This window comes from Pseudomonas sp. TREG-RG-20F-10-E-6-01 (genome assembly GCF_022662455.1).
Classification (GTDB): domain Bacteria; phylum Pseudomonadota; class Gammaproteobacteria; order Pseudomonadales; family Pseudomonadaceae; genus Aquipseudomonas.
This window is the reverse complement of the sequence record NZ_JAKNQP010000015.1, coordinates 57,672-108,888: the sequence shown is the minus strand read 5'-3', so window position 1 is coordinate 108,888 and position 51,217 is coordinate 57,672. Positions and strand designations below refer to the sequence as shown.

Genomic DNA, 51,217 nt, shown 5'->3' with positions numbered 1-51,217 from the left:
GAGAGCCTTTCTTCAAGGCAATCTCTGGTTAATGTGTTGTCCCACTCTCGCAGCGTCTATTTCAGTTGTGTTAGGTCGCGGCGGTGCGATTCTGAAATCAGCTGTCACCGGTAGAGTTTGAAAAACGTTACGCAATGAGGTTGCAAGGTCGTAAGCGTCTGCGGATCACACCTTGCTTTTCGATTGCAGTTCAGGACGGATGGCTTACCGAAAACCTACGCGTAGCTATGAGAACGGGAAGAAGCTGCCTACCCATTTCCGACAGTTGATATTCAACCCTGCGAGGTAACTCACCGAAATCAACCCGCTCAATGAGACCATCATTAGCCAGCTGCCGCAGTTGCTCCGTCAGTACTTTTTGCGTGACGCCTGGCAAATCCCGCTTTAGCTGCAACGTGCGCATTGAGGGATCGGAGTAGAGCCTGAAAAGAATGGGTAATTTCCAGCGCCCCTGGATCATCCGGATCACACGAGCCACGTGCGCGACTGAACCCTCGGCCCCAAGACAGATTTCACGCTCCTCCTGAGGGATAGGCACATAAAGGTGCGTACTGGTTTTGTCCATCATCTAGCTCTACCTTACGAAGTTAACAGCATTGTAAAAGGGAACTGGCACGTGGACTTGAATTTGGACGGTAAGAAGGCGCTGATCACCGGCAGCAGCAGAGGGATTGGCGAAGCAATCGCCAGGAAACTCGCCCTTGAGAAAGCCGTTGTCATCGTCCATGGTCGCGACGAAGCGCAAGCAGAAAAAGTGGCCAATGAGATCATTACCTTGGGCGGATGTGCCCATGTTGTGGTGGGTGATCTTACACACGATGACGAGGTGCAGCAGTTGGTAGAGGCGGCGGAAAATCTCGCCGGATCGATAGACATATTGATCAATAACGCTGGCGGCTCGGGTGGCGTGAAAGAAAGCTGGCATAATACGCAGCCTGCCTCATGGGCGTCCGCCTATGATCGAAATGTTCTTGCTGCTCTAAGGGTCACGACGCGCTTATTACCCAAAATGCAGCAAGCGAAATGGGGGCGGGTGATCAATATTTCCAGCCTTGCTGCAACGATGCCGCCACCCACTGCGCCAGATTATTCGGCTTGCAAGGCCGCGATCAACGCAATGACTGCATCCATGGCCAAAGCAGTAGCGGCGGACGGGGTGACCGTCAATGCCATATCTCCTGGCACCATACACAGTTCGACCCTTGACGCACGTTTTCGCGAGGTGGCCGAGGAGCGAGGCCTGTGCAGCAAAGATGCGCCATGGGAAGAAATCGAACGCCTTGTTCTGCCATTGTTTGCTCAAGTTCCTGTAGGTCGAGTCGGCCAGCTGGATGAAATCGCAGCGGCCGTTGCATTCCTTGCCAGCCCAATCGCGGGGTACATTACGGGCATCAATTTAAGGGTCGATGGCGGTCTTTCTCCCGTTCTCTAGTATTCTTGCCAGGTGATGTTAAGCGGGCGCCCACTTATGCGGTAGCAAATGCGTAATCTCACCCTGCCCGCTGCGGCGGCCAGATCAACGATCGCAACCTTGTCATTGCTAGCGCCTGCGAAGAACAAGCGCATGTGGCTCGTGAAGTGGACAGAAACCTGGTCAACATTCAAGATTTGTCGGCACAGACTGCGTCCGGAGCTAACCAGACCGCAGCCTCAGCTCAAGAGCTTTCCCGATTGGCGGTGTTGTTCAATAAGTTGGTAAAACGCTTCAAATTGTAAATCGGGCACTGCCTATTTTTACCAGCAATAAAAGGCCGATGGTATGCTCAAAACTTGGTTGTCGATGACGTGGCCTCGATGGTAGCGGCGATGGGAATTGCCGGTTCATCACGCAGCATGTTGGCCTGGGAGACTGAGCTGATCTTCATCCCCCGGTAAGCGGGGCGTCGACGGCCGTCTACAACCGCTCATAGCGCACCAGCAGTGCAGCCAAAGTGGAATCAAATAGGATGTGAATGACAGGTTCCAAATCAACTCCACATGTTATCCTACCGTTTTCAGTGAGCAATACCCATGCCTATAAGCGATTAGGTGGTAATCAGGACTTTACCTGGTAATTTCCCCAATTCCCCTCCGGGTTTTGGCTTGCTCTTCTGCGGTGAGACTTGATCTTGAACAACCTCCCTCCCCAGCTGCTTCAGCTTGCTCTAGCGAGTGCAGATCTGGGCGTCTGGATGCTTGATCTGGTAGGTGACCAAGAGGTGCTTAGATCGCTTCGCCATGATCAGATTTTCGGATATAGCACTCTTCAACCTAGGTGGGGATTGGAAATTGCATTAGCGCATGTGCTCGAGGAGGATCGCCATATACTCATCGGTGCCTTCGAGCGAGCTCGATCTGCAGGGGAAATGAGCTGCGAGTTTCGCGTACGCTGGCCAGACGGATCTGTTCATTGGATTTCGCCATTTGGGCGCACCGAGTTTTCTGAGACTGGCATCCCTCTACGCGTTTGCGGCGTGGTCGCAGATATCACAGCCCGTAAATGCCTGGAAGCCGAGTCACTACAAAAAAACAAGATGGCAGCGATCGGCGAGCTTACCGCGGGTATTGCACATGACTTCAACAATATTCTTCAGGGTATCGGCGTTTCTCTCGAACTCATTTCAAATCTTGCTGAAACTGGACGCTGCTCAGCAGTACCTGCGCGAGCAAAACGCGCCAATGAGCTAGTCCAACGCGCGGCTAAGATTACTCACCGGTTGCTAGCATTTTCGCGGCGCTCCCCGCTTACTCCATGTGCAATTGACCTCGCAAGCCGCCTCCCTGATATTGTCGGCCTATTGCGTCCTACCGCCGATCATAATGTTAATGTAACGATGCAGGTGTGTCCCGACCTGCCAGCCATTCACGTGGATGATGCGCAATTCGAGGCCGCTCTTCTTAATTTGCTGGTCAACGCGCGAGATGCGAGCCCTCGAGGTGCCAACATTGAGTTGAGAGCGCAAAAAGCGCTGGAAGTACCTACCGATTTAGATGTTAGTCAATTACATCCTGGATTTGCACTTATTGAGGTTTTGGATCAAGGCAACGGTATTCCGCCAGAGCAGCTTGCTCAAGTTTTCGAACCCTTTTTCACCACTAAACCAGTTGGTGCAGGGACAGGACTTGGCTTGTCTCAGGTTCATGGCTTTGTACACCAATCAGGTGGCAGCATCGACTTGAGCAGCATGCCTGGAACTGGGACACAAGTCCGGTTGTGGTTACCCCTCGATCCCTCTCACTTAGCACCGGCCGCAATTTTTAAAATTCCGGCTTCTGGCTATGAGCCTTTGTCAGAATCCGACGATCCCAGAGGACGCATCTTACTGGTCGACGACGAGTTCGATGTGCGCGAAACGCTTGCTGCATGGCTAATGCAACTTGGGCATGAGGTCATCGCCGTCTGCGATGCCTCCGCCGCTCTAGAGGCGCTGAAGGACAATACAGCGCCCTTCACTTTGATGATCAGTGACGTTGGTTTGAGCGGCGACATAGACGGATGCGAACTGGCTCACAAGTGCCGAATGCTGTATCACGAACTACCAGTGTTGCTCATCACTGGATATGCCGGCCTTGAGCTAGAAGATCGGATACCCAGCCATACCGCGGTGCTGGTTAAGCCATTCGACATGTCCATCTTGGTAGCATCAATTTCCAATTGCCTGAACGGGAATCTGGACTTGCCCCTACCAAACCGGACACCTACTCCCCGTTAAATTGATGCTGTCACCGAGCGCCTGAACTCCCTCGGCGAGCGATATTTCAAAGCGCTATGCGGATGCTGCTCGTTGTAGTATTCGAAGGCAATCGCCAGGTTACGTAGCGCCGTTTCCCGATCCGGCTTGGGCAGGTGCGCCACATAATCACGCTTGATCGTCTTCACGAAACTCTCGGCCATGCCGTTGCTCTGCGGGCTACGCACAGGCGTGGTCAACGGCTGCAAACCGATCTGCCGAGCAAACAGGCGCGTCAGTTCGGCGGTGTAACCGTTTGCCTATCCCTTATCGTGAGGGGGAAACGGTGTCCTGTCTTTCATGGGGCTCGTTCACTGTCTCCAGTAGAGTATTAGAATCGCTTTTCCTGAGATTGGAGAGCGTCTAAGAAACTAAGAGCGATTCACCGGTGTCGAGAAGCGTGAAGACCATGAAAGTCGTGAAGTCATTTGGCAAAATGCGGCGCGGCGTAGTAAGCGTCCGCCCAACACACTTTGCGTGATTGCGCCTTGATACTAGGGTGCGAGAGTGAAACCTGTAGAGGGTAGAATGATGGCCCTTAATTCAAAGGACTGATTGCATGATCACCTGTCACGTCAAATACGTTATCGATCCTTACCAACTCGCTGCATTCGAAAGCTATTCGCGCCAGTGGATCGGTCTGGTGACCCGTCTGGGAGGCGAGCACCACGGCTACTTTCTGCCCGCTGAAGGTGCCAACAACATTGCCTATTGCTTGTTCAGTTTCGCTACCCTCGCGGATTACGAACGGTATCGCGATCAGGCTGCGCAGGATGAGGAGTGTGTGCGCCTGGTGGAAGAGGCGACGGCGTTGAAGTTGATCGTGAGCTACGAAAGAAGTTTTCTTCGTCCCATGCTTGAATGAGGAAGTGGCCCACCTCATCGGTCGCGGTAGGGATGGCAGTTACCCGCCCCCCCCCCCGCACAGATCCGTACGTGCGGAACTACCGCATACGGCTCCTGCCTCGGGTACGTGACGCGAAGCGATCCTCAGGGTATGGGTGTGCATTCTTTAGGCTGGGTATGTAGTGATTTGTGAGCAACCCGAAGCGAGACCATTGCAGCCTATTTCGCTGGCTACGTCGCATGAGCGCCTGGCGCCAGTATCGACAAACGGCTTTCCTGAAGCCACTCAGCCGCTTCAAGTTTCCCGGTACCGCGTGGTAATTAAAGTACCCACTCACTACTCGGGTAAGCCATTGCCCTTGAACCTGGATGGGTTCATGACGCCGGTATTTCAACTCACTCCGGATAGCCAGCAGCGTCGCACGCATACGCTTTTTGTCTAATCAGAGCATATAGTTCATTTCGGGCTAGCCAATCACCGCTGGGCATCAGCCTTCGCTTTCCTCGCTCGACAATGCCGGCCTCCCTTTCACGAGCCCGAATGCAGGTGGGTGAAAAATACACCGAAGTGCGTCGTGCTATGGCAGACATCTTCGAGTGCAATAATCGCTGCTATGGCTACCGACGTATGAGGGCTTTGCTGAGTGGGCGGGCGTGCGTTCGTCAGAGAAGGTGGTGGAGCGCTCGATTAAGCAGGAGCGCCTGGTGGTCTCCAAGCCCAAACGGCCTCGATACGGTTCTTACCTCGGAGAGGTCAGTCCCGCGCCGGAGAATCTCGTCAACCGGGACTTCAAAGCTGTTGCTCCGAATGAGAAATGGCTGACTGACATCTCGGAGTTCCAGATCCGGGCCGGCAAGGTGTACCTGTCTCCAATCATCGACTGCTTCGATGGGAAGGTTATCAGTTGGTCGATCGGCACCCATCCCGACGCCGGGCTCTTCAACACGATGCTGGATGCCGCCGTTAAAACGGTGGCCGGCAACGATAAACGGCCTGTGGTTCACACTACCGATGGCCCGGCTGGCTATCCCGCATCGCTGATGCGAAGCTGATTCGGTAGATGTCGCGCAAGGGGTGCTCACCTGATAACGCGGCTTGTGAAGGCTTCTTAGGCCGGCTAAAGACGGAGCTGTTCTTCTCACAACTGGCAGTCAACGAGCATTGAGCAGTTCATTCAAGGCATGGACTCATACATTCGCTGGTACGACGAGAAACGCATCAAGATTTTCCAACAATCCCTCAAGTCTTCCGGGATCCGGCCGATATAAAGCTCCGTTTCAAATTTCTATAAACCCCTAAGAGGACTTTATGTCTTTGTTGGTAAATGTCAAGTTGAAATCTAAACTGCTGCTTGCTTTTGGTTTGTGCTCCCTTATCACCATAGCTGTGGCAGCACTGGGCCAGTCCGGCATCAGCAAGATGTACGGTCAACTACAAGAGACCGTTAGCACCAATTTGGTCTCGATTCAGAAGACCGATACGCTCAAGGCAAATGTGATTGCCACTAACCGGGACTTTTTCAAAGCCATCGTATTGACCGCTGCGAACGCCAGCGCCGCCGACGTCAATGCCGTCATCCAGTCGTATCGTGATAACAGGTCCGATGCCGAGACTGCCTTCAGAATTTACCGTGAAACACCGCTACAAAATGACGAGCGAGTTGCTGTCGACAAATTCGAACGTGACTGGATGACCTACATTTCAGCCGTCGAGACCGGTTTTACTGCACTCACTCATGGTGACATTGACCAGGCTCGAAAAGTCGCCACAAGCAGCGTTGGACCTGCTTACCGTATCGCTGTGGATGAGATCAAGATCATGGTCGAATCAAATGCACGACAGGCTGCTGACGTAGTCACAACTGGCGATATCGCTAACAAACAGGTTACCTGGATACTTATCATAGGGTGCTTGGTCGCTGTAGTAGGTGCCGCAACACTCGGTATGGTTGTCACTAACATGATCATTCGTCCAATTCAGCGATCAGTTGAAGCTGCAGGGCGAGTTGCCAAAGGTGATTTGACACAGTCCATCGAAGTACGAGGTACCGACGAAACTGGACAGTTGCTACGGTCACTATCCCACATGCAGGACAATCTCAAAGACACAGTGCGGCAGATAGCAGATGCTTCGAATCAACTGGCGTCTGCAGCGGAAGAGCTCACGTCAGTGACTGAAGACAGTTCCCGTGATCTGGTGCGACAAAACGATGAAATTCAACAAGCTGCTACTGCAGTCAATGAAATGACTGCCGCAGTGGAAGAGGTGGCACGCAATGCAGTCAGCACTTCCCAGATTTCCACTCAGACGGCTGATAATGCGCTGAAAGGCCAGAAACAAGTGGCGCAGGCGGTGACGTCTATTAATACGGTGACAGTGGAAATTATCGATTCCACCCAGTCTGTCGAGGCATTGGCCGGACAGATTCACGGCATTACGAAGGCTCTGGACGTAATCCGTGGCATAGCTGAGCAGACCAATTTACTAGCTTTAAATGCTGCAATCGAAGCCGCACGGGCTGGTGAGCAGGGCCGTGGCTTTGCTGTCGTAGCCGACGAGGTACGCGCTTTGGCGCATCGTACACAGGTTTCGACAGGGGAGATCGAGATAATGATCAGTCAGGTGCGTAACAGCGCTGATGATGCGGTTCAGGCAATGGGAAAAAGCCGGAACCTTGTCAAAAGTACTCAAACACTCGCCGCTGAAGCTGGCCATGCCCTGGAGAGGATCAGTGAAGGCGTTGGTCAGATAAATGAGCGAAACTTGGTAATTGCAAGTGCGTCTGAAGAGCAGGCGCAAGTTGCCCGTGAGGTGGATAAAAACCTCGTCAACATTCATGATCTGTCGACGCAAACCGCATGTGGTGCAAATCAGACAAGCTCATCCAGTCATGAATTATCAAAATTAGCCATGTCGTTCAATACCTTAGTAGGGCATTTCAAGCTATAATCACCTTTCGCCCTGACCGTCATATCACTATGAAATACGGCGTGCCTAGGGACAGCTTAGAGGCTTGCAAATTCAGGGAGGCTACTGCCAGGACTTCCTCGGTTAGGTAAAGCGCCCAAGTACTTCACGTTCTTGGGCTTACCTAATTGTTAAGCGTCGCCCTGGTAGGACAATGCTCTCCGCTTGCTCTTTAAACAAATGTGATTAACCATTTTTATAAATATCCTGGCCTGCATTTCACATTTGCAATGTAACTCCTATTGTTGAGTTGATAATGGGAAGGGCCACCATTCCTTGCCACTATAAAATTAAAATATCTTACCGTTTTGCTTTATACAGATAACTAAAATGTCCTTCAAAACAAGTGGGTGCGCTCGATTAGAAATCTATATTGGGCGCCGTAGAACTAATTGCGGCCCACTATAAAAAATCTACAATTTTACAAGTGCTCATCCCGCACTTCGATCTAATGTATTTGGTCAGGCCTGACAGTGATCCAGTTTTTGTCGGCGGTCACCGCTATACCGTTTATAGCTTGGGCTTGGGCATTGTCCATTATTATCCGTCTATCTGAGTGCCGTACTCGGCGTTTCGGTCTATCCAAAGGCGTGCCCCCTTTTCGCGGAGCCCAGACTGGGCGATGGCATAAGGCCATCACGCTCCGAAGTATTCCGATTACCCAAATAGATTTCTTCCACTGGTTTATGTAGGTGGTATCTCCGCAGACTTGCCTGCGTACCAAGGCATAAATGCCCAAAGATACCTACTCTCGGCATTCCGTCCAACGCAACCAGGCAGCCGACGTTACTCACCTAAAGATGACGGCATTGATTTCTCACAGCCTGGACTAAATGGCCAGTTGTTTCTATTGGAAGTGGGTAGAACCGCGAAAGGCACCGTTTCATGGATAGGCGCGGAGTTCGATGAAGAGGCCTGATGTGTTGCCGTTTATGCAGACTTGACCCAGCTGCCGAGATTTCCCTGACCCAAGCTTCTACTTCGTAAAGCGGTAGCAGGTCTGACTTTGGGTTAACTCCTTATGGGGCAACGCCAGGTCGGCAGATGGGTCAATTCTGCATCAGCGATAACACCATATCTCTCTTTAGCTTGGCAATATGATCGTAGCAATCTTCAATAACTTGAGCAAAGCTACTTTCGACATCCTTACAATGCTCATTGTAAATCTTCACCAAAACTGAAAAGTACGCCTGGGCAATATAAGAAAAGATAATTATACAATCTTTAGTTCTTTTTCCGGATCTCGTTACGACATAAGTCTTGTGCTCCTCGCCATCGGCTGACGACTCACTTTCGACATACACACCCCAAATGATTTTATTGTTATGAATGTAATCACTCAGATTGCCATAGAGCTTACCTGCCTCCGGAATAATTTCCTTCAGCGGGGTTATGGACTTAGTGGAAACAAAGCCCTCAATCTCCGCACGGTCTTTCGCATTACGGATCTGGTAAGCATGCCCAATTTGCTCCATAGTTGACCGAAGTAAACAATTGACATCGAAATACATGCTATTTTTAATTAAAATCGCAATAGACTGAAAGCTACCTAAAACTCGCTGAAGGATCAGAAGCGAAGTGCGGAGCCCCAGATTCAGATCTGAGAGCGTTCCAAGGCTTTTGTCAATGGACTTGTGCGCTTTAAAAGCGCTATAGACTATAAAATCTGCGGTGAGAAACTCATTCTTGATGAGCGACTTCATTGTCAGCCCATCAGGATCCTTTAGCTTTTGAAGCAGCGCCTGAAAATTATCGTTGTCGAATTCATCATTCTCATCAAGCGACGAGAAGAGAAAATGTATTAAACGGAGCGCAGTATCTGAACTGTCAGTTGGCAACGCATAGTCGAATGTACCCGTACCTATAGGGAACAGAAGATGGATAGTATCAATGGCATGCTCACCCTCTCGAAAATAACGAATATCGCGAAGGGAAAACCAAGGCTCACGCTTGTCATTCATAGCTTACAAACTCCATGTATTCAATCACATTACTTCGAGCTCTGTTACTGGGAACCACATGTCTGAAATTGCAACACAAACCTAGCCAGTAAAGGCATAACGCCATCTTAGGCGAACATCCACACCATTGTCCTGCATAGCCCGTGGTGACTTGCCGGACGCTCTATGAAGGCTGGCGCATTCTCGCCCGCAGCGAGCTCTGCCTAGCTAACTTAATGCGAGCGATCTTCGCAAAGAGGTGGAGATCATTAATTTGACCTTTTCCGTGGGTAGTGACTGACCGATTGGGTCTAGGCTGTTTGAAAACTCGTGCGATTGTCTAACGTTCGGATCAAGTGGGATCGACGCCGACTAAAATCTGGTATGCCACTTTGGGTGCGACTGTTGTGAACCAAGCCCCGAACAGAAGCACGCGTGAATCAGCGCTCGGTTAGAGGCCACCATAACTACGCGCAAAGACACATCGTTGCTGGCGGCGACAGTTTTAATTCTCTAGCGCGTTCCCCCTGAAGTAGCATTTCAGCACTTTGCGACAGTTTTGCATTTTCTCCGTAGGTGCGTGCAGGCCCCATGAAACGGGTACTCTCCGCGACAGTTTTAATTCACTAAATCCATCACTTAAAAAACCCTCGGCAATCGAGGGTTTTTTATGGGCGAAGAACGTGTAGAAAACCGCCGAAGCAACCGGTCATCGGCGTTTATCGTTTTTGTGCGCCAATACCGCATACGCCTGTCAGGTTCCCCCTAGAATGCCTCCCTGTGGATAACTCAGCCAGGGATGCCTTCCATGAACATAGAACTGCTAATCGCCGGCATCGTCGTGCTGATCATTGTCGTGGGCGTGATCGGCTGGATGGTCGGGGTCTACAACGGTCTGGTCATGCGGCGTAACGATGTGGATAAGGCGTTCGCCAACATTGACGTGCTGCTCAAGCAACGGGCCGACCAGATCCCCGACCTGATGCGCGTGGTGCAGACCGCCATGAACCACGAGAACGCGCTGTTTACGCGGCTGAGCGATGCGCGTAACCAATACTTGAATGCCAGCAGCCTCAACGACAAGGTCGATGCGTCCAACCAGCTCAATGCCGCGCTCAAGTCGGTGATTGCGGTGGCAGAGAGTTATCCGGCGTTGATCTCCGGGCCGAACATGGTCGAATTGCAGCAGGCCATTTCGGCCGTGGAAGAGCGCATTGCCGACCGGCGTGAGTTCTTCAACGAGTCGGTCAACCTCTACAACATCGCCATCGCGGTGTTCCCCGACCTGTTCTTTGCGCGAATGCTCAGCTATCAGCGTATTCCGTTGCTGGCGATCAGCGCCGAAGAAACCCGCTACGAAGGCGTGAAGCTTGAGGTGCCGGGGGCATGAAAACCACCCAGGCAGGCGTCGTCGCGAAGAAACCCAAGTGGAAAACCGCGTTGGCGCTGGTATTGCTCGCAGGCTTCATCAGCTTGATTGCTTATGCACCGCACATTTTTATCGCGCTGTTTTTCCCTGTGGGCATTCTGGTCGGCCTGCTGCTCAGCTTCGGGCCCAGTTTCTATAAAACCGAACAGCGGCTGGCCACCGGCCAGATTCGTTCGCTGGCGATGGGCCTGGTGGAAGTGCGCGGCAAAGTGATTGCCGACAAAACCCAGCTGTCGCCGGTGAATGGCAAGCCGTGCGTGGGCTATGTGTGGGTTGTCGAGGACGGCAAGAAAGACGACGACGGGCGCTGGAGCTGGAGCCGAGTATCCGGCGAGGCGCGCTGCAATGACTTCCGCCTGCAGGATGCAACGGGTGAGATCCGCGTGATCGCCGAAGGCATTGATCTGTTCGGCAACAAGGCCCCCGACGACTACGAACTCGTCGGCAGTTCCCGACGCCAAGGCGAGATCCTGCTGGTCCAGGACCTGGACGTGATGCTGATTGGCGATGCCTGTGAGCGCGACGGCAAACCTGCGATTGCCCAAGGCAAACAGCGCAACGCGGTGTTCGGCCTGGCGCTGACCCAGGATGTAGAAAACACTCGCGTGCTGGCGCCGCTGTGGCGTGCCGGTGGTTTCTATGCGGCCGTGGTCGGGATGGTCGGCGTGGGCATCATGGCCATGACGCCCGCGCATTTCGCCCAACTGCATTTACCGGGTCCCGACACGTATCAGCAAATGGAGCCATTGGGCCCCGTGTATCGGCTGCTGGCCTGGCTGTACCGCGAGGGCGGTTTCCCGATTCCGTTCATGGCGGCGTTTGGTTTTTTCCTGACGATCATCGTGGTGATGATGGCGACCCGGCTGGTCCTGCCCAAAGGCATGCGCCTGGCGGTGGGTCGGGTACTGGGTGCGTGGATGGGATTGGGCATGGTCATCGGCGGCGTGGTCACGCTGCTGCTGTTCGTGGCTCAGGTGGATACCTTGAAGCTGTTTCTGGTGTGGATGCTGATCCTGCTCGGCACGTTGGTGTTTTCGATCTTCGAGCAACGCAAGCTGGGTGCGGCGTTCAAGCATTTTTCCAAGGATGCCGGCAAAGCCAGTTTCGGCGATGAAGACGCCTGATCAGGGCGTCGCGCAGGAGATCAACTGTGGGAGCGGGCTTGCCCGCGAAAGCGGTGGGTCAGTCAACATCACTGTTTGCTGGGCCACCGTCTTCGCGGGCAAGCCCGCTCCCACAGGGGGGATCTGCGCTTATCCAGCCAAGTACCTTGTGATCACGGCACAAACTCCACCTTCAACCCGCGGCTCGCACTGCGGCCCTGATCGTCACTCACGCGCAACCGGTATTCGCCCGACTTGCCCGGCCGCCAGTTCAACGTGGTTTGCGGCGGGCCTTGGCCGATCAAGGTTTGGTCGGCAAACCAGTACAGCGTGGTTGCGTCGCTGGCCGCGTTGGCATTGAGCGGGATACTTTCCTGCGGCTGGGACAGTCGCAACTGGTAGCTCACCTGGGTCAGCGGCGAGCGAATCTGCGGCGCTTCGCTCTGATCGCTGATGCGGTTGGGCTGGCAGTTTTTCATCACGCTGGGCGGCGTGCGCCGAGGCAAGCCGGCGGCGCGATACAGGCGTTGCACGTCACTGGGCCAGAACTCGAAGACTTCTTCACGGGTGTATTGCGCATCGAATGGCGGGCACGCGGCCTTGCCAGTGCGGGTGTCGATCAACACCGGGCGGTGCAGGTTCGACACACGAATCGGCGACACACCGGGGATGTACCAGGTCTTGCGGGTTTGCGGGCACCAGCGGTTGGGCAACTCACCGGAAGCGGCGCAGACCTCAATGCGCACCAGCCCGGCGGGTGGCTTGTCGGGCTTGATCACCACATTGGGCAGCGCCAGGGGCAGGGCGTCAGCGATGCGAAAGAACAACGGTGCAGCGGTCTTGGCGCCGATAAACGCAGGGTTCGGTCGACCATCGAAGTTACCCACCCACACCACCAGCACGTACGGCCCGACCAGACCTGCGCTCCAGGCATCGTGAAAACCCCACGAGGTACCGGTTTTCCACGCGGTGCGCCAATGGCGGCCCGGCAAGCCATCCGGCCGTGGGTTGCGGCGCAACATATCGCGCACCATAAACGCGGCCTGCGGCGTGAGCAGTTGCGGTCCAGTGGATGGCGGCTGTTCCTGCAAATACCGTAACGGCCGCAGATGCCCGTCACCGGCCAGCATCACATACAGCCGCGCCAGCTCCTCGGGCGTCATCTCACCACCGCCCAGCGCCAGGGCCAAGCCGTAATGGCTTTCGCCGCGCAGGCCCTGGATGCCGGCGCGTTGTAGCAAACCATACAGCGAGGGTGATTTGACTTGGCTGGCCAGCCACACCGCCGGGATATTGCGACTACGGATCAAAGCATCCCGCGCTGTCAGCGGCCCGATAAAACTGCCGTCGAAATTTTCCGGCTGGAAGTAGCCAAAGTTGCTCGGCAAATCCTTGAGGATGCTCATGGGGTGGATCACACCCTGATCCAGCGCCAGCCCATACAGAAACGGCTTGAGGGTCGACCCCGGCGAGCGCCGCGCCAACACGCCGTTGACCTGCCCGTGAATGCTTGTGGATAAGTAATCCGCCGAGCCCACCAGCGCTTTTACGCTCTGGTCGCGGCTGTCGATCAGGATCGCTGTGGCGTTCTCCACGCCTGTGCTGCGCCGCTCGGCGATAAAGCCGGTAATCAGGCGCTCAAGCAGTTGCTGAAGCGGCAGGTTGAGCGTGGTGTTCAACTCGTTGCCAGCCTGTGAAGCCAGTAACTGTTCGCTCAGGTGCGGCGCCAGAAACGGGATTTGCTGACGGTTGCGCGCTTCCAGCGGCAAGTCGAGCAAGCTGTCGTTTCGTGGGTCGTGTGGATAAGTCTCGCGCCAGTCGGCCATCAAGCGCAGCCGCGCGTTTTGCAGCGAGGGCCCGAAGCGCGCGCGTCGCCCCGGCTGCTGCGGAATCACCGCCAGCGCCAGCGCTTCAGACAACGACAACTGAGCAGCCGATTTGCCAAAGTAAATGCGACTGGCCGCCTCGGCGCCTTCGATATTGCCGCCCATGGGCGCCAGGTTCAGGTAGGCCTCGAGGATGTCGTGCTTGCTGTAGCGCGCCTCCAGCCACAACGCCAAGGCCATCTGCTGCAACTTGCCCGGCACTTGGCGGGTGTTCAAATCCCACAAGCGCCGCGCCAGTTGCATGCTCAAGGTCGAACCACCCTGGCGTTGGCCGCCGCTGTAGGTGGCCATGGCCGCGCGCAGCAACGCCGGGGGATTGATCCCCGGGTGCCAATAAAAATTGCGGTCTTCCTTGAGCAGCAACGCCTCGACCAGTGACGGCGACATGCGCGCAAGCGGCAGCCACAACCGGTATTGGCCGTCATCCGCCAACGTCATGCGCAGCAGCGCGCCGTCGTCGGCCAACACCACCCGCGACGAGGTGACGGCCTGTTCCAGCGGGGCGTGCGGCCACAACCGCAAGCCCACCAGCACCACCGCCGCTGCCAGCAGCGGCGTCAGGCGTTTAAGGCTTGGTAATTTCAAGCTGGCCTACTTTGCCGCGCCCTTGCAGGGTGGTTTCGTACATCCCTTCGGCGTAGGCCGGTGGCGTGTTGAAGGTGCCGGCGTTGGTGGCGCGCACGCGGTAGACGAAAGTGCCCACATCGCGCAGCGCGGTGCCGTACAACACCACCCGATCATCGCGCACGTCCACGTAGTCCGGCTGCCAGTTGCTCAGTTCGGTTTCGCCGATAGGCGCCTGCCAGGCATCCGCTTCATCCCCGTCGGCGGTTTCCACGTACTCCGAATCGTCGCCTTCACTTTCATCGGCGCTGGCGGTTTCCGGCTCCGGCGGCAAGTTATACACAGGCTCGACGCCGCCGGGCAGCAGGTCGACCACGGCCACTTGTTGCACTTGGTCGCGGTCGGTCGCACGCAGGCGCAGACGCACCAGGAACTCATCACCCACCGCCACTTTGCTCACCGGCTCGCCTTTGAGGTCGAGGTATTCGTGGATGATTTCCAGGCCATTGTTGATCGGCTTGAGCTTGGCGCCCTTGTCGAAACCGGCCTCGCTGAGCATGTAGAACGCGGCCGGGCCGTCGGTTTTCTCCATCACCAGTTTTTGCGTGGCACCCGGTACGGCGGCGCGTGGCGGCTGACCGGCCATTTCCAGCAGTTGCTGCTGCTTGTCGCCCAGCCAGGCGGTGGCTTTGAGGGTCATGTCGCTTTGCGCGCGCTGGCCATAGTTGTCCAGGGCACGCAGCAGCAGAGCGGCCGACAGCGAGTTGTAGCGTTGCTCGTTGAGACGCTTGCCGAGCTTATCCAGCAAGGCTGCTGGTACATCGTCCAGCAACTCAGGGAAGTGGCGCGCCAGCAGGTGCAAGTGTTCGGCGTCGTGCACCAGCGGGTCGTAATACAGGCCGTCGCTGTCCCACTTATCCACAAGGGAGCGCCATGGGATTTTGCGGAACAGCGTATCGGCCTGGCGGTCCTGCTTGAGCAGCTTGTAGCTGGCGGCCAGGTACGCGGCGCCCAGGTCGTTCTGCCAGGTGTCTTTGAAGTAACTCTCGTAGCGCTCGCGGATATCGCTCAAGGCGCCGCTCACCAGAATCCCCTGACGGCTCAGCAGGTAACTGGCGTAGGCACGGTTGCGCAATTCCGACAGCCCTTCGCTCGGGCCGTTGGCCAGTTCTGTCAGATAAGCATTGGCGCGCACCAGCAAATCTTCCGGCACCGGCAGCCCGCGTTCTTTGGCTTCGATCAGGAAGTCGGTGGCGTACAGGCTGGCATAAGGCGCCACATCCGGGTTGGCGGCCCACAAACCGAAACCACCGGCCTGGTTCTGGCGTTGGCGCAACATACGCACTGCGCTGGTGAACGCTTGCTCGGCCTCGGGCGCCGTGCCGCCCCAGATCAACGCCGGCATGGCCTTGGACACCAATTGCTCGGTGCAGGCATAGCCATAGTCATCCAGGTAATGCTTGAGGCCGTTGGCCCACACCAGCGGCGAGGCCGCCACGCCCAGTTGCACGTCGCGCAGCTGGCTGAACAGCTCGCGCGTTGGCTTGAGCTCTTTGCTGGCGCTGTCGAAACGACCCAGGCTCAGGGCCACGCGGTGTTCGCTCAGTGGGCGGATCGAGGTGGTTTCTGCTACCTGGATGCGTTTGCCGTCTGGCAGCACGGCGATAAAGCGCAGGTCCGCCGAACCGAGGGTTTCGCCGACCTTGATCTTGAACTCGGCGGTGCCTTCCTTGCGCGGCTGCAATGACAAGGTGCTGCCTTTGTCGCCCTGCACGGTGAGGCCGTCGCTGGTCTGCACTTCAAACTTCACGTCGGCCGCCGCGTCGAGGTTGCTGAACACCCCGGCGCTCACGTTGAACACATCCCCCGGCGCGACAAAAGCCGGTACGTTCGGTGTGATCACGATCGGCCCACGCACCTCGGTGTTGGCCTCGCTCACCCCGACGCTGTCGGCATCCACCGCCACCGCAAACAGGTGCAGCTTGCCGTTGAAGCTGTCCGGCACTTGGTAATGCAGCACCGTTTCACCGGCTGGCAGGTCCACCAGCCCGGACCACCAGGCCACGGGCGGCTGATGTTTACGCTTGAACGGGTTGAGGTGGTTGGCCAGGGCGCCTTCCGTATCGCCACCGGGCGCCGCCCCACTGAGCAAGCGGCTGAATTCCGGCAGGATCAGGTCAAGAATCTGACTGGTGCCGACCTCCAGTGCGCGCTTCTGGAAGAAGAAACCCAACGGGTCTGGCGTCTGGTAGCGCGCCACTTGCAGAATGCCTTCGTCCACCGCGTAGACCACCGCGCGGCCTGGGCGGTCGGCGGTGACCTTGATGTCCAGAGTTTGCCCCGGCTCGATCTTCGCCGGGCCTTCGACCTTCAGCGCCATGCGCCGCGCATCGAGGTTGATGCTGAACGGCACCACGCCGTAGGACAGCGGGCTCATGTAGACCTCGGACGAGCCAATGTCGCGCACAAACTGCACGTTGACGTAGGCATTGCCCTCAAGGCCTGCAGGCACGCGGATATGTTGCACGCTGTTGGTGCTGTCGGCCTTGAACCATTGCTGGGTGTAAACCTTGTCGCGCTCGATGGTGATCAAACCCGCGCCGGTGTACGGCGCGCGGATGCTGATCGCAATCTCATCGCCGGTGGCGTAGCTGCGTTTATCCAGGCGCAGCTGCAACTCGGCGTTACGCTCCAGGGAGCGCGACGTGTTGCCACGTCCGGCCACGCTGTAGTCGATCTGGTTGAGCAGGTTGCCGTTGGCATCCTTGAGTTGCAGGGTGAAATCGCCCGGCGTGCCGGTGTTCAGGGTCTGCTTGGCGCCGTCCTTGGTCATCGTCAATGGCGAGGCGGGCTGGCTGATGTTCTTGATGCGTGACTCGTATTTGTAGGTGCCATTGGACTGTTTCACCAACACCGACACATAACGGTGCTCGACCACTTCACTGGTCAGGCCGTCCACCGCCACTGGCGTGAGGTCCGGCGCGACGGCCAGCCACTGCACCTGACGCGGGGCGTCCTTGGCGACGTACGACAGCGAATCCTGACTTTTCACACCCACCAGATAAGGCGCGGACGACACCAGCAGCGCACTTTGCGCCGCCACATTACGCCCACCTTCAGCCTCGAACACCTGGGTCATGACCTGCAGGCGATAGGTGCTGTTGGCGAAGCGTTGCAGGTTAAGGTCGAGCACGGCCTGGCCGTTGTCGTCGACGGTGGTTTCGGCGAGGTCTTCGGTGCTGGCGTCTTCCAATGAGTTGTTGAGGCGGAAGCGGTAATCGGGATAACGGTCGAAGGCCGCAAGCGTCGGGCTCAAGGACATCTTCGCCGTCACCCGGCGGCCGGCTGCCGGAGCGCCGAACAAGTGCATCGCCGTGACTTTGGCCACCACCTGGTCCGGTGGAATCCAGCCCAATACGGGCGTGTCGTGCAGGCTCAGGCTCACCTTCATGCGGTCCGGCTCGAAATCGCGGACCTTGAAGCTGACACTGCCCAGGTCGGTGCGGGTGTTTTTCTCGCCAATCAACTGCAAGGTCGCGGTGTAATCGCCTGCGGGGGCGACGTCGCTGCTGGGGAAATCAAAGGTTTCAAAACCGCTGGTGGATAACTTCAGGGGTTGGCGAATCACTTCCAGGCCACGCGGGTCGGTGATTTGCAGCTCCACCGGCAGGCCTTGCAGGGCGCCTTTCCAGTTGCCGCTGCGCACGATCATGCCCAAGTGCGCAGTCTCGCCAGGGCGATACAGGCCGCGGTCGGTAAACAGGTAGGCGCTGAGGCGATCAATCGCGCCGTCTTCTTCCAAACCGCCTACATCAAAGCGCGACAAATCCAGCTGCTGCGACTGACGGGCAATCGGCAGGAAGGATTGGTCATTGCCGCGAGTGACTACATACATCAGCGGCGTTTTCTCACGGCGCAGTTCATCCAGCTTGGCGAAATGCGCATGGCCTTCGGTGTCGGTGCGGCCACTGCTGACCGGCAGGCCGTTGCGACCAATGATGTCGACCTGTGCGTCGGCCACCGGCGAACCATTGCCGATCGACTGCACGTACACATCATGGCTGCCGTCGCTGGAACGCTTGGCGATGATGCCCAGGTCAGTCACCACGATAAAGCGCAGGTCGCTGGTACTGCTGCGGTCGTATTCGAACGTGCGTTCTGCAGGGTCATCCTGAGGGCTGAGCTTGAGCACGAAAATGCCACGACGCCCGCCGTTGGCGGTGAGGTAGTGGCTCAGGTCGACGTTGTCGTAGACGGTTTTCGCCGGGTCATTGGACGACAGCGCAATATCCAGCGACTGGCGCTCGACCATCCGATCAAAGTATTCGTTGCCGAAATTGGGCCGGGCAAAGCTGCCGCTGCTCTGGTCCACAAGGTGTTGCAACTGGTTGGGCAGCAGCCGGGCGATTTCCACATGGGCGCCGGGCACGCCACGGGCCATGAAACCCAGGCGTTTTTCGCCGTTGAGGCTCAGCAGCGCGCCGTTGGACAGGAACTGCAGCGTGCGCGGATACGCCGGCATGCTGATCAACGAGGCCGTAGGGTTTTTCGCCAGATAGCCGCCGATGGCTTCCAGGTTGGCGGGCACGCGCACATACAGCGCGCGACCGGCCGGGGCCTTGAACTTGAACGCGTGCAAGGTGTTCAGCGGCTCGACGCTGGGCACATGGGTCAGGGCGACCTTGGTGCTGCGGGCGAGCAGGGCGTCGTCGATGTCGTTGCTGGTATAGGGGCGGGTGTCGTCCTGGGCTTTTTCCGGCAGCAACCACGCCTGGACCTTACCGGCAATGGTGTCATCGGCCACGGCGCTGGAGCTGCTGAACATCAGCACCGGTTCCGGTTCACCGCGTTCATTGTCGACAAAGCTGACGTCGGCGCCGGTGAAGGTCAGGCGATAACGGCCGGGCACGGTGACTTCCGACACCAGCGGCGCGGTGCTGGCGTTGCCGCCGTCGCGTGCCGTGATGCCTTCATCGAGCCTGGCGCTGACCGGCGAGCTTTCCAGTGGCGTGGCGAGGGCGGCGGAGCGTACGTAGGCGTTGAGCTTGTTGTCGTCAAAGGTGATTTCCGGGCGGTTGGGCAATTGCGCATCGCGGTAGGCCAGGCCTTTGCCGAGGGTCACAGACACGCGCTTGCGCAGGTTGTCTTCATCTACCGGGTGGGAAAAGTGGAAGGTCGCGACCAGCTGTTTCAGCGTCGGGTTGGACGGGTCTTGATACAGCTCGTTTTGTGCCAGGGTGGCGCGGAATGGCTGGGTGGAAAACTGGCTGCTGTACTGGCTGAGCAACACGCCGTCGGCCAGGAGGTTTTTCTTCGCCAGGTCGAGCGTGTAGTGGGCGTCTACTGGCCAGTCTTTTTCTGGCACGAACAGTAAAGTGCGGTCATCGGACCAGCGCCAGGCGCCTGCCACGGTGGGTTTGAGGGTGATGCCCTCAGTCACCGGTTTGCCAATCGCCGCCAAGGGGGCCACGGACTCGGCGAAACGCACCTGCAAGTTATCCACCACCGGCGGTTGCTGGGTGTAATCCGTCAGGTTCGGTTTGTGCAACGAATAACCAACGGTGTGCGGCTGCGGCAGGTTTGAATACCAGTGCCAGCCATAGAATCCGGCGCCAGCCAGTAAAACGAGGCCCAACACGCCGGCGCCGGCCTGGCGCGGATAGGCGCGAGCGTTGCGGCCAAGGTTCGCAAAGCCTCGGCCGATGGCGCGCAGCCAGAAAGGCGGCTGCCATTGGCCGAACAGGGCACTCACCACCGTGGTTAACAGGCCGAGAAAACGGCGACTGATCGCTTTCAACGCATCGAACATGGTGAGCATCCCTGGCTAAGTGCGGCGTATCTTACACGCGTCTTTGATACAAAAGATGACGTGAATATGCCGCAAACGCTCAGGCGTGTTGCACAAAAGTGAGACGCACCGCAAAACCGATCAAAAGGCTGCCGAATAACCACTGCTGCAGGCGCTGCGCCGAGCGATTGCTGAGTAACGTGCAACTGGCGGATGAGATCGGCCTGTTTGCGCCGTGTGAGGCTGCTGGAAGAAGCCGGGGTGATTCGCGGCTATCAAGCCACCCTGGACCGCGATGAAGTGGGCCTGGGCATGATGGTGTTCGTCGGCGTGAAGGTGGAGCGGCACAACGACACCGAGGCCAATGCTTTTCGGGAGGCGGTGACCGCACTGCCCGGCGTGAGGGACATCCGCAGCAACTTTGCGATCCAGACCGTGAAAACCCCAGGCGCCTTGCCTTTGGGGCACCTGCCAGGCTGAGCACTTCAAAACACCGCAAAACCACTGTGGGAGCTGGCTTGCCTGCGATAGCGGTGTTTCAGTCAACAAATGGGTTGCTGACCCACCGCCATCGCAGGCAAGCCAGCTCCCACAGTTGGTCCGCGTTGAGCTTGAGGTGGTATTTCTCAGGTCCACCAGTAGCGAACAAGGTGAAAGAAAATCGGCGCGGCAAAACACACCGAATCCAGCCGGTCCAGCATCCCGCCGTGACCTTCGATCATGTGGCCCCAATCCTTCACGCCTCGGTCGCGCTTGATCGCCGACATCACAATGCCGCCGGCAAAGCCCAGCAGGTTGATCAGCAGTGCGATCAAAAACGACTGCCACGGATTAAAGGGCGTGGTCCACCACAGCGCTGCGCCGATCAGGGATGACAGCAGAATCCCGCCGACGAAACCTTCGACGGTTTTGGACGGCGACAGGTTGGGCGCGATCTTGTGTTTGCCGAACAGCTTGCCACACACGTATTGCAGCACGTCCGACAGCTGCACCACGATCACCAGGTAGGCGATCAGCAACAGGTTGCGACCTTCGTAGCCAGGAATGTCGAGGGTCAGTAGGGCCGGGACGAAGGACACGCAGAACACCGCAATCATCAGGCCCCATTGCACCTTCGACGCGCGCTCCAGGAAGTGCGTGCTGTCGCCCCCCAGCGAAGCGAGGATCGGCAGCAGCAGGAACACGTACACCGGGATGAAGATCGAGAACAGCCCGTACCAATCGGAATAGATCAGCAGGTATTGCAGCGGCAAGGCCAGGTAGAACGCGGCCACCAGCGCCGGGTAGTCACTGCGGCGGGTTGGGGTGAGGGTGAGAAATTCGCGCAGGGCGTAGAACGACACCGCGTAGAACAGCAGGATCACCGCACCGGTGCCCAGCCAGAAGGCGATGCCGATCACCACGACCATCACCCACCAGGCGTTGATACGGGCGTTGAGGTTGTCGACGACCGCATTTGGCGTACCGCGGGTGCGCAACTTGAGGATCAGGCCGATCAGCGAGGCGAGCACCAGGATGGCGCCGATCCCGCCGAACAACATCAGGGTTTGGCTATCCATGTCAGACATGCTCCGGGGCAAGGGCAAGCAGGGCGTCGCGGGTGCGGGCGAGGAAGGCGGCTTTGTCTTCGTTATCTTCCAATTGCAGTGGCGCACCGAAGCTGGTGGTGCATAGCAATGGTAGCGGCAGCACGCGCCCCTTGGGCATGACCCGGTTGAGGTTGGCGATCCACACCGGGATCAATTCGGCCTGTGGGTAACTTTTTGCCAGGTGGTACAGGCCGCTCTTGAAGGGCAGCAAGCCGTCTTCGAGATTGCGCGTGCCTTCGGGGAAGATAATCAGCGAGTCGCCACCTTCCAAGGCGGCAAGCATAGGCTGCAGTGGGTTATCCACAGGGTCTTTGCGTTCGCGATCTATCAGTACGCCGTTGAACACGCGGTTGATGATGTAACGGCGCAGCGCACTTTTGTTCCAGTAATCGCTGCCGGCCACCGGGCGCGTGAATTTGCGCAGGTTCTGCGGCAGCGACGCCCACACCAGCACGAAGTCGCCGTGGCTGCTGTGGTTGGCGAAATAGATGCGCTGCACCGGCACCGGCGCGCACCCCAGCCACAGGCTGCGGGCGCCGGTTACGGTGCGGGCCATTGAGGTGATCAGAGTGGCAACCACAGGTTCGAACATGGGAATTCCTTATCCGGCGAAAGGTAGCCAAGGGCTGGCGAGGATCACGGCCAGGGTCAGCAGCATTTGTGCGCCCAGCAGCCAGGCCTGCTTGCGCAGCAGTTTGAGGGCGCCGCGACGGCGTTCGGTCCAGGGCCGGCCGGCCCGCTTGGCCGATTGCAGGCCAAGGGTTTGCAGGGCCTGGTCGAGGTCGGGGGTGCGCTCGGTGTCGCGAGCGAGCAGCGCGAACAGGTCGGCATCGAAGGCGACGCGCAGCGCCCAGTACTTTTGCAGCAGCCCGAGGACAATCATCCACAGGCTGAGCAGCAGGCAGATTGGCGCGACACTCGCCATCAGCAACTGGGCCAGGCCGAAAAGCACGCCGAGCAGCGTCAGGCCTGTGGATAACTGATCCAGCGAGCGACCACGGCGCAGCAGGCTGGCGACCACCTGGAGTTCCATATCAGCGGGCATGGGCTAAACCCTCCAAAGCTTCGCGGTGAGCGGGGTGCAGGACCACATGGGCCCGCGCTGTACAAATAATAGCCAGTGCCTCGTCCACGGTTGTGGCGCGCCCACTGTGCAGCAGCCAGGCTGCAACGGCCGTGGCGCTGCGTGAGTAACCGAGGGCGCAGCACACCAGTAATGGCCCGCTTGCGCGCAGGCGCTCAATGGCTTGGGCGGCTTGCAGGCATTCGGCGGGTGTCGGCGCAATCAGGTCCAGCACGGGGACGCATGCATAAGCGCGGCCCTGTGGATTAATCGGCAATTCGGCGCACAAATCGACGATCGCCTTGAATGAACCTTGCTCGCGTGCGGCGGGTATTCGACAGAGCCAGACGTTATCCACAATCAGGTCGGGCTGTGGATGCTTGCGTGTCCACAGGCGTGAGTTGAGCCACGCGGCCGCGAGGTAAGGCGCATACAGCCAGCGCGCGGCAGGCGTCAGCGTGCCGTCGAGCCGTTTTTGAAAGCCCGGCGCGCCGAGTACCAAGTAATTGGCCTTGATCAAACCCAGGGAAACCGCCGGCCACAGCAGCCACAGCCACCAACCGCCGAGTGTTAACGCGACAATCACCAATGCCAGCGCGCCCAGGCCGTAGCGCACGCTCAGCCGCCAGCGTTTTCGATCCCGCGTAAGCCGCGCATTCAACAGCGGGCTCGGGTGCTCCAGCGGCCACAGCCACACGCATAGCCAGCCGGCGAGGGCGCCTGTGGGTAAGTCGATAAAGTGATGTTGATAAGTGGTCAGCACCGAAATACCGATCAACGCGAACCACCCGTGCACCACCCAGCGCCAGAAGCCTTGGCTGTGGCGCTGGTACATGACCCACAGAATCACCAGCAGCGCGATGTGCAGCGACGGTGCCTGATTAAACGGTTTGTCGAAGCCTGCCAGCACGGCAAACAGCCAGCCGAATACGCCATCCAGCGCCGGCCGTTCAAAGGTGAACCGCAGTGGCCAGATCAGGAAGCAGCTCACGGCAATCACCTGAGCGGTCAGCAGGCGCAGCGCGTGTTGTTTGAGTTCATGGCGGCTAGTGGGCAGCAGCAGCGAGAAGCCGTAGAGCAGGTCGATGGACCAGTAGGGCACGATGGTCCAGGCCCAGAACGGCATATGGGTTTCCCAGCCGAACACCAGCGTGCCGACGTCGCTGCGCTGGCTGGTGACCCAGGTGGCAAAGCCGTAGGTGCTGAAAAACAGCGGCGCCAACAGCAGCAACCACAGGACCGCAGGTTTCAATAAACCGGGTTCGCGCATGCTCAGATCTTCTGTGCCAGAGACACCGTGAAAATGCCCCATTCGTCCACACGCTGAGTGATCTTGCGAAAGCCTGCGGCCTCGACCAGTTGATCCATTTCCGCCTGGCTGCGACGGCGCATCACCCAGGCCTGGCCCTGGCGATGGCTGGTCAGCGCGCGGGCGATCAGTTCCAGCTGCGGGTGCCACGGCTGGCCGGTGTACACCAGGTAACCGCCGGGCTCCACGGCTTCGGCAAGGCCGGCCAGCGAACCGCCGACCATGGCGTTATCGGCAAACAATTCATACAGCCCGGACACCACCGCCAAGGTCGGCTTGGGGTCGAGCGCCGCCAGGTCCGTGCGATCAAACGCATCGCCTTTGACGAACTGCGCAATATCCCCCAGGCCTTTTTCGCGAATCAGCGCGCCACCGTCGCGCACGTTGATGTCGCTGTAGTCGCGCAGCAGGATCGACTCCGGCAGCGGCGATACGCCCTGTAAGGCTTCGAGAATGTAGCGGCCATGGCCCGCAGCGATGTCGACAATGCGCACTTGGCGATCATCGCTACGCAACTTGGCCATGGCCAGGCGCAACAGCTCTTCGACATTCAGCTTGCGCTGGCGAATGCCACGCCAGCCGATGGAGTTGAGGTAGTTGGTGTCGATCATCCGCCCCAGCCCGCCTTTGCCGGTGGGTTTGTTGCGGTACACATAATCCAGTGTGCTGCCGGAATCGAAGCCGGTGTCAAAGCCCAGTTTGACCCCGTCCGAGAGGTTCTTGCCCAGGCCCATGCTGGCGCGGGTCATGCGCCAGTAGAGGTCGCGCAAAGAGTTGCGCGGCAGCGGCGCGGCCAGGGATTCGGACTCGGCGCAGGTGGCGCCCAGCTTGTCGGCGTCGAGCAATGAGGCGCGGTCCAGCGGGTGCGCAAAGTTCTGCAGGATAAAGCGCCTGGCGCTGCTCACGGCCACGGCACGGTCGCGTTCACCGAGGGTGTCGTGGAAGAAGCCGGGCAGGATGTGCAGTTCTTTTTTCAGGCTGCCCAGGCGGTCGAAAAATTGCTGCTGGGGTTTGCGGTGCACCACAAAGTCGGAGCCGGAGATCAGCAGCTGGGTCGGCACCTGGATCGCCTGGGCATCGGCGACAACGCGGTCGGCAGCTTCGTACAGGCCGAGCAGCACATTCACCGAGATCGCCTTGGTGATCAGCGGGTCGCTGTCGTAAGACGCGACACGCTCGGGGTCATGGCTGAGGAACTTGGCCTTGACGTAGCTGTTAACGAAAAAGTTGCCGCGAAATGTGCGCATCAGCGCCAGGCCTGGCCGCGCGAACGGCACGTAGAGCTTGACCTTGAACGCCGGGGAGGCGAGCACCAGTGCGCGGATTTTCGGCGCGTAATCGTGCACCCACGTGGCTGCGATCACCGCGCCGACGCTCTGGGCGATCACCGCGCAATTGTCTTCTTCGATGCCGTAAGTGGCACCGATGTGGTCACGAAAGGTTTGCACGTCGCGGGCACTGGTGGCGAAGCTTGGGCTGTCGCCGCGCGCGCCGGGCGACTGGCCGTGGCCACGGGCGTCCCAGGCAAAGAAGTCGAAGTGCGGCAGGTCCAGTTCATCGACCAGGTGGGCAATGCGCCCCGAATGCTCGTGGCCGCGATGGAACAGCAGGATCGCCTTGCGCGGCTCATCGCCAAGCGGCGCAGTGGCCGGCCAGTGCCGGTAGAAAAGCTCGACGCCATCGTGGGTACTGAAGCTGTGCTCTTGCTGTTCACGCATCGCAAATTCCTTATGCAGAAGGGGACGTCGTTTCTTTGAGACCCTGGCGCACGCGGTTGACCAAGGTGTAGGCGAGCAGCGCCGCCACCAGCCACATCACCGCGTTGACCCAACCCGCGCCGAGCCAGCCCAGCGCCACGCCGGCGGCCAGTACACCCAGTACAAACGCGCGATCACTCTTGCCCATCGGCCCGTCGTAGCGCCGCGACGCCCCGACCATGGGCCCCAGCACACCGGCGTATTCGCTGAACACCGCCAGCAACGTGACCAGCAGCACTGGCGCCAGGCTCACGCCGGGGATCAGCGCAAAGGGCAGGATCAGCGCGCTGTCGGCGATCACGTCGCACAATTCATTGAGGTAGGCGCCCAACCGCGACTGCTGGCCGAATTCCCGGGCGAGCATGCCGTCGATGGCGTTAAGAGCCATGCGCAGGATCATCCACAACGGGATCAGAGCAAACAGCCAGAGGTGTTGGGCAAAGCCTGCGATGAGCAGGCCGACCAGCAAGGACACCACGCCGGCCAGCACGGTGATCTGGTTGGCCGTGGTGCCGTTGTCGTAGAGGCGCTGCACGAGTGGGCGCAGTAAGTTTTGAAAACGCGGTTTGAGCTGATAGATCGAAATCATGGGAGGTGACGCTTCCTTGTCCGTTTACCCGCGAAAAACTGTTTTGGAGTGTGCCGATTAATCGGCGGCTGCACCAGTGATGGCTCGTGTTTATGGGGGGTTAGTCACGGTCTCGAAGGTAATGACGTACACATGCGGGAGGGGTTTGCTCCCGATAGTGGTGGGGCTGCCAGCTGATCTTCAGCTGATACACCGTCATCGGGGGCAAGCCCCCTCCCACAGGGATTCTCGGTAGGGTTCAACCAGGTTGTTTTCGAACGAAAATTTCACGTCGCGTGTTATATCGTAACGAATTGTGTACAAACGGGCGTGAGTGGATGCAAGTGGATTTAGAAGCTGACGGCGCTTCGGTTGAAGGCTTGCCGCGTTTTCAGCAGGGGCTGTTTCATGCCCGTCGATTGCGCCAGGCCGGCATCAGCCTGACGGCCCTGGCCGTTTGCGCTTGGGTGCTGGCGTTGTTTGTCGCCCTGTTTGCGCCGCTGTCGATCTGGCCGGTGGTGCTGATCAACTGCGCGTCGGCCTTGCTGGTGTTGGTGGCCGGCTTGCAATCGGCGTGGTGGGTCGCCGATTGGCGGGCGCAGGCGCTGGAAGAGCCGACGGTGGAATTGATCGAGCCGCGGCTTGAAGACACGGGCGGGTACGCGCGGTTTGCCGGACGTTTCGGCAGCAGCCTGCTGGCGCAGATTGGCGCGCCGGTGCTGTGGTTGAGTGGCTGGTCGTTGCTGGCACTGTTGAGCATTGTCGAATTCTGGAACCTGGCACTGCCCGCTGCAGCCGTGGGGCAATCGGCAAGCATTGGCGCCGCGCTGGGGCTGGCATTGGCCTTTGGTTTGCTGGTGTTCGAGCGCCGCCTGGCGCAGGAAACGGCTGCGCAGTGGCCGGAAGCCTCACAGCTGGCGCAATTAAGCCGGGTGGCGATTGCGTGCCTGGTGGTCAGCGCGATCTGCCTGCTGTTTGCCGGCGCGCAATCTGTATGGCCCTTGCGCCTGGCCGTGTTGATCGGCCTGCTGCCGGGGCTGGTCGCCGTGGAGTTTTTGCTCAGGGCCGTACTGTCGCTGTTCAGCCCACGCCAGCCGCGCCTCGAACCACGCTTGATGGCGCAAAGCTTTATTGCCGGTTTGCTGCGTTGGCCGCCACAACCCTTGCAGGCGCTGCAGCACGAGCTGCACAACCGCTTCGGTATCGATTTGCGCCAGATCTGGGCGTTTACCTACATGCGCCGGGCATTCCTGCCGGTGCTGCTGGTGGTATTGGCCGTAGGCTGGGCGCTGACCGGCGTGCACGAAGTGCCCCTGCAAGGCCGTGGGATGTATGAACGCTTCGGCAAACCAGTGGCGGTGTTCGGCCCTGGCCTGCATGCCGGATTGCCGTGGCCGTTGGGCCGCGTCATCACTGTCGAAAATGGCGTGGTGCATGAACTCGCTACCAGCGTCAGCGAGGCGGCCACACCGGAGCTGGCCGCCGCCGAAGGCCCGGCGCCGACGATCGCCAACCGGTTGTGGGACGCCAGCCATGTGAATGACAAATCCCAAGTGATCGCCAGCAGCAGCGGCGACAAACAGAGCTTCCAGATCGTCAATATGGACGTGCGGTTCGTCTACCGCATTGGCCTGACCGATCAGGCGGCGCTGGCCGCCACCTATAACAGCGCCGATGTGCCGACGCTGATTCGCAGCACCGCCAGCCGCATCCTGGTGCACGACTTTGCCTCGCGCACGCTCGACGAATTGCTCGGTGAGCAACGCACCCAACTGGCCGACGAAATCGGCCGCTCGGTGCAGGCGGACTTGCAGAAACTCAACAGCGGCGTGGAGGTTCTGGCCACGGTGGTCGAAGCGATTCACCCACCGGCTGGCGCTGCCAATGCCTACCACGCCGTGCAGGCTGCGCAGATCGGCGCCCAGGCGCTGATCTCCCGCGAACGCGGCGCTGCCAGCGAACAGACCAACCAGGCCTTGCTGCAAGCCAGCACTGCCCGCGATCAGGCGTTGGCCACCGCGCGCGAAGTGAATGCTGGCGCGCAAGCGGCCGACCTGCGGTTCAGCGCCGAACAAAAAGCCTACGCCACCGCTGGCCAGGCATTCGTGCTGGAACAGTACCTTGGCCAACTCAGCCAAGGCCTGGCCCACGCCAAGCTGCTTATTCTGGATCACCGCCTGGGCGCCGACGGCGCACCGACGATCGATCTGCGTTCTTTTACCTTGCCGGCCGACCCTATGGCGCCGCGTAAAGCCGTTCAATAAGGAGTCTGTCTGTTGAGCGCTCATTCTCACGATCATGGTCATCATCACGGCCACCACCATCACCACCACGGTGATGAACAAGCCGCTGGCCCGTTTCCTTGGCGGCGCATGGCCTGGGCGGTGTTGCTGGTGCTGTTTGCGGTGGCGGCTGCCAGCCTGGTGCAGGTGCGTTCCGGCGAAGCCACGGTGATTACGCGGTTCGGCAACCCGTCGCGGGTGCTGCTGGAGCCAGGCCTGGGCTGGCGCTGGCCGGCGCCGTTCGAAGCGGCGATCCCGGTGGACCTGCGCCTGCGCACCACCTCCAGCGGTTTGCAGGACGTGGGCACCCGCGATGGCTTGCGGATTATCGTGCAGGCCTACGTGGCTTGGCAGGTGCAGGGCGATGCCGACAATGTGCAGCGCTTTATGCGCGCGGTGCAGAACCAGCCAGATGAAGCCGCGCGGCAGATTCGCACCTTCGTCGGCTCGGCGCTGGAGACCACTGCGGCCAGCTTTGACCTGTCCAGCCTGGTCAACACCGACGCCAGCCAAGTGCGCATCGCTGAGTTTGAGGCACAGTTGCGCCAGCAGATTGATCAACAATTGCTCACCACTTATGGCGTGCGCGTGGCGCAAGTCGGTGTCGAGCGTCTGACCTTGCCGTCGGTCACCCTCACCGCCACCGTTGACCGCATGCGCGCCGAGCGCGAGACCATCGCCACCGAACGCACCGCCGTGGGCAAACGTGAAGCGGCGCAGATTCGCTCCGCCGCCGAACGTGATGCGCGCATCGTGCAGGCCGATGCCACGGTGAAAGCCGCCGATATCGAGGCGCAGTCGCGGGTCGAAGCGGCGCAGATCTATGGCCGTGCCTACGCCGGCAATCCGCAGCTGTACAACCTGCTGCGCTCGCTGGACACCTTGGGCACGGTGGTGACGCCGGGCACCAAAATCATCCTGCGCACTGACGCCGCGCCGTTCCGCGCACTGGTGGACGGGCCGAAGGATGTTCAGCCATGAGTGAGCGTGACAGCCCGGACAGCCCATGGATCCAGGCCGGGCGCCTGACCTTCCTGGCGCTGTACGCGGTGACGGTGTTGGCGGCGTTGGCCTGGGCGTTTTCCAATGTGCGCCAGATCGACCCGCAGAACCGCGCCGTGGTGTTGCACTTCGGCGCGCTGGACCGTATTCAAAATGCCGGCCTTTTATTGGCGTGGCCGCAGCCGTTCGAGCAGGTGGTATTGCTGCCGGCAGCCGACCGTGTGATTGAGCGTCGGGTGGAGAACCTGCTGCGTTCCGACGCGGCGACCCAGGCCGACCGCGTGGCCACCTTTGCCGCGCCGTTGAGCGACGCGCTGGCAGGCTCCGGCTACTTGCTGACCGGCGACGCCGGTGTGGTGCAGCTGGATGTGCGGGTGTTCTACAAGGTCACCGAGCCCTACGCGTTCGTGCTGCAGGGCGAGCACGTGCTGCCGGCGCTGGATCGCCTGGTGACGCGCAGCGCTGTGGCGCTGGCGGCGGCGCGCGACCTGGACACCATTTTGGTGGCGCGCCCGGAATTGATCGGCAGCGATAACGGCGCCGCCGAACGCCGTGAGCGACTGCGCGGCGATCTGGTGCAAGGCATCAATAAACGCTTGGCAGACTTGGCCTCCACCGGTTTGGGGTTGGGCATCGAAGTGACGCGTGTCGATGTGCAATCAAGCCTGCCGGGCCCGGCGGTGAATGCCTTCAACGCAGTGCTGACGGCCAGCCAACAAGCCGATAAAGCCGTGGCCAATGCGCGCACCGACGCGGAAAAACTCACCCAAGCCGCCAATCAGGAGGCTGACCGAGTCGTACAAGTGGCCCACGCCCAAGCCAGCGAACGCCTGGCCAATGCCCAAGCGCAAACGGCCACCGTCGCCAGCCTGGCCCAGGTCAAAGACCCGGGCCTCATGCTGCGTCTGTACCGCGAACGCTTGCCGAAGATTCTCGGCCAGGCCGGTTCGGTGACCACGGTCGATCCCAAAGACGACTCCCGCTTGATCATCCAGGGAGCCGAACAATGAGCGCACCTATGTTGACGTCCGCCGAGCAGCGCAGTGCTGCCCGGCAATTGACCCTGGCCATGTTGGCCTTGGGCTTGCTGGTATTGGGTTTGGTGTGGCGCTGGCTGGCGCCGGACCAGAGCGGTGTCAGCCAACTGCTGCTCGGCGTCGCTTCCTTGCTGGTGGCCGTGCCGGTGATGCGTTCGGCCTGGTACAGCCTGCGTTACCCGAGCCTGCATGGCATCACCGACCAATTGATCGCCCTGGCGATGATCGGCGCGTGGGCCACGGGCGATCTGCTGACGGCTGCATTGCTGCCGATCATCATGATTTTCGGCCACGTGCTGGAAGAGCGCAGCGTGATTGGCTCCCAGGAAGCGATTCATGCCCTGGGCAAACTGACCCGCAGCCATGCGCGGTTGGTGCAGGCCGACGGCAGCATTGTGGAAGTGGATAACGGCACGCTGAACACTGGCGATGTCGTCGAAGTGCGTGCCGGTGATCGCGTGCCGGCCGATGGTGTAGTGCTGTCGGGCCAGGCGAGCCTGGACACGGCGCCGATCACCGGTGAGTCGGTGCCGCTGGAGGCCAGCGTGGGCGTGCAGGTGTTTGGTGGCGCGATCAACCTCGACGGCTTGCTGCGCCTGGAAGTGACGCGCACCGGTAACGAATCGACTCTGGGCAAAGTCATTGCGCTGATGCAGAACGCCGAACGTTCCAAGCCGCCGATCACGCGGCTGCTGGAGCGTTACGCCGGCAGCTATATGGTGCTGGTGTTGCTGCTGGCGGCGGTGACCTGGTTTGTGACCAATGACGCCCAGGCGATGTTGGCCGTGCTGGTAGCGGCGTGCCCATGCGCCTTGGTGCTGTCGGCGCCGGCCACGGCGATTGCCGGGATTGCAGTGGCGGCGCGGCACGGAATTTTGATTCGCAGCTCGGCATTTCTCGAGGAGTTGGCGGACCTCACCTCGCTGGTTGTGGATAAGACCGGCACGCTGACGTTTGGCACGCTGCGTTTGCAATCCATCGACACCACGGCGCCGGATCGGCAGGTGTTGTTGAATCTTGCCGCCAGCCTGGGTTCGGCCAGCAGCCACCCGGTCAGCCGTGCGTTGGCGGGGCTGGCAACGCAGGAACAAATGCTGGGGCTGACGGATATTCGCGAACGCCAGGGCCTGGGCGTGGTGGCGCAGACCGAGCAGGGCGAAGCGGCCTTGGGGCGCCCGGAGTTGTTTGAGCAATTGGGCATCGTGACCACCCGCGTCCCTGATCATGACGGCCCGATTGCCGGGTTGGCGCTGAACGGCCAGTTCCTCGCCTGGCTGTTGCTCGCCGACAGCGTCAAGCCGGAAGCGCGCCAGGCTCTGCAGGAACTGCGCGACTTGGGCCTGGGCCGCCAACTGCTGCTGACCGGTGACCGTCAAAGCGTGGCCGACAGCCTGGCGCTGGATGTCGGTATCAGCGACGTCGAAGCCCAGGCACTGCCGGAAGACAAGCTCAACCGCGTGCTTGGGGAAATCGGCAGTGGCTTTCGGCCAATGGTCGTCGGCGATGGCATCAATGACTCGCTGGCGCTCAAGGCGGGCGTGGTCGGTGTGGCAATGGGCGCGGGCGGTGCGGACATCGCGCTGGCGTCGGCGGATGTGGTGTTGATCGGCAGCGACCTGCGGCGCCTGGGCACGTGTGTGCGCTTGAGTCGCCAGTGCCGCCACACGTTGCAGGTCAACGTGATCATCGGGTTGGGCTGGACGCTGGCTATCGTGGTGTTTGCCGCGTTTGGCTGGCTGGGCGCGGCCGGCGCCATGATTGCGGCGGTGTTGCATAACTTGAGCACCTTGCTGGTATTGGGCAATGCCGGGCGTTTGCTGCGCTTTCAGGAGCCACTTTTGAAGCTTGAAGAATAATTTCAGAAATATCTGCATACAGCTGTAACGCCGATAAGGGTCCTCACTCTAGTGGTATGTCGAGACTGAACACTCCGTTCAGACCGGCACCCCTACCGATCATGAGGACTCTAAAAATGAACTTCAAATCCGCTGCTGCTGGTGCCGCCCTTGCGATGGCCGCCGCTACCCTGTTTGCTGGTGTTGTGACCCAGGCTCAAGCCGCTGACACGGCTGTGCACTGCTACGGTATCAACGCGTGCAAAGGCCAGAACGACTGCAAAACCAAGGACCATGCTTGCAAAGGTCAGGGTTCTTGCAAAGGCCAGGGCTTCCTCGCCAAGCCCTCCGCTGCTGCCTGCATGAAGGCTGGCGGCACCGTCGGCGAGTAACCGGCACCGAGTGCACCCGCAGCGGACGCCCCCCACCGCTGCGGACACTTTGCCCTGGAGTGAGTCATGTCCGCGTCCCTTCCAAGTCTGGGTTACGGCCTGGGTTTACGCAGTGAGTACTACCAGCAGATCCTTGAACAATCGCCGGCCGTGGATTGGTTTGAAGTGATCTCCGAGAATTATCTGGTCCAGGGCGGTAAAGCCTTGTACTACCTGGATGCGATAGCCGAGCGCTATCCCTTGGTGATGCACGGTGTGTCCCTGTCCATCGGCGGGCCGCATGCCCTCGATATCGATTACCTGAAACACATCAAGCAGCTCGCCGAGCGCATTCAGCCGGCGTGGGTTTCCGATCACCTGTGCTGGAGCCGCGGCAACGCCCATCAGTTGCATGACCTGCTGCCGCTGCCTTACACCGAAGAAAGTCTCTACCACGTGGCCGGCCGCGTGCGCCAAGTGCAAGACGTCTTGCAGCGTCCGCTGGTGCTGGAAAACGTTTCCAGCTATGTGCGTTCCAAGGCCGACGAATTCACCGAGTGGGAATTCCTCAGGGCCCTGGCCCACCTGACCGGCTGCCAGCTGTTGTTGGACGTGAACAATGTGTATGTCAGCTCGCGTAACCACGGCTTCGACGCCTGGACGTTTATCCGCAGCCTGCCGCCTGAAAGCATCCGCCAACTGCACTTGGCCGGGCATAGGGATTACGGCGACTACGTGGTCGATACCCATGATCACCCGGTGTGCGATCCGGTATGGGCGCTGTATCAACAGACGCTGGAGCTGTTGGGGCCGGTGTCGACATTGCTGGAGCGCGATGACCATTTCCCGCCGTTCGAAGAGCTGCTCGCCGAGTTGAGCAAGGCCCGTGAACTGGGCGCCAGTGCGTTGGCCAGGAGGGCGTTATGCGCCTGATCGACTGGCAGTTGGCGTTTGAGCAGCATCTATTGTCCGAAAGCTCGGTGGCCAACAGTGGGTTTGCCGCGACCTTGCTGGGTGGGCCGACTCTGGATGTGGACACGGGCCTGGCGATTTACCACAACGCCTATGTGTCGCGTCTTCAGGAGGTGTTGCGGCATGACTTCGGCGCCATCCGGTATTGGCTGGGTGACGACGAGTTTGCATTACTGACGGACGCCTATGTGCGCCGCTATCCGTCGGCCCATTACAGCCTGCGTTGGCTGGGCGAGCGGTTCCCGGCGTTTCTCGTCGAGCATCTGGTGCAAGAGCACAGCGCGCCGCTGGCCGAGTTGGCGCGGTTGGAGTGGGCGTTTACCTTGGCGTTCGATGCGCCGCAGGGTGAGCCGCTGGGTCTGAATGACATGGCGCAGCTGGCCCCCGAAAACTGGCCGGGCTTGCAGGTAGCCCTGGCGCCTTCGGTGCAACAGGTGCTGTGTCAGTTCAATAGCGTGGCGATTTGGCGGGCCAGCAAGGATGAGTCGGATTTCCCTAATAGCCAGGCGCTGGAGCTGGCGCAGATGTGCCTGGTGTGGCGTCACCAGAATGTGTGCCATTACCGCAGCCTTGAGCCGGCTGAAGCCTGCGCGCTGGCGGGCATGGTGACCACCGGCTGGAATTTTTCAGAACTGTGCACAGGGTTGGCAGTCACTTATGGAGAGGGGGCGCCACTGCAAGCGGTGACCTGGCTGAAACAGTGGATCCAGGACGGTTTGCTCGAGCATCGAGCCTCATAGTTAAGTGCTATCAAATCGATAGCCTCCTACTTTGTCTTCGGATGGTCTACCCTCACTCCAGACGTCTGAAACAAGGGGGGACTACTCATGCTCGCGCAACTTCCACCGGCCTTACAGAATCTCAAGCTACCGCTGCGTCTTCGACTCTGGGACGGCCATGAATTTAACCTGGGCCCCGAGCCCAGTGTGACGATCGTGGTAAAGGACCCCACGGTCGTGTCCAGCCTGACTCATCCAACGCTGGACTCATTAGGCGAAGCCTTCGTCGAGGGCAGACTGGAGCTGGAAGGCTCCATCAGCGAAGTAATCCGAGTATGTGACGAACTGAGTCACGCCCTGATTGAAGACGACGAGGAGAGTCGTCCGGTACGCTCGATCCACGACAAGGCCACTGATGCCGCCGCCATTTCCTACCATTACGACCTGTCCAACGAGTTCTACCAGCTGTGGCTGGATCAGGACATGGCGTACTCCTGCGGTTATTTCGAAACCGGCAGCGAATCCATCGATCAGGCCCAACAAGACAAATTTCGCCACCTGTGCCGCAAGTTGCGGCTGCAGCCAGGCGAGTATTTGCTCGACGTCGGCTGTGGGTGGGGTGGGTTGGCGCGTTTTGCGGCGCGCGAGTTCGGCGTCAAAGTGTTTGGGATCACGCTGAGCAAAGAACAGTTGGCGCTGGCCCGTGAACGGGTCAAGGCCGAGGGGCTGGAAGACCAGGTAGACCTGCAACTGCTCGACTACCGCGATCTGCCGCAGGACGGTCGTTTCGACAAGGTGGTGAGCGTGGGCATGTTTGAGCACGTCGGCCACGCCAACCTGGCGGAGTACTGCAAGGTGCTGTTTGGCGCCGTGCGCGAAGGCGGCCTGGTGATGAACCACGGCATCACCGCCAAGCACACCGACGGTCGCCCCGTAGGCCGTGGCGCCGGCGATTTTATCGAGCGATATGTGTTCCCCAACGGCGAGCTGCCGCACCTGGCGATGATGACGGCGGAAATCAGCGAAGTCGGGCTGGAAGTGGTCGACGTCGAAAGCCTGCGCCTGCATTACGCGCGCACGCTGGACCATTGGAGTGAACGCCTGGAAGACAACCTCGAAGCGGCCGCCAAGATGGTGCCGGAGCAAGCGTTGCGGATCTGGCGGCTGTACTTGGCCGGGTGCGCGTATGCGTTTGCGCGGGGCTGGATCAACTTGCACCAGATATTGGCAGTGAAGCCTCACGCTGATGGCAGCCATGAACTGCCGTGGACGCGGGAAGATATCTACCGCTGATCTTCAGCACACTGCAGATCAAAAAAACTGTGGGAGCTGGCTTGCCTGCGATGGCGGTGTATCAGGACCAGATGGGTCGACTGATACACCGCTTTCGCAGGCAAGTCAGCTCCCACATTTGTTTGTGTGTTGTTTGTTAGAGAATCGGTGAGATCAAACGCGCCACTCGCATGCCCAGCTGTTGCAGGCGGCGGGTCTCGCGGCTTTCTTCGTGGCTTACTTCATGGGCTTGTGCGAAGTCGTCCAGCAGCATCTGCTCCACCTGGCTGGCAAACGCTTCATCGACCGTCAGCAACATCACTTCAAAATTCAGCCGGAACGAACGGTTGTCCATGTTCGCACTGCCGATTGCGCTGATTTCGCTGTCCACCAGCACCACTTTCTGGTGCAGGAAGCCCGGCTTGTAGCGGAACACGCGCACGCCAGCGCGTACGGCTTCGATGGCGTAGAGGCTGGAGGCGGCGTAGACGATACGGTGATCAGGCCGCGACGGCAGCAGCAGGCGCACATCGACCCCGCGCAAAACCGCCAGGCGCAGAGCGGCGAACACCGCTTCATCGGGGACGAAATACGGGCTGGTGATCCACACGCGCTCGGTCGCGGCATGGATAGCCTCGACGAAAAACAGCGAGCAGGTTTCATAAGGATCGGCCGGGCCGCTGGCGAGCAGTTGGCAGAGCACGCCGTCTTCGGGGTAGGCGTCAGGCAGGATCAGCGGCGGCAGCTCGCGCGCGGCCCAGAACCAGTCTTCGGCAAACGACTCCTGCAGGCACGCCACCACCGGGCCGGTAACCTGCACGTGGGTGTCGCGCCACGGCGCCAGTGGCGGTTTTTTGCCCAAGTATTCATCGCCGACGTTATGCCCGCCGACAAAGCCGGTGAGGCCGTCGACCACCACGATCTTGCGGTGGTTACGAAAGTTGACCTGGAACCGATTGAGCCAGCCACTGCGGGTGGCGAACGCTTTGACTTTGACCCCGGCATCGCGCAGCGACTGCACATAGCTGTGGGGCAGGGCATGGCTACCGATGCGGTCGTAGAGCACGTGAATATCTACACCTTCGGCAGCTTTTTCCTTCAGCAGGGTGTGCAACTGCCTGCCAAGATCGTCGTCATGAATGATAAAAAACTGGAACAGCACCGCCGTCTTAGCCTGGCGAATCGCGGCGAAAATCGCGCTGAACGTGGCATCGCCATTAATCAGCAAGCGCACGTCATTGTTGGCCAGGCACGGCATGCGGCCCAATTTGGGCATCGCGCGCAAGGACGCATAGGCGTGGGAGTTGCGCGCTGTCAGGGCTTCTTCGACCCACGGGCGCCAGTTCAGCGCGGTGATGGCGGTGTGCATTTCCTGGTTGGCCTGGCGACGCGCCTGGATGTACGCGTCAAAGGTGCTGCGGCCGAAGATGAGGTAGGGAATCAGCGTCAGGTAAGGCATGAACATCAGCGACAAGGCCCAGGCGATCGAGCCTTGGGCGGTCCTGACGGTCAGCACCGCGTGGATCGCGGCGAGCGTCCCGAGAAAATGCAGCGTGGCAATGAAGTAGGCGAGCAGGTGCGGGCCAAAAAAATCCATGAACGACATCACTCCAGGCAATCCAGTGCCCTAACAGACCATGTTCGACGACGAATGTCGCTATTTTATTTCCCGTGCAACACTGGCGCCTTTGCAGCGTCTAACGCCCACAATTACCCAGGAGTTACCCGATGAATGCTCGTCTGCTTGGTTTGGCCATGGTTGTTGGATTGACGCTGCCCGTGGCGGCTCAGGCGCAGATGCTGGCGCCGGGCTTGTGGGAATTGACCACCAGCAATATGAAAGTCGATAACCAGGACTTGCCCGACCTGTCGCTGATCCTCGGTCAGCTCAAGCAACAGATGACGCCCGAACAGCGCGCCATGCTCGAAAAACAGGGCATCACCATGGCCGGCAAAGGCGTGCAGGTTTGCCTGACGCCTGCCCAGGTCGCGTCTGATTCCATTCCCTTGACCGACCCGCAATCGGGCTGCAAACAGCAAGTGACCGACAAAACCGGTAACCAGTGGAAATTCCGTTTCAGCTGCCCGAAAGCCCAGGGCACTGGCGTTGCGACCTTCCAGAGCCAGCAGGAATTCACCACCACCGTCAACGGTACCTTCAATGCCACCGGCGTTCAGCAGAAGGGCAGCCTGGACACTCACGCCCAATGGCTGGGCAACGATTGCGGTACGGTCAAACCCCGCGCTTAACGCAGAAAGTGCAGGGGCAGCCCCTGGCAACTGTCGATCACCTGGCCGTTGTGCCAAGCCAGGTGGCCGGACACCAGGGTGGTGCTGACGCTGTGGCGAAAGTTGCGCTCGGCAAAGGGCGTCCAGCCGCAGCGTGCAAGAATCGGCTGGCTGCTGACGGGTTTGCCTTCGGGCTCAGGTTTGATCAGCACCAGATCGGCCCAATAACCCTCACGTAGATAGCCTCGATCCGGGATCGCGAACAGGTCGGCCACACGGTGACTGGTCTTTGCCACCAGTGTGGTCAGCGGCAAATGCCCGTCAATCACCAGCTCCAACAACGCCGGCAGCGCGTGCTGCACCAATGGCAGGCCTGACGGCGCTTCGCGATAGCCCAACTGTTTTTGCGCCCAGGTATGCGGCGCATGATCACTGCCGATCACATCCAGATGATTACTCAGCAAGGCCATGCGCAGCGCGTCGCGGTCAGCGCGGGTCTTGATCGCCGGGTTGCATTTGATCTGGTGGCCAAGACGGTGATAGTCGCGGTCATCGAACAGCAGATGGTGCAGGCAAACCTCGGCAGTGATGCGTTTCTCGGCCAAAGGCTTGTCTTCGAACAGGGCCAACTCGCGAGCGCTGGTCAGGTGCAGCACGTGTAGGCGCGTGCCGTGTTGCTGGGCCAGTTCCACCGCAAAAGACGATGAGCGAAAACAGGCTTCGGCATCCCGGATCAGCGGGTGGGCGACGGCGGGAATGTGCTCGCCGAAGCGCTCACGCAGGCGCTGCTCATTCGCCAGGATGCTCGGCGTGTGTTCGCAGTGGGCGAGAAGGATGGTCGGTACTTCGGCAAACAGCCGCTCGAGAATTCGCGGGTCGTCCACCAGCATGTTGCCGGTGGAGGCGCCCATAAATACTTTCACACCGGCCACTTCACGCGGATCGAGGGCGGCGACGATGTCCAGGTTGTCGTTGCTCACACCAAAGTGAAAGCCGTAGTTGGCCACCGAGTGCAACGCGGCGCGGCGCTTCTTATCGGCCAGGGCTTCCAGGTTCAGGGTGGCAGGGTGGGTGTTGGGCATGTCCATGAAACTGGTGATGCCACCGGCCACCGCCGCGCGGGATTCACTGTAAAAACTGCCTTTGTCGGGCGCGCCAGGTTCGCGAAAGTGCACCTGGTCGTCGATCATGCCTGGCAGCAGCCATTGACCCTGGGCGTCAATTTCCACCGGCTCGTTGTAGCCTTCGAGGCTGGCGGCAATCTTCTCGATGCGGCCATTGGCGACCAGTACATCGGCATCGAACTCCCAGCCTTCATTCACCAGGCGGGCATTGCGAATCAGCAGGCGGCTCATGATTCAGAACTCGTTTTGCAGGGCTTTGTAACCACGCACCAGGTCGACATTGGTGCGCGCCACGTCTTCAGAAAACTCTGAGGCGCTGACACTCACCGGCGGAAATTGCGACAGGTTGGTGTTCGGGCCAATGCGGGTGGTGGAGGGCACGTAGAACGCGGCGGGCAAGTCGCGGCCGTCGACCACCGAGTTGTGGCGCACCACGCAGCCATCGCCGACGGCGCAGTTGAACAGCACGCTGTTGAAGCCGATGAACACGCGGTCGCCGACGGTGCAGGGGCCGTGGACGATAGAGCGATGCGCGATGGAGGTAAATTCTCCAATGGTCACCGCCGCGCCGGATTTGGAGTGGATGACCACGCCGTCCTGAATGTTTGAATTGGCGCCAATGGTGATCGGGTCCATGTCGCCGGTGGCGTCGACTTCGTCAGCGCGGATCACGGCGTAAGGGCCGACGAAGACGTTCTCGCCGATGATGACCTTGCCGCAGATGATCGCGGTTTTATCCACGTAGGCCGATTCGGCAATCACCGGCAGATCGCCGGAAGGGTTCTTGCGGATCATGCAGCGGGCTCCTTTTTTAGGGGCGAAGTGATGATGTGAACGAAGGCGCCGTCGATGGCGTTGTAGAAGCAGGTGGGCCGGCCGGTGTGGCAGGCCGGGCCTTGTTGGTCGACGATCAGCAGCACGGCGTCGCCGTCGCAATCCAGCCGGGCCTCGACCAACTGTTGCCAGTGGCCGGAGCTTTCACCTTTGCGCCACAGCTGCCTGCGCGAGCGCGACCAATAGCAGACTTGCCCGGTGGCCAGGGTTTCGGTGAGGGCCTGGCGGTTCATCCAGGCCAGCATCAACACCTCACCGCTGCCGTGTTGCTGGGCGACGGCGGCAATCAGACCGTCGCTGTTCCACGCCACGGCGTCGAGCACGGTGTGGAGTGGAAAGCGGCGGCCCATGGCAGCCTCTTCCAGGTCGAGCATGCTCAGGGTCATGGCTTGCTCAGGGCCGCGCACAGGGTGTTGAGGTTGTATTCGAACAGCCCGGTAAAGGTGCTGGCCGGGCCTTGGGCGGCGAGGGCGTCGGAGTACAAGGTGCCGCCGATTTGCGCGCCGCTTTCGTCAGCAATTTGCTTGAGCAGGCGCGAGTCTTTGATGTTCTCCATGAACACGGCTTTGACCTTGTCTTTGCGGATCTGGGTGATCAGCGCCGCGACTTCGGCGGCAGACGGTTCGCGTTCAGTCGACAGACCCTGGGGCGCGAGGAACTGAATGCCATAGGCCTGGCCCAGGTAACCGAAGGCGTCATGCGAGGTGACGATGCGACGGTTGCCCGGTGGCAGCGCGCCGAACCGGGTCTTGGCCTCGGCCAGCAGGCGGTAGATTTCTTTCAGGTAGGTTTGGCTGTTGCGCTGGTAATCGGCTTTGTTGGCCGGGTCGGCGGCAATCAACGCCTTGGTGATGTTGTTCACATAGATTTCGGCGTTGGCCAGGTTATGCCAGGCGTGCGGGTCGGGGATGGTTTCGCCGTCTTCTTCCATGGTGTGAGAGATCACGCCTTTGCTGGCGGTCACGACCGTGGCTTTGGTTTCGGTGCTGGTCACCAGGCGGTCCAGCCAGGGCTCGAAGCCAAGGCCGTTCTTGATGATGACCCGGGCCTTGAGCAGCGCCTTGGCGTCGTCCGGCGTGGGTTCGTAGGTATGGGCATCGGCGTCCGGGCCGACCATGTTGCTGATCTGGATGTGATCGCCACCGATCTGGTGGGTGATGTCATCCAGAATACTGAAGCTGGTCACCACTTGAAGTTTGTCGGCGGCCTGAGCCATCGACAAGGGCAGCAAAAGGCTGAACATCACGAGTAGAGCGCGCATCGGGAAACACCTCATTGGGATGTAAGAGAGGGCGGGCGGCGCAGCAAGCCGTGCACCGGACCGAAGACCACGGACAGCAAATACCCGCCGCCCGCCACCAGCACGATGGCCGGGCCGCTGGGCAGTGAGTAGTAGAACGACAGCAACAAACCGAACCACACCGACAGGCATCCCAGCACCGCCGATACTGCAATCAACACCGGCAGGCGCCGGCTCCAGAAGCGTGAAGCAATCGCCGGCAACATCATCAAACCCACCACCATCAACGCGCCGATGGCCTGGAAACCGATCACCAGGTTCAGCACCACCAAGGTCAGAAATAACCCATGAGCGAGTGGGCCGAGGCGGCTGACGGTTTGCAGGAACAGTGGGTCCAGGGTGTCGAGCAGCAACGGTTTGTAGATCAGCGCCATGGCGGTCAGGCTGAAACCGGAGACCCAGAGCATGCCGGTGAGGGTGGTTTCATCCACGGCCAACGCGGAGCCGAACAGCAGGTGCAGCAAGTCCAGACGCTTGCCCGCGATGCCGAGAATCAGCACGCCGGCGGCGAGGGAGATCGGGTAGATGGCGGCAAGGCTGGCGTCTTCACGCAGGCCGGTGCGGCGGGTGATCCACGCGGATAAACCGGCCATGCTCAGGCCGGCACCGAGGCCGCCGATGGTCAGCGCGGGCAGGCTGAGCCCGGCAAACCAGAAGCCCAGCGCGGCGCCGGGCAGGATGCCGTGAGCCACCGCGTCGCCGATCAGGCTCATGCGCCGCAGGATCAGAAACACACCCAGCGGCGCGGTGCTGCAGGCGAGTACAAGCCCGCCGATGAGTGCGCGGCGCATGAACACGAAGTCGAAAAAGGGCATCCACAGGTGGGCGGCAAAGTGCATCAGGCCACCTGCATTTGGGGTTGGGGGCGGATCAGCTCTTTGCTGGGGCCGAACACGCAGCCGGTGCTTTTGATCTGCACCACGTGCTGGGTGTGGTGGCGCACCGAGGCCAGGTCGTGACAGACGACGATGATCGTGCGGCCTTGGTCGTGCCAGGCGTGAATGTGTTTCCAGCACAGCGCCTGTCCGTCTTCATCGAGGGCGGCGTGGGGTTCGTCGAGTAACAACACGGGCGTTTCGGCCAGGCTCATACGGGCAAGCAGGGCGCGTTGCAGTTCGCCGCCGGACAAGGCCATCAGCGGGCGATGTTCCAGCCCACTGAGGCACCAGTCCTCCAGCACCGCCTGCAGACGTTCGTTGCGTTGGGCTGGCGTGAGTTGTGTGCCCCAGAAGCCGGCGGCGACCAGCTCTTGCAGGCTGATGGGGAACTGGCGATCCAAGTGCTGCTGCTGCGGCAGAAACGACAGGCCACCCCGGCGCGGAACCTCCACGCTGACCTTGCCCGCCAGCGGTTTTTGCAAACCGGCGATCACTTTGAGCAGGCTGCTTTTACCGGTGCCGTTGGCGCCGATGATGCCGGTGAGGCTGCCTTTTTCCAGGGTCAAATCCAGTGCCGGGGTGAGCGGTTGCCCAGGTGCACCCCAGCGCAAAGCGTTACAGGTGATCATGCAGAGTCTCTCGTCCAGCGGCTTTCAGCCACGGCATCGTGCGCGTGCAGGCTTTCGGCGTGGATCACTTTCAGGTGGAAGGCTTTGACGGCATCCGAGCGTTTCAAGGCGAGGTTGAGACGGCGTGCGGCGTCTTCACAGAACATCAGGTTCTGCCCGTTGGCCAGGGCGAAGGCTTGTTCGTCCGCACGTTTCACCGCGGTTTGCACGGCGGTACCGAGCGCGGCTTCGACGTCATCGATCAGGTCGGTGAGCGGCAAGGTGGACTGATTGGCGTCCAGCTCAATGGAGAGTTGTGCGCTGCTGCGTTGGCTGTGGGGCGTGGCGACGATGCCGTGGGCGCTGCCGAGCCAGGTCAGTACGTCTTCGTGTTGCAGCGGCGTGTTGGCAAAATCTTCAAGAAATTGCTGCTGAATCAATTGCCTGGCGAGCGCAGCGGAGCAGGGGCAGGTTGAGGAATAGGTAACGTCAATTTTTAGTTCCACGTGGAACATCTGGTTTTCCAGACGTGCCTCGATGCACACGGGGTAGCCTTTCCAGCCAGCCAATGGGCTGACCAATGCGGGGCGTTTGAGCAGCAAATCCGTGTGAATTCGTAGGTAGGCGTTCTTAGATAATCCTTCATGACTCTCAAGAAAGCGCTGCAGTACATTACGCAGAAGTGCAGGCGTAAGAAGCTGCTGGTCGAGCATTTCCAGGGCCAGGTACAGGCGCGACATATGAATGCCGCGGGCCTCGCCGTCGTCCAGGCTAACGCCTGCATCGGCGGTGGCAGTCAGGCGTTGGCCGTCGATGAGAATGGGTAAGGCGATGCCGCACATGCCTACCCAGTCGAGCGGCAAGGTTTGGCGTGAAGCCTGCGCGGCGATATCCGGCAGAGTCAGCGCATTCATGAGCAGGTCCATCGTTGGAAATAAAAAGACATGTTATATTATAACTATTGAGTCGACGATGATTTTTCTGCTCCAGCCTTTCTTCAGTCATGTCGAGCAGGGACGCTCCTCTATTCGCGGTATATATCATGCACAGACGCCAGCTCCTCAACCTGCTGCTGGTCAGCCCTCTGTTCTCCTTTCCATTGGGGGCTTTTGCCACGCAGATTCGCAATGCGCGCCTGTGGCGCTCCGACGACAAACTGCGGCTGGTGTTCGACCTCAGCGGCCCGGTGCAATACAAGACCTTTTCCCTGACCTCACCGGAGCGCTTGATCATCGACCTGAGCGGCGCCGGGCTCAGCGGCGATTTCTCGCAGTTGGCCTTGAAGAACAGCGGAATCACTTCGATCCGCTCCGGGCATTTTGGCAAAGGTGATACGCGCATCGTGCTGGACCTGGCCGCACCGATGCAGGTCAACAGCTTCTTGTTGCCGCCGCAGGATGGCCAAGGTCATCGCCTGGTACTCGACCTGAGCAGCGCCACCCAAGCGCCGCGCCAGATCGCCGCGCAGCCGCAGCCTCTGGTGGCGCCGGTGGACAAGGCGCATCCCAAGCGCGACATCATCGTAGTGGTCGATCCCGGCCACGGTGGCAAAGACCCAGGCGCAATCGGTTCCAAGGGCCAGCGCGAAAAGGACGTGGTGTTGTCCATCGCCCAATTGCTGGCCAAACGCTTGAAGCGTGAAAAAGGCTTTGACGTGAAACTGGTGCGCAACGATGACTTCTTCGTACCGCTGCGCAAGCGCGTGGACATCGCCCGTCAGCACAAGGCGGATATGTTTATCTCGGTGCACGCCGACGCCGCGCCACGGCTCACGGCCTCCGGGGCGTCGGTGTATGCGTTGTCTGAAGGCGGCGCAACCTCCGCCACGGCGCGCTTCATGGCGCAGCGTGAAAATGGTGCGGACTTGCTGGGTGCCACCACCTTGCTCAATCTCAAGGACAAGGACCCGATGCTGGCCGGGGTGATTCTCGACATGTCGATGAACGCCACCATCGCCTCCAGCCTGCAGCTGGGCAGCTCGGTGTTGGGCAGCCTGCAAAACATCACCACGCTGCACCAGAAGCGCGTGGAGCAGGCAGGGTTTGCGGTGCTCAAGTCACCGGATGTGCCGTCGATCCTGGTCGAGACCGGGTTCATTTCCAACACCCAGGACGCTCAGCGGCTGGTCACTGCGCGCCATCAACAGGCGGTGGCGGATGGGCTTTTCGAAGGCTTGAAAAAGTACTTCGAGAAGAACCCGCCGATGAACAGCTACATGGCGTGGGTTCAGGAGCAGAAGAACGGCCAAGTCTAGCAGCCGGTAATACGGCTGCACGTGAACTTCGCACGGGTGCCGCCTGAGCTGGAAAACCGGTTGATGGTGGTCCAGCCCACGCGGCGCGTGTAGCCGACCCACGCCTCACCATCGGACGCCAACCCGGTAAAGAACGTCAGCTGCCCATAGCGGCTGTTGGTCTGTGCCCAGTAGCGTTTGCCGATCACCTCGAAACCGCGCAAATACGTGGTGCTGCCGGCAGCCGCCACGCTGTAGGCATTCCCCAGCGGATCCACGCAAGCCAGCAGGTTGGCGCTGCGCACGCAGTTAGCCGCCAGGCTCGGCGTTTGTGCGCAGGCAGGTCCTGCCACTGCCAATAACAGGGCGCACAGCAGATATTTCATAAGGTTTCTCGGGGGCTGGAACGGGCTCAAGCATTGCGCCCTTCGCCGTGACGAGCAAGGAGATTGGCTTATTTGTGTTGTTATACTATAACATAAAAACACAGCCTGACCCGTGAACTGCTTTCCATGACTGAACAAGACCTCCTTGCCCAATCGCCCAACGATTACATGAATGAAGCCCAGCAAGGCTTCTTCCGCGAGCTGCTGCTGGGCCAGCGTTTTGAACTGCAAGCGCGCATCGAAGCCGAGTTCCTGGTGCTGCGCGAGCAGGAAACCAACAGCGACCCCGCCGATGTGGGCAGCGCCGAAGAACAGCGCCAATGGCAACTGCGCCTGCTGGAGCGCGAAAAAAAGCTGCTGGACAAGATCGACGACGCGCTTGAACTGCTGGCCCGTGGCGAATACGGCTGGTGCCGTGAAACCGGCGACCCCATTGGCCTGAAACGCCTGCTGCTGCGGCCCACAGCGACCCTGAGTATCGAAGCCAAAGAACGTGAAGAGCTGCGCGAACGCCATCAACGGGCGATTTGACCGGCCAACCCTGATGAGGAACACCTGATGCCCAATCGTCTCCCCGTTACCGTGTTGTCCGGCTTTCTCGGCGCCGGCAAAAGCACGCTGCTCAACTACGTCCTGCGCAATCGCGACAATTTGCGGGTGGCGGTGATCGTCAACGACATGAGCGAAATCAACATCGACGGCAGCGAGGTGCAGCGCGACGTCACCCTCAACCGCTCCGAAGAAAAACTGGTAGAGATGAGCAACGGCTGCATCTGCTGCACCTTGCGTGAAGACTTGCTGGAAGAAGTCGGAAAACTCGCCAAGGACGGTCGGTTCGATTACCTGTTGATCGAATCCACCGGCATTTCCGAGCCGTTACCCGTGGCCGAGACCTTCACCTTCCGCGACGAAAACGAGCAAAGCCTGGCCGATATCGCGCGCCTGGACACTATGGTCACCGTGGTCGACGGCATGAACTTCCTGCTCGACTACCAGGCCGCCGAAAGCCTGGCCTCACGCGGTGAAACCCTGGGAGAGGAGGACGAACGCTCAATCACTGACCTGCTGATTGAGCAGATCGAATTTGCTGACGTAATCCTGATCAGCAAGATCGACCTGATCAGCAGCCGTGAGCGCGAGGAACTGATGGCGATTCTCGAACGCCTCAACGCTCAGGCCGAAATTATCCCGATGGTCATGGGCGAAGTGCCGCTGAACAAAATCCTCAACACCGGCCGCTTCGACTTCGAGCGCGCCGCCCAGGCGCCGGGTTGGTTACAGGAACTGCGCGGTGAACATGTGCCGGAAACCGAAGAATACGGCATCGCCTCCACGGCTTATCGCGCGCGCCGACCGTTTCATCCTCAGCGTTTTTTCGACTTTATCGACCGCCCGTGGGTGAACGGCAAACTGCTGCGCTCCAAGGGCTTTTTCTGGCTGGCCAGCAAGCATCAGGATGCCGGCAGTTGGTCCCAGGCTGGCGGGCTGATGCGCCATGGTTTTGCCGGGCGTTGGTGGCGTTTTGTGCCGAAAAGCCAATGGCCGCAGGATCAAGAAAGCGTGGCGGCGATCATGGCCAACTGGCAGCTGAGTACCGGTGATTGCCGCCAGGAATTGGTGTTCATCGGGCAAAACATCGACTTCAACCAGATGCGTACCGAACTGGACGCCTGCTTGCTCACCGATGAAGAAATGGCCGTTGGCGTTGAAGGTTGGCGCCTGCTGGCTGACCCCTTTGGCCCCTGGCTCGAGCAGGTCGCCTGATGCTGGCCCCGGTTATCCCGTTGCGCCCCGTGATCCGCCAAACGCGTGGTGAAACCCCGCTGGCGCTGGCTGACATTTTGGAAGACGGGGTGAACCTGGCGGTTTGGCAGCGTCAACTGCCGCTGCATATCGCCGAATTCGGTGCCCTGCTGGTGGCGCTCAATGAGCCGCTGGCCGATTCCAGGGTAATTGAGCTCAACAACGAAGACGCTGTACCGAACTTGCAGGGTTTGGCGTCCAGTTGCCGTGATCTTGAAGGCTACGAAGGCTTTATTGCCGATGTGTCCTGGTTGGTCAGCGCGTTCGCCTGTTTGCTGGGCGCCAAACGCATTGGCGTGCGCTTGCGGCTGCTGGACAAGGCCATGTGCCCGCGTTTTCACGTTGACCACGTGCCGGTGCGACTGATCACCACCTACGCCGGCATTGGCAGCCAGTGGTTGCGCGAAGGTGGGATGGACCGCCGTAAGCTGGCCCAGTCGGACGCGCAACCCACCGAGCGCATCGAGCAGATCCTCTGTGGCGAAGTCGCCATGCTCAAGGGCACCCAATGGCATGGCAACGAAGCTCACGGCTTGATTCATCGCTCGCCTGCACTCAAGGCTGATGAACGACGGTTGATCCTGACGCTGGATTGGCTCGCATAACCGGGTAGGATCAAGCTCTCTACACGGTCTGAATGATGCCACTGATGCTGCAGAACATTCCCACCCACGTAATTGCCGGGCCGTTGGGCGCCGGCAAGACCAGCCTGATCAAACACCTGCTGGCCCAACGCCCGGCCAACGAGCGCTGGGCCGTGTTGATCAACGAGTTCGGGCAGATCGGTCTGGACGCTGCCTTGCTCACTCAGGATGACGACGGCATTGCTTTGGGCGAGGTGGCAGGCGGCTGCCTGTGTTGTGTGAATGGTGCACCGTTCCAGGTAGGCCTGGGCCGCCTGCTGCGTAAGGCCAAGCCGGATCGGCTGTTTATCGAACCCTCGGGCCTGGGCCACCCTGCGCAGTTGCTCAAGCAACTGCGGCAGGCGCCGTGGCAGGATGTGCTGGCGGTTCAGCCGTGCGTACTGGTGCTGGATGCCCAGGCGCTGGCGGCGGGTAAACCCTTGCCTGATGCGCAACGCGAGACGCTGGCCAGTGCCGGGCTGTTGGTGTTGAACAAGGATGAGGCGCTGAATGCCGCACAGCGCCAGGCCATTGAACAGCAATTACCCGACTGCCCGCTTTACTGGACGCGCCAGGCGCACGTGCCGCTTGACCTGTTGCCCGGCTTGAGCGCGCAAGGCCGCACTGCTGTGGATAACGTCGAAGTGCCCAAAGGCTTAGCGCAGATGCCGGCCCTCTGGACCGATCCGACGCTGCCAATCTGCCTCAGCCAGGCTCAAGAAGGCGGCTGGAGCATCGGCTGGCGCTGGCACCCTAGTCAGCAATTCGACACCGTGCGCCTGCACCGCTGGCTGACAAGTCTGGTGTGGCGCCGCGCCAAACTGGTTATCCACAGCCCTGAAGGTTGGCTCAGCGCCAACGCTGTGGATAACGGCGCACTCCTCTGGCAACCGAGTGAATGGCGCCGTGACTCACGTATTGAATTGATCTTCAGTCAGCCACAGGACGTGGCTGCATTGCAGGACGCCGTGGCCGCCTGCCGTCAGTGACGGTTCTTGCTGGCGTGGTCCTGGCGCCATTGGCTCAGCTCGATCACTTCAGCGCTGGGCAACGGCGTTTTGATCTCGAACGGGTAGGGCGCCAGTTCGATCTGCGCGCTGTGAGCACCAAACTGAGTGATCGTCCCGGGATGGCGTGCTTCGCCGGTCACGGTAAACTCAAAATTGTAGATGCGCGCCAGACGTCGCCGACCCTTGGCGTCCCTCACAAAACCGATGCGTTTCAACGCCACCGCGCCATCGAGCAGCTCGATATCGAGCTTGGCGCAATGCTGCTTGACCCGCTCCAGCGCCCGCTCGCGCAGGCCGTGGTTATGCCAGACCCAGGCGGCGCCGGTCGCCAGCAGCATCAACACAAAGATGTTTCCCAGGGTCAGCATGCGATGAACTCCAACAAAGTGAGAGCAGCTTAACTGTGTCTCTGGTCTGTCGTACAGGCCGTGTTTAGTCGCATACTGCGCGGCCAGAATTTCAATGGCTTTACGGAAATCTCCCGCATGAAACGCACACCTCATCTGCTTGCGATCCAGTCTCATGTGGTTTTTGGCCACGCGGGAAACAGCGCCGCCGTGTTCCCCATGCAGCGGGTCGGGGTGAATGTCTGGCCGCTCAACACGGTGCAGTTCTCCAATCACACTCAATATGGTCAGTGGGCCGGCGAAGTGTTGGCGCCGCAGCAGATTCCGGCGCTGGTGGAAGGGATTGCCGCAATTGGCGAGTTGGGTAACTGCGATGCAGTGCTGTCCGGCTACCTCGGCAGCGCAGCCCAAGGCCGTGCGATTTTGACCGGCGTGGCGCGCATCAAGGCCATCAACCCCAAGGCCTTGTACTTGTGCGACCCGGTGATGGGCCACCCGGAAAAGGGTTGCATCGTGCCCCAGGAAGTCAGCGATTTCCTGTTGGACGAAGCGGCAGCGATGGCGGATTTCCTTTGCCCCAACCAACTGGAGCTGGACAGCTTTGCCGGGCGCAAGCCGCAATCGCTGTTCGATTGCCTGGGCATGGCCAAGGCGCTGCTGGCGCGCGGGCCCAAGGCCGTGCTGGTCAAGCACCTGGATTATCCGGGCAAGCTGCCGGACGGTTTTGAGATGCTGTTGGTGACTGCCGATGGCAGCTGGCACTTGCGTCGGCCACTGCTGGCGTTCCCGCGTCAGCCGGTGGGCGTGGGCGACCTGACGTCGGGGCTGTTCCTGGCGCGGGTGCTGCTGGGTGACAGCCTGCTGGCAGCCTTCGAATTCACCGCCGCCGCGGTGCATGAAGTGCTGCTGGAAACTCAGGCTTGCGCCAGCTACGAGCTGGAACTGGTCCGCGCCCAGGACCGCATCGCCCATCCTCGCGTGCGCTTCGAAGCCACACCGATCGGTCTGTAACCCCACAACACCCAATGTGGGAGCGGGCAAGCCCGCTCCCACATTTTGATCTGGTTTGCAGCTCGGGTCTTACGGCCCGTCAGCCTTGATTTCCTGATAGCGCTTTTCCAGCTCCTGGCGAATCTGCCGGCGCTGCTGCGCCTGCACGAACCGGCGCTTGTCTTCGCTGTTGTGCGGCTGCAGTGGCGGCACGGCGGCGGGTTTGCGCTGGTCGTCCACGGCCACCATGGTGAAGAAGCAGCTATTGGTATGGCGCACCGAGCGCTCGCGGATGTTCTCGGTCACCACCTTGATGCCCACTTCCATCGACGTATTGCCGGTGTAGTTGACCGAGGCGAGGAAGGTCACCAGCTCACCGACATGGATCGGTTCGCGAAAAATCACCTGGTCCACCGACAAGGTCACTACATAGCGACCGGCATAACGGCTCGCACAGGCGTAGGCCACTTCGTCGAGGTACTTGAGCAGGGTGCCGCCGTGAACATTGCCTGAGAAGTTGGCCATGTCAGGGGTCATCAGTACCGTCATCGACAGCTGGGCGTTTCCGGGTTCCATAGCACACTCACGGGTTGTAGGCATCGGTTGGGGTGGCACCTCTGCGGGTGCTGAAATCTTTGCAGCGCCATCCCTAACGGGACGCCGGTGGGCGTCTTGCCGTCACGCCTGCACCGATCTGTTTCCATATATTGCACCGGCTTTCTGCCGGAAGTCGCGGTGTTAACCTTCAAAAGCCCGTCTCAGGGCATTTCTTACGATTAAGGCCGACTTTTCCTTCCGCTTATTGCGACCGTTCATAGGCGCCGGTGGAAGTGGGAAAAGCG

General features: G+C 59.9%; 42 protein-coding genes and 5 pseudogenes. 24 read left to right on the top strand and 23 right to left on the bottom strand.

Translation table 11 applies throughout. The features are described 5' to 3' along the window. Positions 1 to 190: 190 nt before the first annotated feature. A complete protein-coding gene (locus L8K08_RS27215; protein WP_242201294.1) occupies positions 191 to 568 on the bottom strand; it encodes a helix-turn-helix domain-containing protein in 378 nt (125 codons plus the stop codon). A 48-nt stretch (positions 569 to 616) separates the two neighbouring features. On the opposite strand from L8K08_RS27215, the gene L8K08_RS27210 reads away from it, so the two are divergent. The 3 genes and pseudogenes from L8K08_RS27210 (at position 617) to L8K08_RS27200 (ending at position 3,692) form a co-directional block, all read left to right on the top strand. Continuing rightward, positions 617 to 1,432, top strand: coding sequence for an SDR family NAD(P)-dependent oxidoreductase (locus L8K08_RS27210; protein WP_242201292.1), 816 nt, complete (start codon positions 617 to 619; stop codon positions 1,430 to 1,432). Between the two features lie 80 nt (positions 1,433 to 1,512). Beyond that, positions 1,513 to 1,716 (top strand): annotated as a pseudogene (locus L8K08_RS27205) (methyl-accepting chemotaxis protein); the annotation flags it as partial. A 455-nt stretch (positions 1,717 to 2,171) separates the two neighbouring features. Next, on the top strand, positions 2,172 to 3,692 hold the full coding sequence (locus tag L8K08_RS27200; RefSeq protein ID WP_242201290.1) for a PAS domain-containing hybrid sensor histidine kinase/response regulator: 1,521 nt from the start codon (positions 2,172 to 2,174) through the stop codon (positions 3,690 to 3,692). Here L8K08_RS27200 and L8K08_RS27195 read toward each other — a convergent pair. Continuing rightward, positions 3,689 to 3,967: pseudogene (locus L8K08_RS27195) on the bottom strand (integrase core domain-containing protein); the annotation flags it as partial. The gene L8K08_RS27200 and the pseudogene L8K08_RS27195 sit on opposite strands and share 4 nt — an antisense overlap. A gap of 302 nt (positions 3,968 to 4,269) precedes the next feature. Between L8K08_RS27195 and L8K08_RS27190 the strand changes: the two are divergent. The 3 genes and pseudogenes from L8K08_RS27190 (at position 4,270) to L8K08_RS27180 (ending at position 7,506) form a co-directional block, all read left to right on the top strand. Then, positions 4,270 to 4,575, top strand: a complete 306-nt coding sequence (locus L8K08_RS27190) for an NIPSNAP family protein (protein WP_044319746.1) — start codon at positions 4,270 to 4,272, stop codon at positions 4,573 to 4,575. Positions 4,576 to 5,088: 513 nt separating this feature from the next. Further along, positions 5,089 to 5,825: pseudogene (locus L8K08_RS27185) on the top strand (IS3 family transposase); the annotation flags it as partial. A gap of 40 nt (positions 5,826 to 5,865) precedes the next feature. Beyond that, positions 5,866 to 7,506, top strand: a complete 1,641-nt coding sequence (locus L8K08_RS27180; RefSeq protein ID WP_103696139.1) for a methyl-accepting chemotaxis protein — start codon at positions 5,866 to 5,868, stop codon at positions 7,504 to 7,506. Between the two features lie 1,067 nt (positions 7,507 to 8,573). On the opposite strand, the gene L8K08_RS27175 is transcribed toward L8K08_RS27180, so the two are convergent. After that, complete coding sequence (locus L8K08_RS27175) at positions 8,574 to 9,485, bottom strand: hypothetical protein (RefSeq protein ID WP_242201288.1); 912 nt, start codon at positions 9,483 to 9,485, stop codon at positions 8,574 to 8,576. A 787-nt stretch (positions 9,486 to 10,272) separates the two neighbouring features. Here L8K08_RS27175 and L8K08_RS27170 point away from each other — a divergent pair. Then, on the top strand, positions 10,273 to 10,854 hold the full coding sequence (locus L8K08_RS27170) for a LemA family protein (RefSeq protein WP_145158389.1): 582 nt from the start codon (positions 10,273 to 10,275) through the stop codon (positions 10,852 to 10,854). Continuing rightward, positions 10,851 to 12,017, top strand: a complete 1,167-nt coding sequence (locus L8K08_RS27165) for a hypothetical protein (RefSeq protein ID WP_242201285.1) — start codon at positions 10,851 to 10,853, stop codon at positions 12,015 to 12,017. Before L8K08_RS27170 ends, L8K08_RS27165 begins: the two co-directional genes overlap by 4 nt. Before the next feature lie 152 nt (positions 12,018 to 12,169). Here the strand turns inward: L8K08_RS27165 and pbpC are convergent, their stop codons facing one another. The 3 genes and pseudogenes from pbpC to L8K08_RS27150 form a co-directional block, all read right to left on the bottom strand. Then, positions 12,170 to 14,467, bottom strand: a complete 2,298-nt coding sequence (gene pbpC / locus L8K08_RS27160; protein ID WP_242201282.1) for a penicillin-binding protein 1C — start codon at positions 14,465 to 14,467, stop codon at positions 12,170 to 12,172. Then, positions 14,448 to 20,255, bottom strand: coding sequence for an MG2 domain-containing protein (locus L8K08_RS27155; RefSeq protein ID WP_242201280.1), 5,808 nt, complete (start codon positions 20,253 to 20,255; stop codon positions 14,448 to 14,450). Before L8K08_RS27155 ends, pbpC begins: the two co-directional genes overlap by 20 nt. A 79-nt stretch (positions 20,256 to 20,334) precedes the next feature. Beyond that, a pseudogene (locus tag L8K08_RS27150) lies at positions 20,335 to 20,424 on the bottom strand (LysE family translocator); the annotation flags it as partial. On the opposite strand from L8K08_RS27150, the pseudogene L8K08_RS27145 reads away from it, so the two are divergent. Next, positions 20,384 to 20,714: pseudogene (locus L8K08_RS27145) on the top strand (Lrp/AsnC family transcriptional regulator). The pseudogenes L8K08_RS27150 and L8K08_RS27145 sit on opposite strands and share 41 nt — an antisense overlap. Before the next feature lie 146 nt (positions 20,715 to 20,860). Here the strand turns inward: L8K08_RS27145 and L8K08_RS27140 are convergent. From L8K08_RS27140 to L8K08_RS27115, 6 genes are read right to left on the bottom strand one after another with little or no spacing between them, the layout of a single operon-like run. Further along, entirely contained in the window at positions 20,861 to 21,793 is a 933-nt protein-coding gene (locus tag L8K08_RS27140) for a phosphatidate cytidylyltransferase (RefSeq protein ID WP_106575956.1), read from the bottom strand. A gap of 1 nt (position 21,794) precedes the next feature. Beyond that, positions 21,795 to 22,415 carry a lysophospholipid acyltransferase family protein gene (locus tag L8K08_RS27135; RefSeq protein ID WP_214247381.1) on the bottom strand — a complete coding sequence of 207 codons (621 nt, stop codon included), beginning with the start codon at positions 22,413 to 22,415 and terminating at the stop codon, positions 21,795 to 21,797. Positions 22,416 to 22,424: 9 nt separating this feature from the next. Further along, the gene (locus L8K08_RS27130; protein ID WP_242201278.1) at positions 22,425 to 22,868 is read right to left on the bottom strand and encodes a hypothetical protein; all 444 of its coding nucleotides are present in this window, start codon (positions 22,866 to 22,868) and stop codon (positions 22,425 to 22,427) included. Further along, the gene (locus tag L8K08_RS27125) at positions 22,858 to 24,156 is read right to left on the bottom strand and encodes a phosphatase PAP2/dual specificity phosphatase family protein (protein ID WP_242201276.1); all 1,299 of its coding nucleotides are present in this window, start codon (positions 24,154 to 24,156) and stop codon (positions 22,858 to 22,860) included. Before L8K08_RS27125 ends, L8K08_RS27130 begins: the two co-directional genes overlap by 11 nt. Positions 24,157 to 24,158: 2 nt before the next feature. Further along, entirely contained in the window at positions 24,159 to 25,913 is a 1,755-nt protein-coding gene (locus L8K08_RS27120) for a bifunctional alpha/beta hydrolase/class I SAM-dependent methyltransferase (RefSeq protein ID WP_242201274.1), read from the bottom strand. A gap of 10 nt (positions 25,914 to 25,923) precedes the next feature. Further along, positions 25,924 to 26,541: a CDP-alcohol phosphatidyltransferase family protein gene (locus L8K08_RS27115; RefSeq protein ID WP_242201271.1), complete on the bottom strand. Its 618-nt coding sequence runs from the start codon at positions 26,539 to 26,541 to the stop codon at positions 25,924 to 25,926. 317 nt (positions 26,542 to 26,858) lie between these two features. Here L8K08_RS27115 and L8K08_RS27110 point away from each other — a divergent pair, with 317 nt between their 5' ends. The 8 genes from L8K08_RS27110 (at position 26,859) to cfaB (ending at position 36,031) form a co-directional block, all read left to right on the top strand. Continuing rightward, positions 26,859 to 28,784 carry a protease modulator HflK gene (locus L8K08_RS27110; protein WP_242201269.1) on the top strand — a complete coding sequence of 642 codons (1,926 nt, stop codon included), beginning with the start codon at positions 26,859 to 26,861 and terminating at the stop codon, positions 28,782 to 28,784. A 9-nt stretch (positions 28,785 to 28,793) separates the two neighbouring features. Further along, complete coding sequence (locus L8K08_RS27105; RefSeq protein WP_242201298.1) at positions 28,794 to 29,783, top strand: protease modulator HflC; 990 nt, start codon at positions 28,794 to 28,796, stop codon at positions 29,781 to 29,783. Beyond that, positions 29,780 to 30,814: a protease modulator HflK gene (locus tag L8K08_RS27100; protein ID WP_169367886.1), complete on the top strand. Its 1,035-nt coding sequence runs from the start codon at positions 29,780 to 29,782 to the stop codon at positions 30,812 to 30,814. The genes L8K08_RS27105 and L8K08_RS27100 overlap by 4 nt, the downstream gene beginning before the upstream one ends. Further along, positions 30,811 to 32,697: a cation-translocating P-type ATPase gene (locus tag L8K08_RS27095; RefSeq protein ID WP_242201267.1), complete on the top strand. Its 1,887-nt coding sequence runs from the start codon at positions 30,811 to 30,813 to the stop codon at positions 32,695 to 32,697. The genes L8K08_RS27100 and L8K08_RS27095 overlap by 4 nt, the downstream gene beginning before the upstream one ends. A 116-nt stretch (positions 32,698 to 32,813) precedes the next feature. Beyond that, a complete protein-coding gene (locus L8K08_RS27090; RefSeq protein WP_145158355.1) occupies positions 32,814 to 33,068 on the top strand; it encodes a hypothetical protein in 255 nt (84 codons plus the stop codon). Between the two features lie 66 nt (positions 33,069 to 33,134). Next, positions 33,135 to 33,980, top strand: coding sequence for a DUF692 domain-containing protein (locus L8K08_RS27085; protein WP_242201265.1), 846 nt, complete (start codon positions 33,135 to 33,137; stop codon positions 33,978 to 33,980). Beyond that, complete coding sequence (locus L8K08_RS27080; RefSeq protein WP_242201263.1) at positions 33,971 to 34,759, top strand: DNA-binding domain-containing protein; 789 nt, start codon at positions 33,971 to 33,973, stop codon at positions 34,757 to 34,759. The genes L8K08_RS27085 and L8K08_RS27080 overlap by 10 nt, the downstream gene beginning before the upstream one ends. An 87-nt stretch (positions 34,760 to 34,846) precedes the next feature. Further along, positions 34,847 to 36,031, top strand: a complete 1,185-nt coding sequence (gene cfaB / locus L8K08_RS27075) for a C17 cyclopropane fatty acid synthase CfaB (protein ID WP_145158346.1) — start codon at positions 34,847 to 34,849, stop codon at positions 36,029 to 36,031. Positions 36,032 to 36,167: 136 nt separating this feature from the next. On the opposite strand, the gene cls is transcribed toward cfaB, so the two are convergent. Further along, entirely contained in the window at positions 36,168 to 37,607 is a 1,440-nt protein-coding gene (cls, locus tag L8K08_RS27070) for a cardiolipin synthase (RefSeq protein WP_242201261.1), read from the bottom strand. A 131-nt stretch (positions 37,608 to 37,738) separates the two neighbouring features. Between cls and L8K08_RS27065 the strand changes: the two genes are divergently transcribed. Next, positions 37,739 to 38,260: a DUF3617 domain-containing protein gene (locus L8K08_RS27065; protein ID WP_119741192.1), complete on the top strand. Its 522-nt coding sequence runs from the start codon at positions 37,739 to 37,741 to the stop codon at positions 38,258 to 38,260. Here L8K08_RS27065 and L8K08_RS27060 read toward each other — a convergent pair. The 7 genes from L8K08_RS27060 to folE2 are packed head-to-tail and all read right to left on the bottom strand — an operon-like array spanning position 38,257 to position 43,897. After that, the gene (locus L8K08_RS27060) at positions 38,257 to 39,594 is read right to left on the bottom strand and encodes a dihydroorotase (protein ID WP_242201257.1); all 1,338 of its coding nucleotides are present in this window, start codon (positions 39,592 to 39,594) and stop codon (positions 38,257 to 38,259) included. The genes L8K08_RS27065 and L8K08_RS27060 overlap by 4 nt on opposite strands. 3 nt (positions 39,595 to 39,597) lie before the next feature. Continuing rightward, positions 39,598 to 40,158 carry a DapH/DapD/GlmU-related protein gene (locus L8K08_RS27055; RefSeq protein ID WP_242201254.1) on the bottom strand — a complete coding sequence of 187 codons (561 nt, stop codon included), beginning with the start codon at positions 40,156 to 40,158 and terminating at the stop codon, positions 39,598 to 39,600. Beyond that, positions 40,155 to 40,583 carry a phosphoribosyl-AMP cyclohydrolase gene (gene hisI, locus L8K08_RS27050; RefSeq protein WP_242201252.1) on the bottom strand — a complete coding sequence of 143 codons (429 nt, stop codon included), beginning with the start codon at positions 40,581 to 40,583 and terminating at the stop codon, positions 40,155 to 40,157. Before hisI ends, L8K08_RS27055 begins: the two co-directional genes overlap by 4 nt. Further along, positions 40,580 to 41,458, bottom strand: a complete 879-nt coding sequence (locus tag L8K08_RS27045) for a metal ABC transporter substrate-binding protein (protein ID WP_242201250.1) — start codon at positions 41,456 to 41,458, stop codon at positions 40,580 to 40,582. The genes hisI and L8K08_RS27045 overlap by 4 nt, the downstream gene beginning before the upstream one ends. Before the next feature lie 11 nt (positions 41,459 to 41,469). After that, positions 41,470 to 42,336, bottom strand: a complete 867-nt coding sequence (locus L8K08_RS27040; RefSeq protein ID WP_242201248.1) for a metal ABC transporter permease — start codon at positions 42,334 to 42,336, stop codon at positions 41,470 to 41,472. Beyond that, positions 42,336 to 43,004 (bottom strand): ATP-binding cassette domain-containing protein, encoded by a 669-nt coding sequence (locus L8K08_RS27035; RefSeq protein ID WP_242201246.1) that lies wholly within the window; start codon positions 43,002 to 43,004, stop codon positions 42,336 to 42,338. The genes L8K08_RS27040 and L8K08_RS27035 overlap by 1 nt, the downstream gene beginning before the upstream one ends. Further along, positions 43,001 to 43,897 carry a GTP cyclohydrolase FolE2 gene (gene folE2 / locus L8K08_RS27030; RefSeq protein WP_242201244.1) on the bottom strand — a complete coding sequence of 299 codons (897 nt, stop codon included), beginning with the start codon at positions 43,895 to 43,897 and terminating at the stop codon, positions 43,001 to 43,003. Before folE2 ends, L8K08_RS27035 begins: the two co-directional genes overlap by 4 nt. 128 nt (positions 43,898 to 44,025) lie before the next feature. Between folE2 and L8K08_RS27025 the strand changes: the two genes are divergently transcribed. Next, positions 44,026 to 45,237: an N-acetylmuramoyl-L-alanine amidase gene (locus tag L8K08_RS27025; protein ID WP_242201241.1), complete on the top strand. Its 1,212-nt coding sequence runs from the start codon at positions 44,026 to 44,028 to the stop codon at positions 45,235 to 45,237. Here the strand turns inward: L8K08_RS27025 and L8K08_RS27020 are convergent. Next, complete coding sequence (locus L8K08_RS27020; RefSeq protein WP_242201239.1) at positions 45,234 to 45,602, bottom strand: glutamine synthetase; 369 nt, start codon at positions 45,600 to 45,602, stop codon at positions 45,234 to 45,236. The two genes, L8K08_RS27025 and L8K08_RS27020, sit on opposite strands and share 4 nt — an antisense overlap. 126 nt (positions 45,603 to 45,728) lie before the next feature. On the opposite strand from L8K08_RS27020, the gene dksA reads away from it, so the two are divergent. From dksA to L8K08_RS27000, 4 genes are read left to right on the top strand one after another with little or no spacing between them, the layout of a single operon-like run. After that, a complete protein-coding gene (gene dksA, locus L8K08_RS27015) occupies positions 45,729 to 46,133 on the top strand; it encodes an RNA polymerase-binding protein DksA (protein WP_145158317.1) in 405 nt (134 codons plus the stop codon). 27 nt (positions 46,134 to 46,160) lie between these two features. Then, positions 46,161 to 47,366, top strand: coding sequence for a zinc metallochaperone GTPase ZigA (gene zigA, locus L8K08_RS27010; protein ID WP_242201237.1), 1,206 nt, complete (start codon positions 46,161 to 46,163; stop codon positions 47,364 to 47,366). After that, positions 47,366 to 48,010 (top strand): DUF1826 domain-containing protein, encoded by a 645-nt coding sequence (locus L8K08_RS27005; protein ID WP_242201234.1) that lies wholly within the window; start codon positions 47,366 to 47,368, stop codon positions 48,008 to 48,010. The genes zigA and L8K08_RS27005 overlap by 1 nt, the downstream gene beginning before the upstream one ends. A gap of 44 nt (positions 48,011 to 48,054) precedes the next feature. Beyond that, on the top strand, positions 48,055 to 49,017 hold the full coding sequence (locus tag L8K08_RS27000; protein WP_242201231.1) for a CobW family GTP-binding protein: 963 nt from the start codon (positions 48,055 to 48,057) through the stop codon (positions 49,015 to 49,017). On the opposite strand, the gene L8K08_RS26995 is transcribed toward L8K08_RS27000, so the two are convergent. Beyond that, the gene (locus L8K08_RS26995; RefSeq protein WP_145158305.1) at positions 49,011 to 49,406 is read right to left on the bottom strand and encodes a DUF3301 domain-containing protein; all 396 of its coding nucleotides are present in this window, start codon (positions 49,404 to 49,406) and stop codon (positions 49,011 to 49,013) included. The two genes, L8K08_RS27000 and L8K08_RS26995, sit on opposite strands and share 7 nt — an antisense overlap. A gap of 117 nt (positions 49,407 to 49,523) precedes the next feature. Between L8K08_RS26995 and pdxY the strand changes: the two genes are divergently transcribed. Then, complete coding sequence (pdxY, locus tag L8K08_RS26990) at positions 49,524 to 50,396, top strand: pyridoxal kinase PdxY (RefSeq protein WP_106575928.1); 873 nt, start codon at positions 49,524 to 49,526, stop codon at positions 50,394 to 50,396. A gap of 69 nt (positions 50,397 to 50,465) precedes the next feature. Here the strand turns inward: pdxY and L8K08_RS26985 are convergent, their stop codons facing one another. Continuing rightward, entirely contained in the window at positions 50,466 to 50,951 is a 486-nt protein-coding gene (locus tag L8K08_RS26985; RefSeq protein ID WP_076013223.1) for an acyl-CoA thioesterase, read from the bottom strand. Positions 50,952 to 51,217: the final 266 nt, after the last annotated feature.

Bases quoted from the DNA above. Each gene is read 5' to 3' on its own strand.
- L8K08_RS27055 (WP_242201254.1), bottom strand. From the start codon at position 40,158: ATGATCCGCAAGAACCCTTCCGGCGATCTGCCGGTGATTGCCGAATCG.
- L8K08_RS27040 (WP_242201248.1), bottom strand. From the start codon at position 42,336: ATGCACTTTGCCGCCCACCTGTGGATGCCCTTTTTCGACTTCGTGTTC.
- L8K08_RS27175 (WP_242201288.1), bottom strand. From the start codon at position 9,485: ATGAATGACAAGCGTGAGCCTTGGTTTTCCCTTCGCGATATTCGTTAT.
- L8K08_RS27035 (WP_242201246.1), bottom strand. From the start codon at position 43,004: ATGATCACCTGTAACGCTTTGCGCTGGGGTGCACCTGGGCAACCGCTC.
- cls (WP_242201261.1), bottom strand. From the start codon at position 37,607: ATGGATTTTTTTGGCCCGCACCTGCTCGCCTACTTCATTGCCACGCTG.
- L8K08_RS27100 (WP_169367886.1), top strand. From the start codon at position 29,780: ATGAGTGAGCGTGACAGCCCGGACAGCCCATGGATCCAGGCCGGGCGC.
- pdxY (WP_106575928.1), top strand. From the start codon at position 49,524: ATGAAACGCACACCTCATCTGCTTGCGATCCAGTCTCATGTGGTTTTT.
- L8K08_RS27120 (WP_242201274.1), bottom strand. From the start codon at position 25,913: ATGCGTGAACAGCAAGAGCACAGCTTCAGTACCCACGATGGCGTCGAG.
- L8K08_RS27140 (WP_106575956.1), bottom strand. From the start codon at position 21,793: ATGGATAGCCAAACCCTGATGTTGTTCGGCGGGATCGGCGCCATCCTG.
- L8K08_RS26985 (WP_076013223.1), bottom strand. From the start codon at position 50,951: ATGGAACCCGGAAACGCCCAGCTGTCGATGACGGTACTGATGACCCCT.
- L8K08_RS27170 (WP_145158389.1), top strand. From the start codon at position 10,273: ATGAACATAGAACTGCTAATCGCCGGCATCGTCGTGCTGATCATTGTC.
- L8K08_RS27125 (WP_242201276.1), bottom strand. From the start codon at position 24,156: ATGCGCGAACCCGGTTTATTGAAACCTGCGGTCCTGTGGTTGCTGCTG.
- L8K08_RS27165 (WP_242201285.1), top strand. From the start codon at position 10,851: ATGAAAACCACCCAGGCAGGCGTCGTCGCGAAGAAACCCAAGTGGAAA.
- L8K08_RS27190 (WP_044319746.1), top strand. From the start codon at position 4,270: ATGATCACCTGTCACGTCAAATACGTTATCGATCCTTACCAACTCGCT.
- L8K08_RS26995 (WP_145158305.1), bottom strand. From the start codon at position 49,406: ATGCTGACCCTGGGAAACATCTTTGTGTTGATGCTGCTGGCGACCGGC.
- L8K08_RS27025 (WP_242201241.1), top strand. From the start codon at position 44,026: ATGCACAGACGCCAGCTCCTCAACCTGCTGCTGGTCAGCCCTCTGTTC.
- L8K08_RS27000 (WP_242201231.1), top strand. From the start codon at position 48,055: ATGCTGCAGAACATTCCCACCCACGTAATTGCCGGGCCGTTGGGCGCC.
- L8K08_RS27085 (WP_242201265.1), top strand. From the start codon at position 33,135: ATGTCCGCGTCCCTTCCAAGTCTGGGTTACGGCCTGGGTTTACGCAGT.
- L8K08_RS27095 (WP_242201267.1), top strand. From the start codon at position 30,811: ATGAGCGCACCTATGTTGACGTCCGCCGAGCAGCGCAGTGCTGCCCGG.
- L8K08_RS27020 (WP_242201239.1), bottom strand. From the start codon at position 45,602: ATGAAATATCTGCTGTGCGCCCTGTTATTGGCAGTGGCAGGACCTGCC.
- L8K08_RS27155 (WP_242201280.1), bottom strand. From the start codon at position 20,255: ATGTTCGATGCGTTGAAAGCGATCAGTCGCCGTTTTCTCGGCCTGTTA.
- L8K08_RS27135 (WP_214247381.1), bottom strand. From the start codon at position 22,415: ATGTTCGAACCTGTGGTTGCCACTCTGATCACCTCAATGGCCCGCACC.
- cfaB (WP_145158346.1), top strand. From the start codon at position 34,847: ATGCTCGCGCAACTTCCACCGGCCTTACAGAATCTCAAGCTACCGCTG.
- hisI (WP_242201252.1), bottom strand. From the start codon at position 40,583: ATGACCCTGAGCATGCTCGACCTGGAAGAGGCTGCCATGGGCCGCCGC.
- zigA (WP_242201237.1), top strand. From the start codon at position 46,161: ATGCCCAATCGTCTCCCCGTTACCGTGTTGTCCGGCTTTCTCGGCGCC.
- L8K08_RS27215 (WP_242201294.1), bottom strand. From the start codon at position 568: ATGATGGACAAAACCAGTACGCACCTTTATGTGCCTATCCCTCAGGAG.
- L8K08_RS27090 (WP_145158355.1), top strand. From the start codon at position 32,814: ATGAACTTCAAATCCGCTGCTGCTGGTGCCGCCCTTGCGATGGCCGCC.
- L8K08_RS27200 (WP_242201290.1), top strand. From the start codon at position 2,172: ATGCTTGATCTGGTAGGTGACCAAGAGGTGCTTAGATCGCTTCGCCAT.
- L8K08_RS27005 (WP_242201234.1), top strand. From the start codon at position 47,366: ATGCTGGCCCCGGTTATCCCGTTGCGCCCCGTGATCCGCCAAACGCGT.
- L8K08_RS27080 (WP_242201263.1), top strand. From the start codon at position 33,971: ATGCGCCTGATCGACTGGCAGTTGGCGTTTGAGCAGCATCTATTGTCC.
- L8K08_RS27045 (WP_242201250.1), bottom strand. From the start codon at position 41,458: ATGCGCGCTCTACTCGTGATGTTCAGCCTTTTGCTGCCCTTGTCGATG.
- L8K08_RS27130 (WP_242201278.1), bottom strand. From the start codon at position 22,868: ATGCCCGCTGATATGGAACTCCAGGTGGTCGCCAGCCTGCTGCGCCGT.
- L8K08_RS27065 (WP_119741192.1), top strand. From the start codon at position 37,739: ATGAATGCTCGTCTGCTTGGTTTGGCCATGGTTGTTGGATTGACGCTG.
- L8K08_RS27060 (WP_242201257.1), bottom strand. From the start codon at position 39,594: ATGAGCCGCCTGCTGATTCGCAATGCCCGCCTGGTGAATGAAGGCTGG.
- folE2 (WP_242201244.1), bottom strand. From the start codon at position 43,897: ATGAATGCGCTGACTCTGCCGGATATCGCCGCGCAGGCTTCACGCCAA.
- L8K08_RS27110 (WP_242201269.1), top strand. From the start codon at position 26,859: ATGCAAGTGGATTTAGAAGCTGACGGCGCTTCGGTTGAAGGCTTGCCG.
- L8K08_RS27115 (WP_242201271.1), bottom strand. From the start codon at position 26,541: ATGATTTCGATCTATCAGCTCAAACCGCGTTTTCAAAACTTACTGCGC.
- L8K08_RS27180 (WP_103696139.1), top strand. From the start codon at position 5,866: ATGTCTTTGTTGGTAAATGTCAAGTTGAAATCTAAACTGCTGCTTGCT.
- dksA (WP_145158317.1), top strand. From the start codon at position 45,729: ATGACTGAACAAGACCTCCTTGCCCAATCGCCCAACGATTACATGAAT.